Source organism: Streptomyces sp. CS113 (assembly GCF_002188365.1).
In the GTDB taxonomy this organism is placed as follows: Bacteria; Actinomycetota; Actinomycetes; order Streptomycetales; family Streptomycetaceae; genus Streptomyces; species Streptomyces tendae.
This window is the reverse complement of sequence record NZ_KZ195574.1, coordinates 2,434,823-2,492,493: the sequence shown is the minus strand read 5'-3', so window position 1 is coordinate 2,492,493 and position 57,671 is coordinate 2,434,823. Positions and strand designations below refer to the sequence as shown.

General features: G+C 70.8%; 44 protein-coding genes, 1 pseudogene and 1 other annotated feature (2 of these 46 running past the window's edge). Of the genes and pseudogenes, 27 read left to right on the top strand and 18 right to left on the bottom strand.

What is annotated here, in order from left to right; all coding sequences use genetic code 11:
* Positions 1 to 217, top strand: the 3' portion of a protein-coding gene (locus B9W62_RS10685; protein WP_087806963.1) for a proline--tRNA ligase. It extends 1,487 nt beyond the left edge of the window; only the last 217 of its 1,704 coding nucleotides appear in the window; its start codon lies off the left edge, out of view; its stop codon occupies positions 215 to 217.
* Positions 218 to 638: 421 nt separating this feature from the next.
* On the opposite strand, the gene B9W62_RS10675 is transcribed toward B9W62_RS10685, so the two are convergent.
* Genes B9W62_RS10675 through B9W62_RS10665 form a run of 3 tightly spaced genes read right to left on the bottom strand, consistent with a single transcriptional unit; the run spans position 639 to position 2,642 of the window.
* Entirely contained in the window at positions 639 to 1,547 is a 909-nt protein-coding gene (locus tag B9W62_RS10675; RefSeq protein WP_087806962.1) for an aminoglycoside phosphotransferase family protein, read from the bottom strand.
* 39 nt (positions 1,548 to 1,586) lie between these two features.
* Positions 1,587 to 2,090 carry a ferritin-like domain-containing protein gene (locus tag B9W62_RS10670; RefSeq protein WP_087806961.1) on the bottom strand — a complete coding sequence of 168 codons (504 nt, stop codon included), beginning with the start codon at positions 2,088 to 2,090 and terminating at the stop codon, positions 1,587 to 1,589.
* A 3-nt stretch (positions 2,091 to 2,093) separates the two neighbouring features.
* Positions 2,094 to 2,642 (bottom strand): hypothetical protein, encoded by a 549-nt coding sequence (locus B9W62_RS10665; RefSeq protein WP_087806960.1) that lies wholly within the window; start codon positions 2,640 to 2,642, stop codon positions 2,094 to 2,096.
* Between the two features lie 365 nt (positions 2,643 to 3,007).
* Here B9W62_RS10665 and rimP point away from each other — a divergent pair, with 365 nt between their 5' ends.
* The 9 genes from rimP (at position 3,008) to B9W62_RS10620 (ending at position 15,920) form a co-directional block, all read left to right on the top strand.
* Entirely contained in the window at positions 3,008 to 3,532 is a 525-nt protein-coding gene (gene rimP / locus B9W62_RS10660; protein WP_087806959.1) for a ribosome maturation factor RimP, read from the top strand.
* 2 nt (positions 3,533 to 3,534) lie between these two features.
* Positions 3,535 to 4,629: a transcription termination factor NusA gene (gene nusA, locus B9W62_RS10655; protein ID WP_087806958.1), complete on the top strand. Its 1,095-nt coding sequence runs from the start codon at positions 3,535 to 3,537 to the stop codon at positions 4,627 to 4,629.
* 102 nt (positions 4,630 to 4,731) lie between these two features.
* Complete coding sequence (locus tag B9W62_RS10650; RefSeq protein WP_087806957.1) at positions 4,732 to 5,037, top strand: YlxR family protein; 306 nt, start codon at positions 4,732 to 4,734, stop codon at positions 5,035 to 5,037.
* Positions 5,038 to 5,198: 161 nt separating this feature from the next.
* Positions 5,199 to 8,303, top strand: a complete 3,105-nt coding sequence (gene infB / locus B9W62_RS10645) for a translation initiation factor IF-2 (protein WP_087806956.1) — start codon at positions 5,199 to 5,201, stop codon at positions 8,301 to 8,303.
* A gap of 152 nt (positions 8,304 to 8,455) precedes the next feature.
* Positions 8,456 to 8,749, top strand: coding sequence for a DUF503 domain-containing protein (locus tag B9W62_RS10640; protein WP_052843289.1), 294 nt, complete (start codon positions 8,456 to 8,458; stop codon positions 8,747 to 8,749).
* Between the two features lie 75 nt (positions 8,750 to 8,824).
* Complete coding sequence (gene rbfA, locus B9W62_RS10635; RefSeq protein WP_087806955.1) at positions 8,825 to 9,325, top strand: 30S ribosome-binding factor RbfA; 501 nt, start codon at positions 8,825 to 8,827, stop codon at positions 9,323 to 9,325.
* A complete protein-coding gene (truB, locus tag B9W62_RS10630) occupies positions 9,322 to 10,227 on the top strand; it encodes a tRNA pseudouridine(55) synthase TruB (RefSeq protein WP_087806954.1) in 906 nt (301 codons plus the stop codon). Before rbfA ends, truB begins: the two co-directional genes overlap by 4 nt.
* 255 nt (positions 10,228 to 10,482) lie before the next feature.
* Complete coding sequence (locus tag B9W62_RS10625) at positions 10,483 to 14,817, top strand: trypsin-like peptidase domain-containing protein (RefSeq protein WP_087806953.1); 4,335 nt, start codon at positions 10,483 to 10,485, stop codon at positions 14,815 to 14,817.
* A 146-nt stretch (positions 14,818 to 14,963) separates the two neighbouring features.
* A complete protein-coding gene (locus B9W62_RS10620) occupies positions 14,964 to 15,920 on the top strand; it encodes a bifunctional riboflavin kinase/FAD synthetase (RefSeq protein WP_087806952.1) in 957 nt (318 codons plus the stop codon).
* A gap of 169 nt (positions 15,921 to 16,089) precedes the next feature.
* Here the strand turns inward: B9W62_RS10620 and B9W62_RS10615 are convergent, their stop codons facing one another.
* From B9W62_RS10615 to eccE, 8 genes and pseudogenes are all read right to left on the bottom strand, one after another.
* A complete protein-coding gene (locus B9W62_RS10615; protein WP_087806951.1) occupies positions 16,090 to 17,151 on the bottom strand; it encodes an ABC transporter ATP-binding protein in 1,062 nt (353 codons plus the stop codon).
* Between the two features lie 344 nt (positions 17,152 to 17,495).
* Positions 17,496 to 18,542: pseudogene (locus B9W62_RS10610) on the bottom strand (ABC transporter ATP-binding protein); the annotation flags it as partial.
* Positions 18,539 to 19,471: an ABC transporter permease gene (locus B9W62_RS10605; RefSeq protein ID WP_087806950.1), complete on the bottom strand. Its 933-nt coding sequence runs from the start codon at positions 19,469 to 19,471 to the stop codon at positions 18,539 to 18,541. The gene B9W62_RS10605 and the pseudogene B9W62_RS10610, both read right to left, overlap by 4 nt.
* Entirely contained in the window at positions 19,468 to 20,484 is a 1,017-nt protein-coding gene (locus B9W62_RS10600) for an ABC transporter permease (RefSeq protein ID WP_087811847.1), read from the bottom strand. The genes B9W62_RS10605 and B9W62_RS10600 overlap by 4 nt, the downstream gene beginning before the upstream one ends.
* A 40-nt stretch (positions 20,485 to 20,524) precedes the next feature.
* Positions 20,525 to 22,390 (bottom strand): ABC transporter substrate-binding protein, encoded by a 1,866-nt coding sequence (locus tag B9W62_RS10595; RefSeq protein ID WP_087806949.1) that lies wholly within the window; start codon positions 22,388 to 22,390, stop codon positions 20,525 to 20,527.
* A 325-nt stretch (positions 22,391 to 22,715) separates the two neighbouring features.
* Positions 22,716 to 25,916 carry an SCO5717 family growth-regulating ATPase gene (locus B9W62_RS10590; RefSeq protein WP_087806948.1) on the bottom strand — a complete coding sequence of 1,067 codons (3,201 nt, stop codon included), beginning with the start codon at positions 25,914 to 25,916 and terminating at the stop codon, positions 22,716 to 22,718.
* 284 nt (positions 25,917 to 26,200) lie between these two features.
* Positions 26,201 to 26,977, bottom strand: coding sequence for a hypothetical protein (locus B9W62_RS10585; protein ID WP_087806947.1), 777 nt, complete (start codon positions 26,975 to 26,977; stop codon positions 26,201 to 26,203).
* The gene (gene eccE, locus B9W62_RS10580; RefSeq protein ID WP_087806946.1) at positions 26,977 to 28,305 is read right to left on the bottom strand and encodes a type VII secretion protein EccE; all 1,329 of its coding nucleotides are present in this window, start codon (positions 28,303 to 28,305) and stop codon (positions 26,977 to 26,979) included. The genes B9W62_RS10585 and eccE overlap by 1 nt, the downstream gene beginning before the upstream one ends.
* Positions 28,306 to 28,449: 144 nt before the next feature.
* On the opposite strand from eccE, the gene eccB reads away from it, so the two are divergent.
* Together eccB and mycP are read left to right on the top strand one after the other, a co-directional pair.
* Positions 28,450 to 29,976, top strand: a complete 1,527-nt coding sequence (gene eccB / locus B9W62_RS10575) for a type VII secretion protein EccB (protein WP_087806945.1) — start codon at positions 28,450 to 28,452, stop codon at positions 29,974 to 29,976.
* A 68-nt stretch (positions 29,977 to 30,044) separates the two neighbouring features.
* The gene (gene mycP, locus B9W62_RS10570; RefSeq protein WP_087811846.1) at positions 30,045 to 31,256 is read left to right on the top strand and encodes a type VII secretion-associated serine protease mycosin; all 1,212 of its coding nucleotides are present in this window, start codon (positions 30,045 to 30,047) and stop codon (positions 31,254 to 31,256) included.
* A gap of 9 nt (positions 31,257 to 31,265) precedes the next feature.
* Here the strand turns inward: mycP and B9W62_RS39925 are convergent, their stop codons facing one another.
* The 3 genes from B9W62_RS39925 to B9W62_RS10560 form a co-directional block, all read right to left on the bottom strand.
* Positions 31,266 to 31,745, bottom strand: coding sequence for a hypothetical protein (locus B9W62_RS39925; RefSeq protein ID WP_218781985.1), 480 nt, complete (start codon positions 31,743 to 31,745; stop codon positions 31,266 to 31,268).
* Positions 31,746 to 31,828: 83 nt separating this feature from the next.
* Positions 31,829 to 34,138: a hypothetical protein gene (locus tag B9W62_RS10565; protein WP_087806944.1), complete on the bottom strand. Its 2,310-nt coding sequence runs from the start codon at positions 34,136 to 34,138 to the stop codon at positions 31,829 to 31,831.
* A gap of 76 nt (positions 34,139 to 34,214) precedes the next feature.
* Positions 34,215 to 34,730: a hypothetical protein gene (locus tag B9W62_RS10560; RefSeq protein ID WP_087806943.1), complete on the bottom strand. Its 516-nt coding sequence runs from the start codon at positions 34,728 to 34,730 to the stop codon at positions 34,215 to 34,217.
* Positions 34,731 to 34,997: 267 nt separating this feature from the next.
* Between B9W62_RS10560 and B9W62_RS10555 the strand changes: the two genes are divergently transcribed.
* The 6 genes from B9W62_RS10555 to B9W62_RS10530 all read left to right on the top strand — a co-directional run bounded on the left by B9W62_RS10555 (position 34,998) and on the right by B9W62_RS10530 (position 40,117).
* Complete coding sequence (locus B9W62_RS10555) at positions 34,998 to 35,615, top strand: hypothetical protein (RefSeq protein ID WP_087806942.1); 618 nt, start codon at positions 34,998 to 35,000, stop codon at positions 35,613 to 35,615.
* A 279-nt stretch (positions 35,616 to 35,894) separates the two neighbouring features.
* Entirely contained in the window at positions 35,895 to 36,341 is a 447-nt protein-coding gene (locus B9W62_RS10550) for a hypothetical protein (RefSeq protein ID WP_087806941.1), read from the top strand.
* A gap of 2 nt (positions 36,342 to 36,343) precedes the next feature.
* Positions 36,344 to 38,038, top strand: a complete 1,695-nt coding sequence (locus tag B9W62_RS10545; RefSeq protein ID WP_087806940.1) for a WXG100 family type VII secretion target — start codon at positions 36,344 to 36,346, stop codon at positions 38,036 to 38,038.
* Between the two features lie 24 nt (positions 38,039 to 38,062).
* Positions 38,063 to 39,352, top strand: coding sequence for a S8 family serine peptidase (locus B9W62_RS10540; protein WP_087806939.1), 1,290 nt, complete (start codon positions 38,063 to 38,065; stop codon positions 39,350 to 39,352).
* Positions 39,353 to 39,408: 56 nt separating this feature from the next.
* On the top strand, positions 39,409 to 39,756 hold the full coding sequence (locus B9W62_RS10535; RefSeq protein WP_076976590.1) for a WXG100 family type VII secretion target: 348 nt from the start codon (positions 39,409 to 39,411) through the stop codon (positions 39,754 to 39,756).
* Positions 39,757 to 39,817: 61 nt separating this feature from the next.
* The gene (locus tag B9W62_RS10530) at positions 39,818 to 40,117 is read left to right on the top strand and encodes a WXG100 family type VII secretion target (protein ID WP_076976591.1); all 300 of its coding nucleotides are present in this window, start codon (positions 39,818 to 39,820) and stop codon (positions 40,115 to 40,117) included.
* Positions 40,118 to 40,240: 123 nt separating this feature from the next.
* Here B9W62_RS10530 and eccCa read toward each other — a convergent pair whose 3' ends face one another.
* Positions 40,241 to 44,218 (bottom strand): type VII secretion protein EccCa, encoded by a 3,978-nt coding sequence (gene eccCa / locus B9W62_RS10525; protein ID WP_087806938.1) that lies wholly within the window; start codon positions 44,216 to 44,218, stop codon positions 40,241 to 40,243.
* Between the two features lie 323 nt (positions 44,219 to 44,541).
* Between eccCa and eccD the strand changes: the two genes are divergently transcribed.
* Positions 44,542 to 46,059, top strand: coding sequence for a type VII secretion integral membrane protein EccD (gene eccD / locus B9W62_RS10520; RefSeq protein WP_087806937.1), 1,518 nt, complete (start codon positions 44,542 to 44,544; stop codon positions 46,057 to 46,059).
* Between the two features lie 106 nt (positions 46,060 to 46,165).
* On the opposite strand, the gene B9W62_RS10515 is transcribed toward eccD, so the two are convergent.
* Positions 46,166 to 46,462 carry a DUF397 domain-containing protein gene (locus tag B9W62_RS10515; protein WP_087806936.1) on the bottom strand — a complete coding sequence of 99 codons (297 nt, stop codon included), beginning with the start codon at positions 46,460 to 46,462 and terminating at the stop codon, positions 46,166 to 46,168.
* 284 nt (positions 46,463 to 46,746) lie between these two features.
* Between B9W62_RS10515 and rpsO the strand changes: the two genes are divergently transcribed.
* The 5 genes from rpsO to B9W62_RS10490 all read left to right on the top strand — a co-directional run bounded on the left by rpsO (position 46,747) and on the right by B9W62_RS10490 (position 52,170).
* Positions 46,747 to 47,034: a 30S ribosomal protein S15 gene (gene rpsO, locus B9W62_RS10510; protein ID WP_087806935.1), complete on the top strand. Its 288-nt coding sequence runs from the start codon at positions 46,747 to 46,749 to the stop codon at positions 47,032 to 47,034.
* A gap of 282 nt (positions 47,035 to 47,316) precedes the next feature.
* Entirely contained in the window at positions 47,317 to 49,536 is a 2,220-nt protein-coding gene (locus tag B9W62_RS10505) for a polyribonucleotide nucleotidyltransferase (RefSeq protein ID WP_087806934.1), read from the top strand.
* Entirely contained in the window at positions 49,533 to 50,912 is a 1,380-nt protein-coding gene (locus tag B9W62_RS10500) for a M16 family metallopeptidase (RefSeq protein ID WP_087806933.1), read from the top strand. Before B9W62_RS10505 ends, B9W62_RS10500 begins: the two co-directional genes overlap by 4 nt.
* 36 nt (positions 50,913 to 50,948) lie before the next feature.
* Positions 50,949 to 51,701: a 4-hydroxy-tetrahydrodipicolinate reductase gene (dapB, locus tag B9W62_RS10495; protein ID WP_087806932.1), complete on the top strand. Its 753-nt coding sequence runs from the start codon at positions 50,949 to 50,951 to the stop codon at positions 51,699 to 51,701.
* Positions 51,702 to 51,714: 13 nt separating this feature from the next.
* Entirely contained in the window at positions 51,715 to 52,170 is a 456-nt protein-coding gene (locus B9W62_RS10490; RefSeq protein ID WP_087806931.1) for a tetratricopeptide repeat protein, read from the top strand.
* 77 nt (positions 52,171 to 52,247) lie between these two features.
* Here the strand turns inward: B9W62_RS10490 and B9W62_RS10485 are convergent, their stop codons facing one another.
* Together B9W62_RS10485 and B9W62_RS10480 are read right to left on the bottom strand one after the other, a co-directional pair.
* On the bottom strand, positions 52,248 to 52,802 hold the full coding sequence (locus B9W62_RS10485; protein WP_087806930.1) for a hypothetical protein: 555 nt from the start codon (positions 52,800 to 52,802) through the stop codon (positions 52,248 to 52,250).
* A gap of 116 nt (positions 52,803 to 52,918) precedes the next feature.
* Positions 52,919 to 53,158 (bottom strand): hypothetical protein, encoded by a 240-nt coding sequence (locus B9W62_RS10480; RefSeq protein WP_076976600.1) that lies wholly within the window; start codon positions 53,156 to 53,158, stop codon positions 52,919 to 52,921.
* Positions 53,159 to 53,349: 191 nt separating this feature from the next.
* Here B9W62_RS10480 and thyX point away from each other — a divergent pair, with 191 nt between their 5' ends.
* The 3 genes from thyX to B9W62_RS10465 all read left to right on the top strand — a co-directional run bounded on the left by thyX (position 53,350) and on the right by B9W62_RS10465 (position 57,056).
* Positions 53,350 to 54,090 carry an FAD-dependent thymidylate synthase gene (thyX, locus tag B9W62_RS10475; protein ID WP_087806929.1) on the top strand — a complete coding sequence of 247 codons (741 nt, stop codon included), beginning with the start codon at positions 53,350 to 53,352 and terminating at the stop codon, positions 54,088 to 54,090.
* Positions 54,091 to 54,317: 227 nt separating this feature from the next.
* Positions 54,318 to 55,217: a 4-hydroxy-tetrahydrodipicolinate synthase gene (dapA, locus tag B9W62_RS10470; RefSeq protein ID WP_087806928.1), complete on the top strand. Its 900-nt coding sequence runs from the start codon at positions 54,318 to 54,320 to the stop codon at positions 55,215 to 55,217.
* A gap of 153 nt (positions 55,218 to 55,370) precedes the next feature.
* A complete protein-coding gene (locus tag B9W62_RS10465) occupies positions 55,371 to 57,056 on the top strand; it encodes a ribonuclease J (protein WP_087806927.1) in 1,686 nt (561 codons plus the stop codon).
* A gap of 584 nt (positions 57,057 to 57,640) precedes the next feature.
* Positions 57,641 to 57,671 (top strand) — a sequence feature (mutual gap in cmsearch alignment for this rRNA model is longer than 100); it runs 1,266 nt beyond the window's last position.

Below are 57,671 nucleotides of genomic sequence, written 5' to 3'. Positions count from 1 at the left end.
CGACAAGCTGTCCGCGGCCGGCGTCCGCGTCCTGGTGGACGACCGCGCGGGAGTCTCTCCCGGCGTGAAGTTCACCGACGCGGAACTCATCGGCGTCCCGCAGATCCTGGTGGCCGGCCGCCGCTCCGCCGAGGGCGTGGTCGAGCTGAAGGACCGCCGTACGGGGGAGCGCGAGGAAGTAACGGTCGAGGAGGCCCTCACCCGCCTCACCAGCTGACGCGGAGCGCCCCGGCGCGGGTGTGGGGGCGGGGTGGGTCACGTGGCCCGGCGTTCCCCTCGCACCCGGCGTGGGTGTGGGCGCGGGGGTGGGTCGCGTGGCCCGGCGCTTGCGGGGTGCCGCCGCGCCCACCCGTGCCGCCCCAGCGGCACGACTGCCCGCGGCTACGGCGAGCCGCAGCCGCGTACGGCGGGAAGGGGTCGTGTCGGGGGGTGTTCGCCCGCAGCGGTTGGCGCGTCAACGCCGCGAGGATCTGTGGCCAACCGATTCCGCGCCGTTCCGAGGACGGACACCCCCCGGCGCGGCCCCGACCCACAACGGCACGCACCGCGCTACGCGCACCCCCACCGAACCCGCACAGGCGCCGCAGGCATGGCGCGCACCCCCCGAAGCCGCACGGGCGCCGCAGGCACGCACACCGTCACAACCACCCAGCGAACTCCAACAACAGCTCCGCGTCCTGCTCCCGTCCCACCCGCCGGGCCCGCACCCCCGACTCCACCGCCCGGAACAGCGTCCACCCCCGCAGCCGCTCCTGATCGACCTCCAGCGACTCCGCGAGCCGTTTGATCCGCCGCCGAGTCGTCGACGCCCCCGACGGCTGGGCGATCAGATCCTCCACCCGGTCCCGCACGAGCCGCGCCAGATCGAACGCACTCTCCCCGACCACCGGATCGGGCCCCACCGCAAGCCACGGCATCCGGTCCCCCGCGAGCACCTTGCTCTGCCGGAACGTCCCGTGCAGCAGCCGCCGCTCCGGCGGCTCGGCCAGCAACTCGGCCCGCACCGCCAGCGCCGCGTCGACCAGCGGCGCCACCTCCGCGTCCGCCGCCGCGCCCGCCCGCATCGCCTCGGCCTGCCGCCCGGTCCGCTCGGCCACCGTCTCGAAGGGATGAGAGGCCGGCGGCTCCACCCACAACCGCCGCAAGGTCCCCGCCGCCTCCAGCAACGCCTTCGCCTCCGGCAGCGACCGCACCGACACATCCGGATGCAGCCGCTCCAACAACAGCACGCCGCCCTCGGCCCCCTCGGCCAAGTCCTCCCGCAACTGCACGGCACCCCGCCCGCCCCAGTGCGCGAGCGCGGCCCGCTCGCCCTCCGGACGCGCCCGGCGCGGGGCGAGCTTCAGCACCGCCGGCGCCCCCTCGGCCGTCCGCACCAGGATCACCAGGCTGCTGCGCCCGCCGGGCACCTGCACCCGCTCGACCGCGAACTCCCGCTGCGCCACGGCCCGCTCCGCCACTTCGGGCAGCTTCGCCAACCAGTCGTCACCCTCCGGTGCCGTCTCGCCGAGCGCCCTGACCAAACGCCGCGGCGGTTCGAAAGCCATGCGCGAGCCGTTCCCTTCCCGTACGGAATGCCGTACGCGTTACGCAGTCGGTGATGCCGTCGCCGTCGCCGTGTCGGAGGCTTCCGGAGCGGACCCCCGCCCGGCCGACGTGCCGGCCCGCTCGGCGAGCCCAGGGAAGGCTACGCTCCCGCCCCGCCAACGCACCGCGCGGACCGCGGCCTCGCGCAGCGCCGCGGCCGCCGAGGCCCGCCCGTCGCCCTCGGCCGCCCGCACCAGATCCGAGTACACCCCGGCCACCCGGTCCTCCAGCTCGGCCGCCAGCCGCACCGCCGCCGCCGAGTCCGGCACCGAGAAGGGCAGCGCGTACCCCGCCGCCGCGGCGACCGGCGCAGCGCCCAGGTCCCGCACCTCGCGCGCCAGCGCGTCCCGCCGCGCCCGGTGCGCGTCGTACGCCGTCCGCGCCTCGGCGCGCCGTTCCTCGGCGATCCGCCCGCCGACGACCCCGTAGCCGTACACGGCCGCGTGCTCCGCGGCCAGCGCCGCCTGGAGGGCGTCCAGCCGCCCGTCCTCCGCCTTGCCCACCTGTCAGCCCTCCGTCAGCAGGAACACGTGCGCGGCTCCGGCCGCCGCGACCGAGGCGAGCAGCCGAGCCACCTCACCCGGCACATCGAGCAGCGCGCGGCCCCGCCGATCGGCGAGCTTCCGTTCCGCCCCGGCGAGCAGCGCCAGGGCGCCCTTCTCGTCCGCAGGCACGGCACCGGAGTCGTCCGCCGGCCCGGCGGCCCGAGCGGATACCGAAGGCGACGCGGCCGAAGCCGTCCCCGACGCCGCCGGCGAGCTCGCCCGCACGCCGCCGAACGCCTCCGCGTGCCGCACGACGTCGTCCCGCAGCGGCCCCAGCCGCTCCGCCAGCCCGGGATGGGCCGCGATCACCGCCGCGTACCGCGCGGCCAGATCCTCACTGTCCCGGGCCGCACGCGCGCGTGCCCGCTCGACGGCCGACGGGTCGGCCCCGGACTCGCCGGAGCCAGACCCCCCGGTACAGCCGGCGAGCAGGGCCGCCCCGGCGGCAGACGCGAGCAGGCTCCTTCTGCGCGGCCCCCTGAGCGGGCGCGGCGACGGGGGATGCGACACGGCAGACGTCCTCGGCAGACTCGTACGGAAACGACGACAAAGCGACGACAAGCAAACAAACAACGGCAGAAACGACGGCGGAACGACGACGAGCGACGCCGAACGACGGCGGAACGACGACGAGCGACGCCGAACGCCGCCGAAACGACGACGACCCGACGCCAGAACGACGACAGCCCGACGCCCAACGCGCCGGAACCCCGCGATCCCGCCCGCCCGTGATCACGGTACCCGTGCCCCGCCCGGCCACCACTCATCGGCACCGCCCGACCCGGGTGGACGGCAACACCCCCCGCGACCGGATACCCTTTGACCAGACACGCGCACCGTCCCACAACAGCACACGCGGCCGAGGAGTCACCCGGATGAGCACCACCCAGAGCGAGAGGCTGCGAGAGCTGCTTGAGCCGCTCGTCGCCTCCCAGGGACTGGACCTCGAAGAGATCGCGGTGGACTCGGTCGGCCGCAGGCGTGTGCTGAGCGTGGTCGTGGACTCCGACACCGGAGCGGACCTGGACCGGATCGCCGATGTGAGCCGCGCGCTCTCGGCGAAGCTCGACGAGACCGACGCGATGGGCGAGGGGGAGTACACCCTCGAGGTCGGCACCCCCGGCGCGGAGCGCTCCCTGACCCAGCACCGCCACTACGTGCGCGCCACGGACCGCCTGGTCCGCTTCCAGCTGCACGAGGGCGGCGAACTGGTCGCCCGGATCCTCGCCGTGGACGAGGACGGACTCGACCTCGAAGTGCCAGGGGTGAAGGGCCGCAAGGCCACCACCCGCAGACTGCCCTTCGGCGACATCGACAAGGCACGCGTCCAGGTCGAGTTCAACCGCAAGAACGACAGCAAGACAGAACACGACAACAAGACGGAAGAGGAGGAGGCGTAGCCGTGGACATCGACATGAGCGCCCTGCGGGGCTTGGTACGGGAGAAGGAGATCTCCTTCGACCTGCTGGTCGAGGCGATCGAGTCGGCCCTCCTCATCGCCTACCACCGCACCGAGGGAAGCCGCCGGCACGCGCGCGTGGAGCTCGACCGGAACACCGGCCATGTGACCGTGTGGGCGAAGGAGGACCCGGACGACCTCGAGGAGGGCCAGGCGGCCCGCGAGTTCGACGACACCCCGTCCGACTTCGGCCGCATCGCCGCCACCACCGCCAAGCAGGTCATCCTTCAGCGGCTGCGCGACGCCGAGGACGACGCGACGCTCGGCGAGTACGCCGGCCGTGAGGGCGACATCGTCACCGGCGTGGTCCAGCAGGGCCGCGACCCGAAGAACGTGCTGGTCGACATCGGCAAGCTGGAGGCCATCCTGCCGGTGCAGGAGCAGGTGCCCGGCGAGACCTACCCGCACGGCACGCGCCTGCGCTCGTACGTCGTCCGGGTGGCCAAGGGCGTACGGGGCCCCTCCGTGACGCTCTCCCGCACGCACCCCAACCTGGTGAAGAAGCTGTTCGCCCTGGAGGTGCCGGAGATCGCCGACGGTTCCGTCGAGATCTCCGCGATCGCCCGCGAGGCCGGCCACCGCACCAAGATCGCCGTACGCTCCACCCGCTCCGGCCTGAACGCCAAGGGCGCCTGCATCGGCCCCATGGGCGGCCGGGTGCGCAACGTCATGGGCGAGCTGAACGGCGAGAAGATCGACATCGTCGACTGGTCGGACGACCCGGCCGAGATGGTGGCGAACGCACTCTCCCCGGCCCGCGTCTCCAAGGTGGAGGTCGTGGACCTGGCGGCCCGTTCCGCGCGCGTGATCGTGCCCGACTACCAGCTGTCGCTGGCCATCGGCAAGGAAGGCCAGAACGCCCGGCTCGCGGCCCGGCTGACCGGCTGGCGGATCGACATCCGCCCGGACACCGAGCAGCCGGAGAACCAGGCGGCGGAGCAGTCCGCGGAGCGGTCGTCCGACAGGCCGTCCGACAGGTCCTCCAGCAGGTCGTCCGACAGGCCGTCCGACGGGCCGTCCCGCGGCCGGGGGGAATAGATCCAAGCCGCACGGCGCTGAGATCACGACAGCTTTGCGTGCGGCACGTGTTCGATTCTTGCCCCGAAGGGGTGAGGTCGATCCGGGGAGGTAGACTTAGGAGTGTCTGGCCGGACACGTACCCGAGCATGCCCCGAGCGCACCTGCGTGGGGTGCCGGGAGCGAGCGGTCAAGAGCGAGCTGCTGCGCACCGTGGCGGTCGAGGGTCATTGCACCCCTGATCCACGCGGTACGCTGCCCGGCCGGGGTGCGTACGTACACCCCGTACCGGTCTGTGTCGACCAGGCGGTGCGCCGCAAGGCGTTTCCGCGGGCGCTCCGCGTCCCGGGTCCGCTCGACGTAAAGGCGTTGCGCCACTACGTCGAGCAGGCAGAAGGTTGCAGCACGGTTGCTGAAAGCAGCACGTGAGCAACGTGGTAAGGAAGACATGCCGCGCGAAACCCCGCGCGGTCTGGTACCTCGCGAGTCGAAAGCAGGTCGAGATTGCGATGAGCACTCGATGAGTACGCGATGAGTACGCCCATGAACTAGCGACGGTCCGGACGCAACCCGGACCTCAGAGGAGCGAAGTGGCTAAGGTCCGGGTCTACGAACTCGCCAAGGAGTTCGGTGTGGAGAGCAAGGTCGTCATGGCCAAGCTCCAGGAACTCGGTGAATTCGTCCGTTCGGCGTCTTCGACGATCGAAGCGCCCGTCGTACGCAAACTGACAGACGCCTTCCAGCAGGGCGGCGGCAACGGCCGGTCCGCCGGCCGCCCCGCGGCCCCGAAGAAGGCTGCCCCCAGGCCGTCGGCGCCGTCCCCGGCGCAGGCTGGGGGCCCCTCCCGCGCCGCTCAGGCGGCGGGGGATCGTCCGGCTGCCCCGCGGCCGCCGGCCGCACCCAAGCCCGCGGCTGCCGAGCAGCCCGCGGCTCCGTCGGCCCCCGCGCCGGCGCCGTCCCAGGGCCAGCGCCCGACGCCGGGCCCCAAGCCCGCGCCGCGTCCGGCCCCGGCCGCCCCGGAGTTCACCGCTCCGCCGGCGGCTCCCGCCGCTCCGTCGACTCCGGCCCCGGCTCCGTCCGGTCCGAAGCCCGGCGGTGCGCGTCCCGGTGCCCCCAAGCCCGGCGGCGCCCGGCCGTCCGGTCCGGGTCAGGACCGTGGCCAGCAGGGCGGCCAGGGCCGTCCCGGCGGCCAGCGTCCCGGTGCCCCGGCGCAGCGTCCCGGCGGTCGTCCCGGCGGTCCGCGTCCGGGTAACAACCCCTTCACCTCCGGCGGCAACGCCGGCATGGCGCGCCCGCAGGCGCCCCGTCCGCAGGGCGGTCCCCGCCCGGGCGGTCCCGGTGGTGCTCCCGGCGGCGGTCCCCGTCCGCAGGGTCCCGGCGGTCAGGGCGGCGGTCCCCGTCCCCAGGCTCCGGGCGGCAACCGTCCGAGCCCGGGCTCGATGCCTCGTCCGCAGGGCGGCGGCGCAGGTCCCCGTCCCGGCGGCGGCCCGCGTCCGAACCCCGGCATGATGCCGCAGCGTCCCGCTGCCGGCCCGCGTCCGGGCCCCGGTGGCGGCGGTCGCGGTCCCGGCGGTGCCGGTCGTCCCGGCGGCGGTCGTCCCGGTGGCGGCGGCGGCTTCGCCGGTCGTCCCGGCGGCGGCGGTGGCGGCGGTCGTCCCGGTGGCGGCGGCGGTTTCGCCGGTCGTCCCGGTGGCGGCGGCGGCTTCGGCGGCGGCGGTGGCCGTCCCGGCTTCGGCGGTCGTCCCGGCGGTCCGGGTGGCCGTGGTGGCACGCAGGGCGCCTTCGGCCGTCCCGGCGGTCCCGCGCGTCGCGGTCGCAAGTCGAAGCGGCAGAGGCGCCAGGAGTACGAGGCCATGCAGGCCCCGTCGGTCGGCGGCGTGATGCTGCCTCGCGGCAACGGCGAGACCATTCGCCTGTCGCGCGGTGCGTCGCTCACCGACTTCGCGGAGAAGATCAACGCCAACCCGGCGTCGCTCGTCGCGGTCATGATGAACCTCGGCGAGATGGTCACGGCCACGCAGTCCGTCTCCGACGAGACGCTCCAGCTCCTCGCCGACGAGATGAACTACACGGTTCAGATCGTCAGCCCGGAGGAGGAGGACCGCGAGCTGCTCGAGTCCTTCGACCTGGAGTTCGGCGAGGACGAGGGCTCCGAGGACGACCTGGTCGTCCGTCCGCCGGCCGTGACCGTCATGGGTCACGTCGACCACGGTAAGACCCGACTGCTCGACGCCATCCGCAAGACGAACGTCATCGCGGGCGAGGCCGGCGGCATCACCCAGCACATCGGTGCCTACCAGGTCGCGACCGAGGTCAACGGCGAAGAGCGCAAGATCACCTTCATCGACACCCCGGGTCACGAGGCGTTCACCGCCATGCGTGCCCGCGGTGCGAAGTCGACCGACATCGCGATCCTGGTCGTCGCGGCCAACGACGGCGTCATGCCGCAGACGGTCGAGGCGCTCAACCACGCCAAGGCGGCCGAGGTCCCGATCGTCGTCGCGGTCAACAAGATCGACGTCGAGGGTGCCGACCCGACCAAGGTGCGCGGTCAGCTGACCGAGTACGGCCTGGTGGCCGAGGAGTACGGCGGCGACACCATGTTCGTCGACATCTCCGCCAAGCAGGGTCTGAACATCGACTCCCTGCTGGAGGCCGTGGTCCTCACCGCGGACGCCTCGCTCGACCTGCGGGCCAACCCGAACCAGGACGCGCAGGGCATCTCGATCGAGTCCCGTCTCGACCGCGGCCGCGGTGCCGTGGCGACGGTCCTCGTGCAGCGAGGCACCCTGCGGGTCGGCGACACGATGGTGGTGGGCGACGCCTACGGCCGCGTCCGCGCCATGCTCGACGACAACGGCAACAACGTCGCCGAGGCGGGTCCGTCCACGCCGGTCCAGGTGCTGGGTCTGACCAACGTCCCGGGCGCCGGTGACAACTTCATCGTGGTCGAGGAGGACCGTACGGCCCGCCAGATCGCGGAGAAGCGCGCCGCTCGCGAGCGCAACGCCGCGTTCGCCAAGCGCACGCGCCGCGTGTCGCTGGAGGACCTGGACAAGGTGCTGAAGGCCGGCGAGGTCCAGCAGCTCAACCTGATCATCAAGGGCGACGCGTCCGGATCGGTCGAGGCGCTGGAATCCTCCCTGCTCCAGCTGGACGTCGGCGAAGAGGTCGACATCCGCGTCCTGCACCGCGGCGTCGGTGCGGTCACGGAGTCCGACATCGACCTGGCGATGGGCTCCGACGCCATCGTGATCGGCTTCAACGTGCGCGCCGCCGGGCGTGCCGCGCAGATGGCCGAGCGCGAAGGCGTGGACGTCCGGTACTACTCGGTCATCTACCAGGCGATCGAGGAGATCGAGGCGGCCCTCAAGGGCATGCTCAAGCCGGAGTACGAAGAGGTCGAGCTGGGCACGGCGGAGATCCGCGAGGTCTTCCGCTCCTCCAAGCTGGGCAACATCGCGGGTGTTCTCATCCGCTCCGGCGAGGTCAAGCGCAACACCAAGGCGCGACTCCTGCGCGATGGCAAGGTCATCGCGGAGAACCTCAACATCGAGGGTCTGCGTCGCTTCAAGGACGACGTCACCGAGATCCGCGAAGGCTTCGAGGGCGGTATCAACCTCGGAAACTTCAACGACATCAAGATCGACGACGTCATCGCGACGTACGAGATGCGCGAGAAGCCGCGGGTGTAAGCACCGCGACTTCCGGGAGTGACCGGTCCGGGGCCGGTCGGCGGAGCACAATATCCGTCGATCGGCCCCGGCCGTTCGTTGTACGGTTCAGATGATCCCGCCCGTTCGCGGCGGGGCCATCGATCCCGGACCGGCGGGTGAACCGGCTGCACATGTATGTGGGGACGCTGTCCTTCGACCTCCTCCTCGGCGACGTACATTCGCTGAAGGAGAAGCGCTCCGTCGTCCGCCCGATCGTCGCCGAACTCCAGCGGAAGTACGCGGTGAGCGCGGCGGAGGTGGAGCACATGAACCTCCATCGCCGGGCCGTCGTCGGCCTGGCCGTGGTGTCCGGCGACGCGGGCCACCTCAGCGACGTGCTCGACCGGTGCGAGCGGCTGGTGGCCGGCCGCCCCGAGGTGGAACTGCTGTCGGTGAGACGGCGCTTCCACGGCGACGACGACTGACCAGATCGGGCAGAGAACCGGATCGGGCAAGAGAAGCCGGATCAGGCAAGAGAAGAAAGAACGGGAGACGGACCAGTGGCCGACAACGCGCGGGCGAAAAGGCTGGCGGACCTCATCCGAGAGGTGGTGGCCCAGAAGCTGCAGCGCGGGATCAAGGACCCGCGGCTCGGCTCGCACGTCACCATCACGGACACCCGGGTCACGGGCGACCTGCGGGAGGCGACCGTCTTCTACACGGTTTACGGGGACGAGGAGGAGCGCAACGCCGCCTCGGCGGGCCTGGAGAGCGCCAAGGGCATCCTGCGCTCCGAGGTCGGCAAGGCGGCCGGCGTGAAGTTCACGCCGACCCTGACCTTCGTCATGGACGCCCTGCCGGACACCGCCCGCAACATCGAGGACCTCCTCGACCGGGCGCGGCAGTCCGACGAGAAGGTGCGCGAGGCGTCCGCGGGCGCCGCGTACGCGGGCGAGGCGGACCCGTACCGCAAGCCGGGCGAGGACGAGACGGAGCCCGAGACCGAGGCCGGGACCGGGACCGGGGCCGGGGCCGACGAGACGGACGACACCGCTAAATGACCGAGAAGCACACCACGCCCGACGGCCTTGTCATCGTCGACAAGCCGTCGGGCTTCACTTCGCACGACGTCGTCGCCAAGATGCGGGGCATCGCCCGCACCCGGCGCGTCGGGCACGCCGGCACGCTCGACCCGATGGCGACGGGCGTCCTGGTCCTCGGTGTCGAGCGGGCGACCAAGCTCCTCGGGCACCTCGCCCTCACCGAGAAGGAGTACCTGGGCACCATCCGGCTCGGACAGACGACGCTGACCGACGACGCCGAGGGCGAGATCACGGGGTCGCGGGACGCCTCGAAGGTCACCCGGGAGGCGATCGACGCCGGCATCGCCGAGCTGAGCGGCGCCATCATGCAGGTGCCGTCCAAGGTCAGCGCCATCAAGATCAAGGGCGTGCGCTCGTACAAGCGGGCCCGCGAGGGCGAGGACTTCGAGATCCCCGCCCGCCCCGTCACCGTCTCCTCCTTCGCGGTGTACGACGTCCGGGACGCCGTCGCCGACGACGGCACCCCGGTGCTCGACCTGGTGGTCTCGGTGACCTGCTCCTCCGGCACCTACATCCGGGCCCTGGCCCGCGACCTGGGCGCCGGGCTCGGCGTCGGCGGACACCTCACGGCACTGCGGCGCACCCGCGTCGGACCGTACAAGCTGGACGGCGCCCGGACCCTGGACCAGCTCCAGCAGGAGCTGACCGTCATGCCCGTCGCGGACGCGGCCGGTGCCGCCTTCCCCCGCTGGGACGTGGACGCGAAGCGGGCCCGGCTGCTCACCAACGGCGTACGCCTCGAGATGCCCGAGGAGTACACGGGCGCCGGTGCCGTCGCCGTCTTCGATCCCGAGGGGCGTCTCCTCGCCCTGGTGGAGGAGCACAAGGGCAAGGCGAAGAGCCTGGCCGTCTTCGGCTGAGCCGACCCGCCGTCAGGTCCGCCCGTGGAGCGGCGCACACGGGGACTGCCACTGTCGCCGCTCCACGGTCCCCCCTCGGTTCCCCCACCCCCTAGGGTGTATCCAACCCACCCCTTCTGTTCACCCGTCCGGGCAGGCGCTCGGAGTGAACCGGGGGAGCGGAAGGGGGCGCGTTCGCCAGGGGATCTGTCCCGCTGATCATCTCGCGCCTACCGTCGAACACACGGCACGGGTGTACGGCGGGGAGGTTCGACGATGGCGTCGCGGAACCGGTCCCGGGAGACGACGGGCGACAGGGCGGGGGAGCGGCCCGGAAACGGCTCCCGGGAAGCACGAGGCGGCCCACCGGCCGTCCGGGAGGCCGATCCGGCGGGGTACGCATCCGTTCCGGCGGGGTGCGTGTCCGTTCCGGCCGGGTGCGCGTCCGATCCGGCGGGGTACGCGTCCGATCCGGTCGGGTGCGCCGCCCACGACGCCGCCCTGATCCGCTTCCACGACCTCGCCGGCCGCCCCCGCGGCACGGGATTCGTCGCCGACCACCACGGCACGGTGCTCACCAGCCACGAAGCGGTCGACGGCCTGACCCGGCTGGTGCTGAGCACCGCCGGGGACCGCCGCCGCGTCGTGGCGGCCGCCGACGTGACCCCGCTGCCCGCCCTCGGCCTGGCCCTGGTGCGCACCGAGGGCCTCGGCGTCGACCCGCTGCCGCTGACCGCGCGGGACCGCGTCGAGGCCGGGACCTACGTCCGGATCGCCGCCGGCGGCTGGCGCGAGGCCCGGGTCCTGGGCGCCACCGACGTCACCTACACGGCCACCGACCGCTTCCACCACCTCGGCGACGCCCTCGAACTGGCCGTCGGCACCTGCGGGCGGGACGCGCTGCGGCTCGGCGGCGGCGCGGCCGGCGGGCCCGTGCTCGACGCGGCGACCGGCGCCGTCCTCGGCGTCCTCGGCACCGCCCTCAGCTCGGGACACAGCGACGTCGGCTTCGCCGTGCCCCTGCGCCACGCGGCCACGGGCCCGCTCGCCGCACTCCTCGCCGAGAACGCGGCGACGGTCCCGGCCTACGGCGTCGACCTCAATCTGGCCGGCGTGCTCGCCCTCACGGCGACGTCGGTCCAGGACGGGGACCCCCTCGCCGCGCCGAGCGGCGGATCCGGTGCGGGGGAGCCGGTCGAACGGACGCGGGTGACGCGCGAGTTCGCCGCCTTCACCGCGGGCCGGGCCCGCGTGCTCGGTCTGGTCGGCGCGCCGGGCAGCGGCCGGACGACCGAGCTGGCGGCCCTCGCCGCCCGTCGGTCCAGTGGCCCGGACGCGGCGCCCACCCTGTGGCTGCGCGGCGCCGACCTGCGGGACGACGACATGTCGCTGGCGGACGCCGCCCGCCGGACGCTGGCCCGGGCCGCCCGGATCGTCGCCGCCTCGGACGGCCCCGACCCCGACGGCCTCGGCGACATCTCCCCGGACCGCCTCGCCCACCTGGCCCACACCGCGGGACGGCCCCTCCTGGTCCTCCTGGACGGCCCCGAGGAGATGCCGCCCGTCCTGGCGCACCGGCTCCCCGAGTGGACCGAGGGCACGGCCGCCTGGCTGCGGGAGACGGAGGCACGGCTGGTGGTGGCCTGCCGCGCGGAGTACTGGGAGCACGCCGGGGCGGAGTTCCCGGGGGAGCTGCTGCACGCACCGGACGCCGGGGCGGCGACGCCCGGCCCGGCTGCGGCGCTTGCGCCTGCCGCGCGCGCACGTGTGGGCTCGGCCGGGTCGCAGGCGCACAGGCGGGCAGCGGAGGCCCCGTCGCCCTGGGCGGCCACCGCACCGGCACCGTGGCCCACGCCCGACGGTGCGGTGCGGGCGGAGGACGGTGTGCCGCCGTCCGGGGCAGCACTCACCGCGCCGGGGCCCGGACCGGACGCGGGCGCCTCCTCGTCCTGGACCGGCTCGAGGGAGGCCCGCCCGGGGCCGGCCGAAGCCACGCCGACACCCGGGGCGACTGGGGAGGCGTCCAGCGCGGCGCCGTGGTCGCGCCGTGCGGTTGACCGGGGTGGATCGGAGGCGGCGTCTGGGGCTCCTGTTCCGGAAGCGCTCGGGCGGTCGTCCGGCGTGGCGCCGTGGTCGCGTCGTGCGGTTGATCGGGGTGGGCCGGAGGCGGTGTCCGGGGCCTCCGAACCGAGGGCTCTCGGAGGGGCGCCCGGCGTGGAAGGGTGGCCGCGCCGGGCCGACGACCGCGAGGGACCGCAGGCGGCGCGCGGGACCGCCGCGTTCGGGGCGTTCGGCGGGATGCCCGCTCCGGCATCGTCGTCGGGTCGCGCCGTCGGCCCCGCGGGACCGCATCCGGTGCCCTGGACCGCCGCCCCGGGCCCCTCGGACGCGACGGAGGCCGCCGGACCCGGGCCGGCCTCCGCCGAACCGGCGTCCGCAGGCGCCCCGGGGCGCGGGGACGCCGGGCTCCCGCCCTGCGTCCGCCTCGGCGACCTGAGCGACGAGGAGGCCTACGAGGCGCGCGTCCGCCACGGCGTACCGGAAGGCGCCCTGGCCGGCCCGGACGCCGCTCACCCCCTCACCCTCCGCCTGTTCGCGGAGGTCCACGCCGCCCTGCCCGGCCCCCCGGCCCCCGTATCCGTCACCCGGGACGCGGTCTTCGCCGCCTACCTGGACCTGATGTGCCTGCGCGTCGCCACCCGCCTGGCCGGGGAGAACGGCCTGCACGGCACCGCCGTGCGCCGACTCGCCGCGAAGGTCTCCGGCCAGGTCCACGAGGCCGCCCGGCGCAGCCTCGGGTCCGGACACGGCGCACTGGACCGGGACTCCTTCGAGGCGCTGTTCCCGTGGGGACCGGCCCCGGCCCGGCTGGGCGGCGGCACCGGCTGGGCACCGGCCGTGCTCGCCGAAGGCCTCTTCGCACCCGCGGGCAGCGGCTACCGCTTCGCGCACGAGGGGCTCGCCGACTGGATCCAGGGCACCCACCTCGACCTGGAGGAGGCCCTGCGCGCCCTCGTCCACCGGCGCGACACCCCGCACGGCACCCACACCCTGCCCGTGCCGCACCACCGCATCGGCTCCGTCGTCGAGGCGGTCCTGCTCCTCGCCCGTCAGCACGGAGTCCCGCAACTCGCCCTGACCCTCGAGGAGCTGGTGCACGCCCTGGACCTCGATCCGCACTCCTGGTGGGCCGCCCGGCTGCTCGCCGAGGTGCTGACCCGGGTCCCCGACGCGACGCCGTACACGGAGGTGCTGCGGCTGCTCGCCGACGGGATCGCGGAACGGGGCGGCGAAGGGCACCCGGCGCCCCAGGTGTTCGGGCCCGGATTCTGGACGGCCCTGCGCGTGCCCGAGACCACCCTCCTCGACCTGCTGCGCCGCCTCGTCCTCGCCGACGGACCGCCGCACCGGCCCGGCCCCCGTCACCTCGACACCGTGGCCGGGCTGCTCGTCGCCGACCCCGCGGCCGTACAACCGCTCCTCGTGCGCTGGTTCGACGACGAGCGGTCGCTGCCCGCCACCCCGCACGCCACCGTGGCGACGGCCGCGCAGGCGCTGCTGCACACGCACCGCCACCGCGGCCTGGACGGCCTCACCGAGGTCCTCGTCGACAGCGCGCACCGGCGCGCCGACGAACTGCTCGCCGTCCTGGCCGAGGAGGAGCCGTCGGCGCTCTGCCGCGCGGTGGAGCGGTGGGCGCGCGACGAGCGCCCCGCGCGCCAGACCGCGGCGGTCACCCACGGCCTGCGGACCGCCCCGCACGCACGTCCCGGCGCCGACCGCACCCTGCTTCGCCACGCCGCCCTGGTCCTGCTCGCCGGTCCCTCCGCCAGTCCGCTGCGCGGCGGCGCCCTGGCCCTGCTCGTCCAGGACCCCGCCTGCCGCGACCGCCACCTCCCCAGGGCCCTCGACCACTTCGCCGCAGGCGACCCGTACCTCCCGCCGGCCGCGGTGGCCGCCGCCCTGCCGACCCACCCCGAGCCGGTGCTCGAAGCCTTCCGGGCCCGTCTGCTCGGCCCGGACGCCGGTGAGGCGCTGCGCAGGCTCGCCGACGCCACCACGCCCGCGCTGACCGACCGGGTGGCCGCGCTCCTCGGGCGGACGGTGGCCGAGCGCCCCGAGACAGCCGGTCACCTGGCCGCGTACGTGGACCGGCGCCTCGACCGGGACCCCGCACCCCGCGCCGTACTCCTGCCGCTGGTCACCCGCCTCCTGGACGACGGTCCCGAGCCGGTGCGGGCCGCGCTCGCCGGAGTCCTCGCCGCCGACGGGACGACGGCCGGCGCCCCGCTCCGCCGCGGGCTGCGGGAGCACCTGTTCGCCCACGAGCAGGAACCCGCCGTCCTGGACGCGCTGCTGCACGCGGCCGCCCGGTGCGACGGCGAGGAGTTGCGCGCCCTCGTCCAGCGCACCGGGCTGCTCCTCGTCCGCACCCCCGACGGCGCCACCTGCTTCGACCGCGGCCTCGTCGACCTGGCCCGCCACCTCCCGGGCTTCGCCGCCCGGCTGACCGGCTGGCTCGGCGACGCGCCCCAGGACTGGGCCGCGCTGGTGGGCCCCAGCACCCGCCGCACGATCGAGCACCTGGCGGGCGCCCGCGTCCCCGCCTGACCCGCCCCCCGTCACAGCCCGATCCCGATGCCGATGCCGATCCCGATGCCGATGCGGGCCGGAGCCGGACGGCATGGCACCCTTAGACCTGCGCAAGGGTCACCACGGAACCATCGAAACCACGGAAGCACCGAGGAGCGGACACAGTGCAGCGCTGGCGTGGCTTGGAGGACATCCCCGAGGACTGGGGACGCAGCGTCGTCACCATCGGCTCCTACGACGGCGTTCACCGCGGGCACCAGCTGATCATCAGGCACGCCGTGGACCGCGCCCGCGAGCTGGGCGTCCCGGCCGTCGTCGTCACCTTCGACCCGCACCCCAGCGAAGTCGTCCGCCCCGGCAGCCACCCCCCGCTGCTCGCCCCGCACCACCGCCGGGCCGAACTGATGGCGGACCTGGGCGTGGACGCGGTGCTGATCCTCCCCTTCACCAAGGAGTTCTCGAAGCTCTCCGCCGCCGACTTCGTGGTCAAGGTCCTGGTCGACCGGCTGCGCGCCAAGGCGGTCGTCGAGGGCCCCAACTTCCGCTTCGGCCACAAGGCCGCCGGGAACGTGGACTTCCTCATCGAGCAGGGCAAGGTCTACGACTTCGAGGTCGAGGTCGTCGACCTGTACGTCACCGGCGACGCGGGCGGCGGCGAGCCGTTCTCCTCCACCCTGACCCGCCGCCTGGTCGCCGAGGGCGACGTGTCCGGCGCCGCGGAGATCCTGGGCCGCCCGCACCGGGTGGAGGGCGTGGTCGTGCGGGGCGCCCAGCGCGGCCGCGAGATGGGCTTCCCCACGGCCAACGTCGAGACCCTCCCGCACACCGCGATCCCGGCCGACGGCGTCTACGCCGGCTGGCTGCACGCCCAGGGCGAGGCGATGCCGGCCGCGATCTCCGTCGGCACCAACCCGCAGTTCGAGGGCACCGAGCGCACGGTCGAGGCGTACGCGATCGACCGCGTCGGCCTGGAGCTGTACGGCCTGCACGTCGCCGTGGACTTCGTGGCCTTCGTACGCGGGCAGGCGAAGTTCGAGACGCTGGACGCGCTCCTGGTGCAGATGGCCGAGGACGTCGACAGGTGCCGCGAGATCACCGCGACGGACGCCCCCGGGGCCTGAGACCCAGGACGCCTCCGGTCCGACGGTCGAGGGCGCACCCGGGGCTGACGGAGCTGACGGCCGAGGTCACGCCGGGGTCTGACAACCGACGCCCCCCTGTCTGCGCCTGATGGCGACGAGGGCAGGGCCCCGGCGCGGTCCACGGCCCTTGCCCCGGCCCCGTCAGTCGTCAGCCCGGCCCCCGGCCCTCGGCCGCGGGCTGCTTCGCCCGCGCCCAGTGGCAGGCGACCTGGGGCGCGTCGCCGCCGCGCAGGATCTCCAGCCCCTGGCTCCGGCAGGCGTCCGCGACGCCGACGCGTTCGGCCTCGCCGCTCGCCAAGACCGGGCAACGCACGTGGAAGCGACAGCCGCCGGGGATGTACGACGGGTCCGGAGGCTCCCCGGTGAGCACGACGGGCGCGCCGGGCGCCTCCGGCAGCACGGACAGCAGGGCCTGGGTGTACGGGTGCCGGGGCGCCGTCAGCACCTGCTCCACCGGGCCGGTCTCGACGATCCGGCCCAGGTACATCACCGCGACCCGGTCGGCGATGTTCCAGGCCAGGCCCAGGTCGTGGGTAACCACCAGCGCGGCCAGGCCCAGCTCCGTGCGCAGCCGCAGCAGCAGCGCGAGGATCTCGCCGCGCACCGACGCGTCGAGGGAGGCCACCGGTTCGTCGGCGACGAGCAGCTCGGGTTGCAGGACCAGCGCGCCCGCGATGACGACCCGCTGGCGCTGGCCCCCGGACAGTTCGTGCGGGTAGCGCAGGAAGAACCGCTCCGGCGGTCGCAGCCCGGCCCGCGCCAGCGCCTCGGCGACCGTCGTCCGCTCGTCCCGGGCGTGGCCGTGGATGCGCAGGCCCTCGGCGACGATGTCGTGGACCGTGTGCCGCGGGTTCAGCGAACCGTTCGGATCCTGGAGGACCAGCTGGGCCCGCCTGCGGTACGCCTTGAGCGCCCGGGCGGAGTACTCCAGGGAGGCCCCGTCGAAGGTGACGCGTCCCCCGGTCGGCCTCACCAGGCCGAGCAGCGAACGGGCCAGGGTCGTCTTGCCGCAGCCCGACTCGCCGACCAGCGCGACGATCTCACCGCGCCGGATGTCGAGGTCGACCCCGTCCACGGCCCGCGCGGCGGCCGCCCCGCGCCTGCCGGGGAAGGTGACGTGCAGCCCCTGGACGCTCAGCAGCGGAGGCGCGTCGCCGGCGGGATCACGCTGCTTCCCCATGGACGCGCCGCCGGACATGGTGCTGGTCATGGGGCACTGCTCCTCACTCCGTCGTCCTCCGCCGCCGCGCCCCCGCCCGCGGGCGCCTCGCCCTCGGCGGGGGCTCCGTTGCGGTCGGGTGTTCCGTGCTGGGCGGGCTCTTCGCCTTGGCCGGGCTGTCCGCCCTCGGCGGGCTCTTCGCCTTGGCCGGGCGCCCTGTCCTCGGCGGGCTCTTGGCCTTGGCCTGGTGCCCCGGCCCCGGCAGGCTCTCCGCCTTGGCCGGGACCTCCGCCCTCGGCATGCTGTCCGCCTGTGCGGGGCTCTCCGTCCTCGGCCGGCTCCCCGCCCTCGCCGGCTGCCCCGTCCTCGCCGGCCGCCTCGCCCTCCGCGGGCGTCCCGCGCTCATCGGCGCCCCCGTGCCGGGCAGGTGCCGTGGCCTCGGTGGGTGTCCCGTCGGCGGCGGGCGTACCGCCGCCCGGTGTTGCCGTGCCGTCCGAGCCCACGTGCACGCATGCCGCCCGGCGTCGCCCGCCCGCCTCCCGCAGGGGCTGGTCCTCGGTGGCACAGAGGTCCAGCGCGACCGGGCAGCGCGGATGGAACGCGCACCCGGACGGCACCGCCGCCGGGTCGGGCGGGTCGCCCGGCAGCCCACGGGGCGCAAACCGGGAGGCCGGGTCCCCGATCGTGGGGAACGCCTCCGACAGCGCCCGGCCGTAGGGATGCCGGGCATCGTCGTACACCTGCCGGGCCGGACCCTCCTCGACGACGCGGCCCGCGTACATCACCGCGAGCCGGTCGCAGGTGTCGGCCAGTACCGCCAGGTCGTGGCTGATCATGATGAGGCCGACGTCCTGCTCGCCCACCAGGCCCTCGATCAGCCGCAGGATCTGCGCCTGGATCATCACGTCCAGCGCCGTGGTCGGCTCGTCGGCGACGATCAGCCGCGGGTCGCAGGCCAGCGCCATCGCGATCATCACCCGCTGCCGCTGGCCGCCGGACAGCTCGTGCGGGTAGGCGCTCGCCCGGGCGGCCGGCAGGCCGACCTGCTCCAGCAGGTCCCCGGCCCGCTTGCGCGCCCCCGCCGGCGTGGCCCTGCGGTGCAGCAGGATCGGCTCGGCGATCTGGTCACCGATGCGGTGGACGGCGTTCAGGGAGTGCATCGCGCCCTGGAAGACGATCGACGCACCGGCCCAGCGGACCGCCCGCACCCGGCCCCACTTCATCGTGAGCACGTCCTCGCCGTCCAGCAGCACCTCCCCGCCGACCCGGGCGCCCGGCGGCAGCAGCCGCAGCAGCGCCAGGGCCAGGGTGGACTTGCCGCAGCCGGACTCTCCCGCGATGCCGAGCTTCTCGCCCGCCTCCAGCGTCAGGTCAACCCCGCGCACGGCGGTCGCACCGCCGGGATACGTCACCTTCAGGTCCCGCACCTCGAGCAGACTCAACGGGACACCCCCAGCCTGGGATTGAGCACGGCCTCCACCGCACGCCCGCACAAGGTGAACGCCAGCGCCACGACCGCGATCCCGACCCCCGGCGGCACCAGGTACCACCAGTCACCGGAACTCACCGACCCCGCCTCCCGCGCGTCTTGCAGCAGCCCGCCCCAGGACACGACCGCCGGGTCCCCGAGCCCGAGGAAGGCCAGGGTCGCCTCGGCCAGGATCGCGGAGGAGATGATCAGCGTCGTCTGCGCCAGGATCAGCGGCATCACGTTGGGCAGCACGTGCCGCGACATGATGTGCCAGTGCCCGCCCCCGAGCGCCTTCGCCCGCTCGATGTACGGCCGCGACTCCACCGCCAGCGTTTGCGCCCGCACCAGGCGCGCCGTGGTGGGCCAGGTGGTCACGCCGATCGCGAGCACGATCGTGCCGAGCGACCGGGACAGCACCGTCGCCAGCACGATCGCCAGCACCAGCGTCGGCATCACCAGGAACCAGTCCGTGATCCGCATCATCACCGTGGCGTACCAGCCGCGGAAGTGCCCGGCCGTGATCCCGATCAGCGCGCCGATGAGCACCGACAGCACCGCCGCGAGCAGCCCGACCAGGAGCGAGACGCGCGAGCCCCAGATCAGCAGGCCCAGCAGGTTCCGCCCGAACTGGTCGGTGCCCAGTGGGAACCGGCCGCTCGGGCTCTCCAGCGGCTGCCCGGGCGCGTCGGTCACACTGTCCACGTCCGACCCGACGGTCAGCGGCGCGGTCAGTGCCACGAGCACGAACAGCACCAGCGCCGCCAGCCCGAACATCCCCGCACGGTGCTTGCGGTACTCCCTCCAGAAGCGCGCGACGGAGGCACGGCGCCGCCGCCGGGCGAGAGCGCGCGGACTGGGCCCGCCCGGTTTCACAGGAGGCGCGGTGGTCTCGGCGGTCATCGGCCCACCCTCGGATCGAGCATCGGATACAACAGGTCGGCCAGGGTGTTCATCAGGATCACCGCAGCGGCGAAGACGAAGAACAGCCCCTGCACCAGCGGCAGATCGGGCACGCTGAGCGCCTGGTAGAACAGCCCGCCGAGCCCCGGCCAGGAGAAGACCGTCTCGACGAGGATGACCCCCGCCACGGTCCGCCCCAGATTGACGAAGACCAGCGTCACCGTCGGCAGCAGCGCGTTGGGCACGGCGTGCCGGCGCCGCACGAGGTCGTCCCTGAGCCCCTTGGCCCGCGCGGTCGTCAGATAGTCGCTGCCCATCTCGTCCAGCAGCGCCGACCGGGTGACCAGCAACGTCTGGCCGTACTCCACCGCGACCAGCGTCACCACCGGCAGGACGAGATGGTGCGCCACGTCGAGCACGTACGCGAAGCCCTCCTCGCGCCCCGACTCCATGCCGCCGGTCGGGAACAGCCCCGGGACCGGGTCCACACCCACCGACAGCACGATGATGAGCAGCAGTCCCAGCCAGAAGGACGGAATGGAGTACAGCGTCAGCGCCAGGCCGGTGTTGAGCCGGTCACCGAGCCCTCCGTGCCGCCACGCCGAGCGGGTGCCGAGGAAGACACCCAGCGCGGTGTAGAGCACGAAGGCCGTGCCGGTGAGCAGCAGGGTGTTCGGCAGCGCCTCGGTGATCTTGTCGACGACGGGCGCGTGGAACTGGTACGACGTGCCCAGGTCCCCGCTCAGCGCCTTGGCGCAGTAGTCCGTGAACTGCTCCCACAGCGGCAGGTCGAGCCCGAACTCCTCCCTGTACACCGCGAGTTGCTCGGCCGAGACGGGGCGGCCGCCGGTCATGAACTTCACCGGATCGCCGGGGATCAGCCGGAAGAGGAAGAAACTCGTGACGAGGACGGCGAACAGGGAGACCACCGCGCCCGCCAGCTTCCCCGCCACGTACCGCGGATACGTGCTGCGGGCGCGCCCCCGCGGCGCCTCGGACGGCCGCTTCCCGATCGCGGAGACGCTCGCGGAGTCGGTCCCGGAGTCGGTCGCGCTACTCACGGTCGTCGGCCGAGGACCGGCGGCGGACGGCGAAGAACACGCCGAGACCGACGAGGACGACGACGCCGGCGACGATCCCGATCACGGTGCCGGCCGACGACGAACTCCCGGAGGAGTCGCCGGAGTCGGCGGGCACGGCCGACCACCAGCTCCAGTAGCCGTCCTGCCCGTAGATGTTGCCCGCGGCGGACGGCATCGTGGTGATCGACTCGATCTGGTCCGTGCGGTAGGCCTCGACCGCGTTCGGGTACGCCATGACGTTCATGTACCCGGTGTCGTACAGCCGGGACTGCATCTGCTTGACGATCTGGGCCCGCTTGCCGGCGTCGTACTCGCCCAACTGCCGTGCGTAGAGCTCGTCGTACTGCTTGTCGCAGATGAAGTTGTCGGTGGCCCCGGTGTCCTTGGGCGTCGCCGGGAGCGCGTCGCAGGTGTGGATGGAGAGCACGAAGTCCGGGTCGGGGTTGACGGACCAGCCGTCGAAGGCGAGGTCGTACGTGCCGGCCAGCCACGGGTCGGTCACGTTGTCCAGGCAGTTGAGGGTGACCGAGATGCCCAGCTTGCCCCACCACTCCTGGAGGTACTTGCCGACCGCCTTGTCGTTCGGGTCGGTGGCGTGGCACAGGATGCGGTAGTCCAGCGGCTTGCCGTCCTTGCCCAGGCGCTTGCCGTCTCCGTTGGTCCGGTAGCCCGCCTCGTCGAGCATCCGCGCGGCCTTCTCGGGATCGTAGGCCAGTTCCTGCCCGGCCGACGGTTCGAAGAAGTACGAGGAGAAGCGCGGCGGGATGTACCCGGCGCCCTCGACCGCGTGGCCCTGGAACACCTTGTCGACGATCGCCTTGCGGTCCACTGCCATGAACAGCGCGTTGCGCACCCGCTGGTCCAGCAGCGAGGGGTCGCCGTCACCGAACTTCGTCCCGTCCTTGGCCCGCGCGCCCGGGTTGGTGGCGAGGGCGTAGAAGCGGCGGCCGGGAGCGTCGTTGACCCGGATGTTCTCCTCGCCCTTGAGCGAGTCGGCCTGGGCCGGGGTCAGCGACGGCGACCCGGCGACGAACGACACCTCGCCCTTGCGCAGGGCGGCGACGGCGGCGTCCTGGTCCTTGTAGTAGCGGAAGACCAGCTCGTCGAACTTGGGGGCGCCGCGCCAGAAGTCCTTGTTGGCCTTGAGCCGCACATAGCTGTCCGGCTTGTAGTCGGTGAGCACGAAGGGGCCGTTGCCGACGACCGGGAAGTCCTTGTCGTTGTTGAACTTCGAGAAGTCGTCGACCTTCTCCCACACGTGCTTGGGCACGATCGGGACGTCCAGCGCGGTCATCGTGGCCTGCGGCTTCTTCAGCCGGATCACCAGCTGGGTCGGGCTGGGCGCGGTGACCTTCTCGAAGTTGCCGACGAAGCTGCCGTTGGCGGTGGCGGCACCCGGGTCGGTCATCATCGTGTTGAACGTCCACGCCGCGTCCTCGGCGGTGGCCTGCTCGCCGTCCGACCACTTGGAGTCGGACCGGATCGTGTACGTCCAGGTCAGCTTGTCCGGCGAGGACTTCCACTCGGTGGCGAGCCCCGGTATGACGTGGTTGTCCTTGGCGTCGTAGTTGGTCAGGTACTCGTACGTCAGCCGGTGGATGCTCGTACTGAGCAGCCGAACCGCCAGGAACGGGCTGAGCGAGTCGACGCTCTGCGCCACGGCGACGGTGAGCACCTTGTCACCGCTGCCGCCGCCGTCGCCGTCCTTCGCCGCGGCCGAGGGGGCGATCGCCCCCGACGCGAGGAGCAGCGCGCCGGCGCCTGCTGCCGCGAGGAGACGGGTTCGCCAGGGCCGGTGGGGGGTGCGACCGCTGCCGTGTCGATCGTGTCTGTTCATGACTGTCTGACCTCGCGTCATCGCACGCGCAGACGCCGGGCGTCCTCGCGTGAGGCGGGCTTGAACGGTGGTGAACGCGGAATGAAGTGTGTGTCTACCAGCGGCAGTCTGCGCGCGTCAACGGTGTGTCAAACCCCATGTGGCCTGCGGAAACAGCGAGTTGCCCAATACGTCGTCCTCATTGGCGCAGACCACTGGCGCCTGCCTGGTGAGAGCGTGGCGGCTGGGGCTGACGTTGCCGTTCGCACACGCCCGAAGGCCCGCACCGTCGGGGACGGCGCGGGCCTTCGGAGGTGGTACGGAGGTGGTGCGGAGGCGGGTGGAGCTACTGCTGGGGCGGCGGAGGCGGGGGGATCTGTCCCTGCTGCGGCTGCTGTCCGGGCTGCCCCTGCTGTCCCGGTTGCCCGTGTTGCGGGTATCCGTAGGCGGGCGGCGGCGCGTAGGGCTGGCCGTAGCCGGGCTGCGGGTGCGGCGGCTGCTGTCCGGGCCCGGGCTGCGGCGGGTACGGCTGCCCCGGCTGCTGCTGCGGGGGCATCTGCTGTCCCGGCTGTTGCCCCGGCATCTGCTGCCCCGGCACCGGCTGCCCGGGCATCTGCTGGCCCGGCATGGGCGGGGCGGCGACCGGCGGCGGGTTGCCGTCGGACGTCCACAGGCCGTGCGCCTGCTGGTGGCGGACGAAGTCCTCGGCGACCATGGCCGCGAGGTTGAAGTACGCCTCCCGCACCTTCGGCCGCATCATGTCGAGGTCGACCTCGGCACCCGCGGCCAGGTGCTCGTCGAACGGCACCACGACCACACCGCGGCACCGGGTCTGGAAGTGCCCGACGATGTCGTCGACCTTGATCATCTTGCCGGTCTCGCGGACCCCGGAAATGACAGTGAGCGACCGGGAGACGAGGTCGGCGTACCCGTGCGCCGACAGCCAGTCCAGGGTCGTGCTGGCACTGCTCGCACCGTCCACCGACGGCGTCGAGATGATGATGAGCTGGTCGGCGAGGTCGAGCACGCCGCGCATGGCGCTGTAGAGGAGACCGGTGCCCGAGTCGGTGAGGATGATCGGGTACTGCTGGCCGAGTACGTCGATCGCGCGCCGGTAGTCCTCGTCGTTGAAGGTCGTGGACACGGCGGGGTCCACGTCGTTGGCGATGATCTCCAGACCGGAGGAGGCCTGCGAGGTGAACCGCCGGATGTCCATGTACGAGTTGAGGTACGGGATGGCCTGGACGAGGTCCCGGATGGTGGCCCCGGTCTCCCGGCGCACCCGGCGGCCGAGCGTACCGGCGTCCGGGTTGGCGTCGATCGCGAGGATCTTGTCCTGCCGCTCGGTGGCGAGCGTGGAGCCGAGGGCGGTGGTGGTCGTCGTCTTGCCGACACCGCCCTTGAGGCTGATCACCGCGATGCGATAGCACGACAGCACCGGGGTGCGGATCAGATCCAGCTTCCGCTGCCGCTCGGCTTCTTCCTTCTTGCCGCCCAGCTTGAACCGCGAACCGCCGGCCGCGGGCCGGCTGCTCTTCGCCTTCTGCCGCTTGTTGTTGAGCAGCCGGTCGGAGGACAGCTCCACGGCCGCGGTGTAACCCAGCGGCGCGGCCCCGGGGTTGGTGGGCTGCCGCTGGTCGTGCTGCATGGGCTGCGGCCAGGCGGCACCGAGCCGGGGGTCGGCGGGCTGCTGCGGGTGTGGCTGCGGCTGCGGCTGCGGTTGCTGCGGCGCCTGCTGCTGAGGCGGGAGGGGCTGGTACTCCGGCTGCTGCATCGCCTGGGGCGGTTGAGGCACCTGGGGCGGCTGGGGTGCGGCCTGCGGTGCGTGGGGTGCCTGAACCGGCGGAACGGGCGGAACCGGCTGACCGGGCTGCGCCGGCGGAGCCTGACCGTCGCCCTGCGCCTGTTGTGCCTGTTGTGCCTGCTGTGCCTGCTGTGCCTGCTGCGGAACGCCGGGGTACGGCTGCTGCGCCGACGGCCCGTGCGGCGCCTGCGGGAAGCCGTATCCGCCGGGCTGGACGGGGGAGGGAGGCTGGGGCTGGGGCGCCTGCGTACCGGGCTGCGGGAAGCCGTAGCCGGTCTGCGGCGCGGGCGGCGGCGGGTTCCACGCGGCGGGCGCCGGCTGCGGAGCCTGCGGCTGGAACGGCGGCTGCTGGGCCGGTACCCCCGGCTGCTCGGGCGGCGCGGGGGCGGGCTGCGGCTGCGCGGGCCACTGGTGGGCGGGCGCGGGCGCGACCGGCGGGTAGGACGGAGGCAGCGGCGGCATCCCGGCCGGGGGCGGCGGTGCGTCCTGCGGGACGGCGTCCTGCGGCACGCTGCCGGCCGGGGGCGCGGCGTCGGCGGGCACCGCGTCCTGGGGCTCCTCCTCCGGAACACCGTCCTGCGGCACGTCCGCGGCCTCGTCCGCGACCCGGTCCTCGGGCTCGGGTACGGCGGTCGGCGCGACCGGCCCGTCGAGGCGGGGGTCGTCCACGTCGCCGTCCCCGGCGCTGGCGTCGGCGTCGGAGCCGGACTTGGAGTCGGAGCCCGAGTCGGAGCCGAAGCCGGGGACGGAGCCGACGTGGGCCTCGGCCTCGGAGTCGTCCGCGCCCGCCTCGGTGTCGTCCGCGCCCGCCTCGGCCTCGTCCGGAGTGTCGGCGACCTCGTCGGAATCGGTCGCGGGGGACTCCTCGGCGGGGTCCTCCGCGGCGGCCCGTTCGGCGATCTCACGCTTGAGGGCGACTGCGGAGAACCGCATGGTCGCGCCGCTTTCCAGATCGCCGTTGTCGAGCTCGGCGGTGTCGGGCCTGCTGTCGGGCTCGGGTTCAGGTTCGGGTGCGGATTCAGGTTCGGGTGCGGGTGTGGATTCGAGCTCCGCCACCGCCTCGGGTTCCTCCGCGGCCGGCGGAGCGGGAGCCTGGAGCTGGAATCCACCGGCCGGAAACGTCGGCAGGGCCGTGGGAGAGGCCGGATCCGCCGCAGGTGCCGGGTCCGCAACGGCTTCCGGCTCCGGCCGGGGCTCGGGCACCGGCTCGTACGGCGCCGAGGGCTGCGACGACTGCGAAGGCTGCGGCTCGAAGCCGCTCCCCACCGGCAACTTGGGCACCCCGGCCGGCCCTGAGCTCGGCGGCGCGGGCGGCGTGAACGGCGCACCCGGCCCCGACGGCGGAGGCGGCGTGAACGCGGCCCCCGGAGCCGGCGCCGGGGGCGGAGGCGTGAAAGGCGCGCCCGGGGCGGGAGCCGGCACGGAGGAAGGCCCATGGGGCGTCGCGTGCGGCGGCGGAGTCAGCCCCGGCAACGGCGGAACCGGACCACGAGGCGCGGGCGGAGCCGTCGGAGCGGAAGCCGGGGGAGCGGAAGCCGCGGGAGAACCGGACGAACCGGCGGGCGGATCGGCCCCCTCGCCCTCCCCCTGCGCGCCGTCACCGGACGCGTTCTGCGTGTACCAGGCGGGCGGCGCGTAGTCGATGGTGAACTCGCCGGTCGCCTCGACGGAGGACTCCGCGTCGGGTTGGTCATCGCCGGGTGTAGCCCAGCCCCCGCGGATCCCGTCCCGATCGCTGCTCACAGTTCCTCCTGGTGTGGTCGAGCACCCTCATGCCGTGCTGGGGCGACCCTTGCTTGTCATTCGAAATTGTCCGAGGTCGTCCGATCCACCGGTTCTCCCCCTGAGACGCCGACGCCCACTCACGGGTTCTGGTGTCGCGCCCGACACCAGCCTAATCACGAGTGACCCACCCCCGTCAGGCCCCCGTGCCCGTGGCCATCCCGGTGCCCAACGTCACAACTGATGTGCGAGGCACACCCTTTAGCGCCATAACGGGAACAATGGGGTGATACAGGTGCTGCCGGTCAATCCATCCGCCGAGGCGTACCCAGGAGTCCGGCCTCCACATCGGTCGGCTGGGTCATCACGTACTGCCGGTCCCGTTCCGTGCACCACAGGGTCACTCCGTCAGCGAGGGTCGGCAACGCCTCGTACTCGCGGCGGGGCAGGCCGGTCACGCGTCCGATCTCCAGCGACTCGTCCGGCGAGACGCGCTGTACGCCCACCAGGCGCGCCTGACGCATCAGTCGCGGGGCGAGTGGACTCAGGTAGGGCAGCAGCGTCAGCACGGACTGCCAGGGCGCCGACACCACCCGCCCTCGGGGCGGGCGCATGCCGCAGTCCCGGATGACCAGGACCGGCGCCGTGGCCGAGGCTCCCTGCGGAGGGACCCGGCCCACCTCGTGCACGGTCATGCCGGACTGACCGCCGCCGACCGCCTGCACCACCTGCGCCCAGTGAGCCGGGCGACCGGTCTCCACGGCCACTCGCGCTCCGGTCGCCGCAGCACGCAGCGCCAGGACCTGCGTGGTCCACAGTCCGCCGATCAGCAGGATGTCGAAGGGCGTCGGACGGTTCACCCCGAGCACGGCGGGCTGCCCCTCGGCGTTGACACCCACCACGACACCGTCGTCCCCGACGGGCAGGCCGAGCGTGTCGAGGTCGGCCACGGAGAGCGTGTGGCGCGGATGGCGGGGTCCCAGAAGCCCGAAACCGGTACGCATCCGCTCCCACAGCGGGGCGACCGGCTGTCCCGAGGCGGCAGCCGCGGGAGGGGGAGCGGTGAACGGAGTAGAGGCCATCAGCGCGCACCACCGAGGGGCAGGGTGGCGAGCAGACCGGGCAGTTGTTCGCGGTCCAGACGCACGAGACCGGTGCGCGCCTGGCGCGCGACGTTCTCCAGGTCCCGGCGTGCGTCGGCGAGTTCCGTGCTGCTGCGACCCGTCACCCGCACGTGTCCGGTGATCGCCACGTCGTGGCGACCGCTCGGCGCCAGGGTGAGGCTGAAGGTGGTCGCCAGCGCGGGCACCGCCGTCAGCTGGGCCACCAGCTGGGGCAACCCGACGCCCTGACCGCCCAACTGGGGCCAACGGCGTACCCAGTACGTGGTGTGCCGCCGGTTGTCGCAGCGCCAGCTGCGGCTGGACTCCTCGGTCCGTCGCCGGACTGCGTCGTCCTGCCCCGACTGGACGGTCACCATCGGGTTGGCGCACATGGAGGTGGCGAGGGCGGACGACACCTCCTCCTCGGTCAGCAGGTTCACCCGGAAGCCGGCCCCCGTCAGCCGGCTGGACAGGTGCCCGGCCGACCGCACCAGGCACTTCTGCGCCCCCGGTAGCCCACCGCCGCGCGCGGCCACCGCGTCGGGGCACAGTTCAGGATCGAGTTTCAATGCGATCCACATGATGCGGACGGCAGGGGCGACGATCTCCGACTGCAACTGCGCGTAGTTGGCCACCACGACCGACTGGCGCGGCAGATGGGGCGCGGGCGCGGTCTGTGTGTGCAGGACGATCTGCCCCGACGCCAGACGAATGCCGTCCACGTCCAGCGCGTCCCGGACCAGGGCCAGCGGCACCGGTCTGCGGCCGCGCTCGGCGCGCAGCGCCCCCGCGTCGGCCTCCACCTGAAGCACCGCGGTGAGGAACCCTCCGTCACCCACCATGCCCACGGGTCGACGGTCGTGCTCGTCCCGGTGGACGAAGCTGTACGTGCGCAGGTTCGGCTCGCACTCCACCGCCGGGGCCAGACCGGCGTCGATGCCCTGCGGCACCGGCACCTGAGGTGCGCCTCGGCGGCGGGCCCGCAGCGCGAGATGGCTGGCCAGCCACTCGGGCAGCCAGCGCCGACGCCGGCGTACCACGGCCAGAAGCACCAGCACCGCGGCAACGGCGACCGCCGGCACCGTCGCCACCGGCCCGAGGAGCCAGCCGCACACCGCCAGCGCGGCGGCCAACTCCAGCAGCACCAGCCGTTGCAGAGTGGAGGAGCCACCGCGCGCCGGACGGGCTTGCAGGTGCGGGGTGACAGAGGCCCGGACAGCCGACGCCGTGCGCCCGCTGTCCGGGGGCGCGTTGGTACGAAGTGGCGCCGAATGCGTGCGTGACCGGGTCCGCGACGCGGAAGCCATCACTCCAAGTCCCCCGAACTCTCACCGAAGATATTGTGCTCAGCACACGGCAGGCTCCGGAAGCCTACCGGTGCCCCATGCACCGTCCGGCAACAGGCATAGTAGGGGCCGGGTCTGACTCGTACGGGGAGAGAACGAAGACACATGGCATCACGGCGCGATGAACTGAACGCCTACACCTTCGCGAAGCGCCGCACCCTCGCGTCTTTCCTTCAACCGTCCCCCTCCGGCTCCGAGGAAGGCGCCCCCAGGCCGCTGCGCGCGATCGTGCCCGGTGCGGTCGTCGGCATCGTCGTCCTCGCCGTCTTCGGTGCGGTCGGTCTGTTCAGCCCGACCGCACCGAAGGGGTGGGACGAGGCCGGCGGGCACGTGATCGTGGCCAGCGACTCCACGACGCGGTACGTCGTCCTGAAGACCGACGGGAAGAAGCAGCTGCATCCGGTCCTCAACATGGCTTCGGCCAAGCTCCTCCTCGATCCCGACAAGGACAGCGTCATCACGGTGGACGAGGGCGTGCTCGACAGCGGCGAGCCACCGCACGGCGCCACGATCGGTATCCCCTACGCCCCCGACCGCCTGCCCGGTTCCGACGACGCCGAGCAGGCCAAGCGCTGGGCCGTCTGCGAACGCCCGGGCCCGGGCGGCCGGGCCATCCAGAAGGCGGCGTTCGTCTTCGCGCAGAAGGACTGGTCCAGGACGGAGGGCAAGAACAGACTCTCCGGCGGCGACCTGATGTACGTCGTCGGACCGGACGGCTCCTCCCAGTACGTGGTGGACTCGCGCGGTTCCGCCTACCAGCTGGCCGATCCGGCGGACAAGGAACTCCTCAAGGCCCTGGACACCCAGGGCCGGGCCCCGCAGCGCGTCTCCCAGGAATGGCTGGACACGCTCCACAAGGGCGACCCGATCGAGATCCCGGAGATCAAGGGCACGCCCGGCGCCGCCGCCGGCGCCTCCGACATGCTCGGGCAGTACGACAAAGTGGGCATGGTCATCAAGGCGTACGACGGGCGGCGCATGCAGTATTACGTCGTGCAGAGCGGCGCCGTGGCCCGCGTATCGGAGTTCACGGCTACGTTGCTCCTCAACAGCGGCGCCCTCGTCGACGTCGGGCAGGCCGGCGAGGCGCAGCAGGTCAGCCCCGGCGCGGTCGTCGACAGCGTCGAGTTCGCGGGCCGGCGCACCTGGCCGTCGTACCGCCCGAAGACGGTCAACGATGGCACCTCCGCGACCTCCGGCCGCAACACCGTCTGCAGCGTGCTGCGCGCGGTGAACGCCGAGAACGGCGACACCACCCTGTCCACCTGGGCGAGCACCGACTTCCCCGCCCAACTGCCCACCGGCTCCTCCAGCGCCTACGTGACCCCGGGCTCGGGGCAGCTCTACCGCCAGTTCCAGGGCAGCGAGACGAAGGCGGGCGGGGTCTTCCTGGTCACCGACACCGGTCTGCGCTACGCCCTGCAGTCCAACAGCGACAGCGCCACCGACGACAAGGGCATCGGTACGTCCGACAAGAAGCGCGAGCGGGAACGGAGCGAGTCCCGGATCGCCCAGACGAGGCTCGGCTACGAGAACGTGGCACCTTCACCCGTTCCGGCGAAGTGGTCGACGTTCCTGCCCACCGGCCCACGCCTGTCCGAGGCGGCCGCACGCCAGCCGCAGGGATCGTGACGCCCGTGGCCGCCCGGAAGCCCGCGTGTGGCGTCGGCCGGATCCGGTTCCGGACACTGACTGCGGCCGTGCTCGCCGCCACGGTGCTCACCGCGCCGACCGCACTCACGCTCCTCCCCGCCGCGCCCGCGGCCCGCGCGGCCGACGGCGGGCAGTGCACCTTCCCCTCCAAGAACTACGAGGGCAGACCGTGGGCCCTCCAACGCGTCAACCTGGACGAACTGTGGGCCCGGACGAAGGGCAAGGGTGTGCGGGTCGCCGTGATCGACACAGGCGTCGACGTGAAACACCCGCAACTCACCGACGCAGTCGACGCGTCCAAGGGCAAGAACTACCTCCCCGAGAAGAACGACAAGGGCGAGAAGATCGAACGGGGCAACGCCCACGGCACCACCGACACCGTCGGCCACGGCACCCGCGTGGCCGGCATCATCGCGGCGCGCCCCGCCAAGGGCACCGGATTCGTGGGCCTGGCCCCGGAGACCACGATCATCCCCATCAAGCAGAACGACGCGGAGGGCAACGGCACGGCCGACACCCTCGCGACGTCGATCCGGCACGCCGTGGACTCGGGCGCCGACGTCATCAACATCTCCCAGGACACGGCCAAGGCGGTGAAACCCGCCTCGACCCTGGAGTCGGCCGTCGACTACGCCCTGGACAAGGAGGTCGTGATCGTCGCATCGGCGGGCAACGACGGCCTGGGAGGCAAGGACAGGACGACCTACCCGGCCTCCTACGACGGTGTCCTCGCCGTCGCCTCCTCCGACCGCAACAACGAACGCGCGTCCTTCTCCCAGGCAGGCGAGTTCGTGGGCGTGGCCGCCCCCGGCGTCGACATGATCTCCACCGTCCCCGGCGGGGGCCACTGCTCCGACAACGGCACCAGTTTCTCCGCGCCCTACGTGGCGGCCGTGGCAGCGTTGCTGAAGTCGGCGTACCCCAAGTGGACGGCCGAGCAGATCGTCGCCCAGATCGAGCAGACGGCCGAACGATCCATCCCCGGCCATGACCGCCTCGTCGGCTGGGGTGTGATCGACCCGGTCAAAGCCCTGACGGACGTGGACCCGGCCCACCCGCTGGAATCCCCCGCAGCCGAAAAGCCGGACGCCCACGCCAAGGCCCCCGACGTCCCCCCTCTCCACCTTGGCGAAACCGCCGACGAACGCAACACCCGCCTGGGCACCTACGTGGCCGTCGGCGCCCTGGTCCTCACCGCCGGCCTCGGCGGCACAGCGGTGGCGGTCCGGGACTCACGGCGACGAAGGAACCAGGTCTGACGGGGCCCGTCAGCGGCACAATGAGGAGCTCTCGACCTCTTTGGTGTAGGAAGTGATGAGATGCTTCATGGCATCGGAGTCGTTGTGCTTCGACCCCTGGAATTGAAGCGCGGTGTACAATTCTTGATCGTGTTCATTGTGTGTGCAGTCTGCTGCCTTTCCGAAACCTTCGTTTCCTGAGAATCGATATTGACCTGCGTTGGACGAAAGGCTGATCTTCTCAAGGGTCTGCCCCGAAGCAAAGTAGGCTGTGGTCTTTCCCTGCGCCACCCATGCTTGTGTGGCAGTAAGGATCAGTCTCTTATCGACGACCACCTTGCAGATTTGACTGCCGAGATGATCGTCCTTTTGTACAGTGATGCTTTCTCCGGCCGGAAAGAAGGGGCTAACCTCGTCGGAATCTACTGAAGTTCCGCACAGGTTGCTGGGCACGGCATAGGCGCGGTCCGCTTTCTCGTCTCCGTTACTGCAACCGGCGATCAAGGTCAACGAGGCAAGCGCAGCGAGAGCAGTGAAAGCGCGAGCCCTTGAAGTCTCTTGATGAAGGTTGCTCATACTTTTCCGATGCCGAATCATGAATACTCCGTGATGCTTCCAGGTGACTGCCCCTCAAGAATCGCTCGAGCATTGATGTAGCCCTGGCGACTTGCCTCCCCGGCGGCCGATGCGGCGTCACTTGCGTCTATGGTGTGATATCGCTCTGCCGATTCGCGCACAGCCAACTGTGTGACGTCCATCCCCCGTACAAGACCTTGTTGCCAGTACTGGCCGCCATTTACTTGAGCGTCCGCTTTCGCTTTCCCCTCGGCATCCTGGAAAAGTTCCTCCAGGATAACGCTCGTCGCAGTTCCTGCGCCCCCTCCGGCCAGGGCGCCCACCCAGGGCGTAGCGATGAAGGAAGTGCCCACTCCGACTGCGGTCCCCACCACACCTGAGATCATATTTTTCCGCTGGGCAATCGCCTGCTCAAACCCTTTGTCCTTATCTGAGGCTTCCTTGCCAATATATTCCTGCGCGCCGAGTCCAAGAGTCCCGGATACCTCGCCCGATCGACCTGCGATTCTCTCGGCAAGGAGTTGGTAGTTGTCGGACACTTGTCGATCTGACGGCAGATCCGGATTCAAGTGGTAGTCCATCAGTCGCCCCATGTAATCCTTCTGGCCAACCTCGATCGCGGCGTATCCCTCCGGATTCTGCCCGACGGTGAATAGGAGCTTGGTTACGTCCGTGTGTGAAAGCTTGGCTTCCGTGCCAGCGACTGGGTAGAGCTTTTCGATGTCCTTCCAATCATCCGATCCTCGTTCTTCATCGCTCATGGCTCGGTTCAAGTCGGGAAGATACTCGGAAGTGATTTGACCGATGCTGTCCGACATGTAACCGTGGTCTGTCAGACGTTCCGGACTGCCCGCGACAGAGGACACGAGACTCTCCATAAGTTTTGCCTGCTGCGCGTTGTGAGGAGGCGTGTCTGCTGAGGGCAATTCACCCGCCGGGTGACCCGTGGTTGCCGCCTCCAGCGCCAGTGCCAGATTGTTCTGCCCGGTATGCAGGTCGTCGCCCTTGAGGTTGGACTCCTGGGGCCAGTCCCGCTCTTCAAACAGGTACTGGAAGTTGGACAAGGAGGCCTTGCCCTTCTTTCCGTCCTCCCCGGTCTCGCGCTCAAAGGGGTTGTCCGGGTCGTCCTTGGACACGTACTGCTGGTTGAAGAAGTCGGTCGCCGCGTCAGGGCTGTTGGACAGTCCCTTCAGGTATCCGGTCAGCGGGTCGGTACCACTGTCCTCCCCGATGCGGTTGAGCCAAGAACTGGCGCCGCTCACGCTCCACATGGGGTTGCGATGCTCCCCATTCCCCGTGAGTTTCCGCTCAGTCTCCATGAGCTTGGTCCCGTAGTCCCTGAGGAACCCGTCGTCGTAGTCACCGGTTCGCATCAGGTTGCTCATGACCTGGAAGCCCATCGGACCACCCCGGTCGCCGTACAGCGGCTTTTCGCCGATGTCGATCATCGTGTGCTTCCAGGTGCCCATCGCCGTCGAATCGCTTTGCGTCGCGGTGGCCAGCGTCATGCCCAGACTTCGCTGCAAGTCGTCGAACTCTTCGAAGCGCTCACGCCCCAAGTCCCAGTTCCCCCGCTGCGGATCGCTGATCCCGGTCCAGAACTCCAGCGTCCCCTTGGGGCCGAGCGCGGTGGCGAATCGTTCGGCGAACAGTTCGTCGTCGGCATACTTCTTGAGCCCCGTGTTGAGCTTGTCGAAGTCCTTGACGCTCAGGTCGTCAGGGTTCTTCTTGGCCAGCGCCGCCAGTTCTTCGGCCTTCTTGACGGCCTCGGCGGCGGAGTCCCGGTCGGTGTAGTTGGCGTCGGAGAAGCCCAGCGAACTCTGGTCGGCGATGGCCTGGAGGACGGTCTTGGCCGATTCGTCGCTCTCGGTGGCCTTGTTGAGGATGCCCTGGATCCGGTCCCGCAGCGCGGTGATGTCGGCCTTGTTTTCCTGGTCCATCTTGCTGCGCGCCTCGGGCGGTGCGTTCGTGGTGACGGTGAAACCACCCTCGAAGCCGATGACCGTGAGGTTCTTCTTGCGACCTCCCTCAAGGGCATCGAGAAGCTGCTGATGATAGTCCTTCAGTTCGCCCACGGTGTCATTGAGGATCCTGTAGATGGTCTTCGCCTGGGTATGGGCGTCGGCGAACTCGCCCGCCGTCTTCCCGATGAACTCCTTGGACACCTCGGCATTCACGCCGGCCCAATCGGCCTTGTTGGCGCCCTGATGCAGGTTGTCCTCTGCATCCTTCTTCATCTCGGCGAGACTGCCCACCAGGGTCGACCAGTCCGTGAGGGCATCGTCGACCAGCTTGAAGTTGGCATCGCGCAGGGCTTCGAGTTCCATGGAGCTATTCGTTCCTCGCGAGTCGGGGGGTTGGAGGGAGCTGGGATCGCCCGCCCATCAGCGGGGGGCGGGCGCGTCAGTCCTTCTCCTTCTCCTTGTTCTGCTCGCCGTAGATGTCGTTGTGTTTTCCAGGCGGCCCGACCCGTTCGTCGAAACCTGCGTCCAGCGTCGCGATGCTGCTCATCTGACGCAGGATGTACCCCTCGTCACCGTCATGGGTCTTCTTGGAGACCTGCATGTGGTTGGAGATCTGGGCGCAGGCGTCCATCAAGGACTTCAGCTGCTCGTCCCAACGGGTCGACACATGCTTGAGCCCAGCGCCCAGTGCGAAGCCCTGCTTCGACAGATCGCCTGCGGCGCTGTCGCTGCTGACGATGTGGACACGGGCCTTGTCCCATAGCTGGTTGTACAGGGTGTGGGCGTCCTTGCCGACCTTGGTGAGGGCGTCGTTCTTGACCTTCAGGTCCCCGTACCGGCTCGGTGGTTTGACGGGGCCGCCTCCGTCCAACTGATTCAACTGCATGTGCGCGGAGCCGCCCGTCTGCCGCTCCAACGCGTCGGCCTTGAGCTGCTCCCACTCGTCCCATGCCATGGACGGCTACCTTCCCCGTGTGCAGGACCGCCGACGCCATCGCGGACCGGAGGGCGCCGTACGATGACCGGACTCTGCCATAACCTAGCAACGGCTGGACTGGGCGACGTAGGTCCTCGGCCAGTCACAGACGTACGCGCCTTCGCAGTCGGAAGGGTGAGAGTCTCCGGCCCACGCCGTCTGCGACGGCGACGTTCGGAGGGGGAAGGTCTTGGCGGTGGGTCAACACGGGGCACGGCAACGACGTCGGACAAGGGCGGGCCGGAGATGTCAGAACTGACAGGGCTGACGCTCTTCCTGTTCGTGCTCGCTGCCGTGCTGGTTCTCATGGCATGCATCAAGGCCGACCGTGTTCGCTCGTGGCGGGAGTCGCTGAATCCCTCCGCTCCGGGCCTCCCGGACGGGCCCTTCGTGGCTGGCCGCACCATCCTGGTCGTTATGGCCGTCACCTGTGTCGTCGGCGGCTTCCAGGGGCTGGCCGTGCAGGACAATGGGGAGTGGAGCGACGACGAACTGACGAGTGCGGTCAAGGGCGCGACGCGAGCCCTTGACGGCAGCTTCAATTACGGCGACCCGCTGGAGGAGGACGTCCCGGCCGACTTCGACGGTGAATACGCCAGGAAGGTCGAGCAGGAGGTCGTTGAGCACGGTGGCGGGGACGCCCCCCAACTGGGGGTGGACGCCACGTCGGTCGGCCCGGCGGTCTCCGACCAGGCCCAGTACCGCATCACAGCTAACGGGGCGGACACGGCCTTCTGTATGGACGTCAAGCGTACGCACGACGGCCATATCGAGACCGTGGCGCCCGGGCTCTCCGGCGACGCGGCGGCGGTGAAGCTGCCGAAGTACACATTCACCGTGTCGAGCCGGTCAGGCGACTGTTGAGACGTCCCAGCCCTCTAGGTAAGTCAGTGGCTTACATGACGCATTGTGGCTGACACGACTGGCTTCGGCGTTGGCTGTGGATGAAGAGTCAAGGGACCGTAGGGCCGGCGTCGCGGTCGGCCAGCGTGTGCCAGCAAGGAGGCTGGCGCAAATGGCGGTTGGGTACGAGCTACCCGATGACTACAGTGACGATCTCTTGCGGCTACGATCAGTTGCGCGTGCGAGCGGTCCAGGCTGTCTCGAGCGATGGATGTACGGGGAAGCGGGGGAGGTAGCAGCATGCTTCCAGCTGAAATGGTGGGAGGGGTGTCCGCCGGCAGGGCGGCCAACCTGGAGGTCACTGGCGAGGCGCTGTCGACGTTCGTGAAGCGGGTGGACAGCGCACTTCGCAATCTTGAGGGCTCGGCGGGTGATCCCACGCGCATCGGCGCACAAAGGATCAAGCCGTCCTCGCTGAACAGCGGCAGCATGGCCGCCTTTCCGGAGGCCAATGCGCTGTACCTGCAGTACAACCGGGTTCACGAGGAGCTCACCAGGCTTTCGAAGACGCTGCACCTTCAAATCGAGGCGATCGGTATCGCCGTCCGGGGCGCGCATGTGGGCTTCGACAACCTCGAAGAGGAGCAGCGCCGCCGCTTCGCACAGATCCAGACGCAGATTAAGCAGATCGAGGATGCAAAGGGCGACGAGCGGCGCCCCGAACCGACCGTCAGCGGGAGCCTTTGAAGATGTCCGACAAGCACCACGAGGCGGACTACGACCGAGTCTCTCAGCAGAACGCCGTTGCGGACTTCACCCGAGGCCTGGAAGAACGTCCTTCGTTCGGCATCTTCAACAGGATGCTGCAGTCGGCTGTCGAATCGACGCCGCTGGGTTCGGCCATGCCGGGCCGGACGAACTTCGAGGACCACGACCTCAACGAGATGGTCGACCTCGTCGAACGGACGAATCCGGAAGACCTGGAGAGCTCCGGCAAGGCGCTGTGGGATGCGCGGGACGCCATCAAGGACGCGGCCAAGGAACTGGACGGTCATATTGGCAACGTTCACTGGGTGGGTGAGGCGGGCGAGGCCTTCCGCACGTGGGGACGCTCGCTCGTCACCAGCACGCAGGGCCTGAGTGCCTTTGCTGGCGGGGCGGGAGACCAGATCACCGCTGCTGCCGTTGGCCTGGCCAACGTACGCACCGCGATGCCGGAACGCGATACGAGGCCGACGACCAAGGCGCTGCGACCCGAGCAGATCCCGACTCCCAAGCAGGTCGAGGGCAACAGTGAGTACGCGGAAGCGGTTCGTGTCGAGAAGAACCGTCAAGAGGCGATCAACCAAATGAACCGGTTGTCGTCCTACTACGCTGTGTCGGAGGAGTTGCTTGCGGGGCTGGAACCGCCGACGTTCAAGGCTATGCCGGATGTGGGGGTTCCGAAGCCCGGCAATGATGTGATCGGGGACGTGCCCGCTGACCGCCGGCCTGGTGGCGTTCACGGAAGCGAGACCGGAAGTCCCGCAGGTGGCCGTTCGATCACAACCCTGGAGGATCCCGCTCGGCCCCAGGAGGCCGGTGGCGCGGTCGCTTCCCCTGAAGGGATCACAAGGCAGACCGTCTTCACTCACGTGCCCGTTGCGACGACCATCGACAGTGTTGAAGCGCCGACGCTCCCCACAGCTCCCACGTCCGGTCACACGGTGCCGACCACGCTGCCTTCGACTCAAGGCGGGGGGCCGATCGGTCCACCCCCACCTGGCTTGGGCTCTCCCGTACCCCCAGGCCGCTCCGGTCGGCCTGATGGGGGACCCGGTCGTACCAAGGCACCCTTCTCCGCCCAGGGGCGTGTGACGCCTCCCGGCTCGGGTGGGGGCCCCGGTCCGGGGCGTCCGGGCAATCAGGGCCCCTTCAATCAGGTGGGGCGTCCGACGTCTGCTGGGCAGCAGCCCGGAGCCAAGGGGATCACGTCAGGAGCCAAGCCGTCTCCCATGGGGCACGGGGTGAGCGGCGGTACACCGCGTCCCAATCCCACGATGGCGCCGAGGCCGACGAGTGGCCCGGTCACCGGCGCGGGCCGGACCGGGGGTGTGGTCGGCGGTCGGCAGGCGAGCCCTACCGGAGTAACGGGACGCAGTGGTCCGAAGCTCCCCCGTGGCACGGTCGTCGGGGCCGACGCCGGGTCTCAGTCGGGCAAGGGCCGTTCCGCGGCGAAGCCCGGTATCACCGGTGTGCCCGCTGGGTCGAGGTCTGCCGCCCGCGCCGAACGGAACGGTATGACCCGTGGTGGTGCAGGGCTCGTGCGCGGGCCCGGCGAGCGTGGGCGCCGTCGTGACGAACGCAGGGAGGAAGGCGCGGAGCGACCCGACTATTTGGTCGAGGACGAAGAGACACACCTGCCTACGAATCCGCGGCGCGATGTGCCGCCGGTCGTCAACTGAGCGCGAGCGAGGACTCACCCCATCATGAAGTCAGCAACACGCCGAGGGCTGCGAGTACGCCTTGGGGGCGCCGTCGCGAGCGCCCTGATTGCCGTTGGCGTGAGCTTTGCCCCTGGTGCCACTGCGGCCGACGTGCAGTCGGAGCAGTGGTACCTGGGACCGATGCAGGCCGAGAAGATGTGGAAGGTCAGCAGAGGGGAGGGCATCAAGGTCGCTGTGATTGACAGTGGAGTGAACCCTGGCACGCCCTCACTCGAAGGCCAGGTTCTGGCTGATGTAGTACCGGAGCAGGTCGCGTACGGAGCCACGGAGGATTACGACGGCCACGGGACGACCATGGCGGAGCTGATCGCCGGCACCGGGGCAGGGGGCGGGATCCGAGGACTGGCACCTGATGCGAAGATCGTGCCGTACCGCATCGCGCTAGGGCGCTCGCTTACCGCCAACGAAGAGAAGCGAGCTCCTACTGCGATGCAAGCGATCAAGGTTGCCGCGGACAGCGATGCGCACATCATCAGCATGTCCTTCACCTCTCCCGCCTATGAGGCGGACTTCGAAAAGGCGGTGAAGTACGCAGCGTCCAAGGGAAAGTTGTTGGTCGCGGGCGTGGGAAATGAAGGCCGAGACAGTGGGTATATCGGCTACCCAGCTGCCTATCCGTACGTTATCGGTGTGTCATCCATTGATGAGAAGAGCAATATCTCGGACTTCGCTCAGTCGGGCAATTACGTCGATTTGGTGGCGCCGGGTGAGAACATCCCAGGCTACTGCAAGCCGAATTTCGATCAGTACTGTCCCGATATGCCAGGCACCAGCGCCGCCACCGCCATCACCTCCGCCGCAGCCGCCCTCATCTGGTCCGAACACCCCGACTGGACGGCCAACCAGGTCACCCGCGCCCTGATCGACACGGCCGGCCGCAAGTGGCCCAAGGACAAGCCGACCGCGACCGGGGGCTACGGAACCATCCGCCCCCGCTCGGTGCTGGCGAACCCGGACTACGACGGTGGTGAGCCGTACTCCGACCCGCTGCGGAAGGAGAACAGTCAGGAGGGGGAGAAGTTGGTGACCGAGATCCCCCCGGCGTCCGCCTCCTCGACGCCGTCCGCGGGTGCAACGACCGCGTCACAAGGCGCGGCAGGGTCGGCCAAGGACAAGCCGGCGGCAGCAGGATCGGACGATGCGAGGACCGCGGCGGCCGACGCGTCGAGCGACAGCGGCAGCACGCTGTGGATCGCGCTCGGCGCCGCCGCAGCCGTGGTCGTGATCGGTGGCGGCGCCTTCGCCGTACTGCGGGCCCGGCGCGCGAACTGACACCGGCGTCGTCGGTGTCGTATGGAGAGAAGTAACAGGGAGGGCAGGGGCGGATCATGGCCGTCGACCAGAAGCTCGAAGACGCAGCGGTAGTCAAGCTGCAGAAGGACATGTACGAGAAGTTCGAGAGCATCCGCAAGCGGGTCCACAACCTACAGGGTGTGATCGACAGCCTTGAGGGTCAGTGGCAGGGCATCGGCCGTGCGGCTTTCGACAAGAAGCAGTACGAGATCAACACGTCGCTGCAGAACATGGGCCGCATCCTCGCCGACGTCGTGGACGCGATGACCGCGACGCGCAACATCAAGGACAGCAAGGAAGACGAAGTCCTCGCTGCCGTGAACAAGATCAACGTCAACGACGGTGCTCCCACGGTGCAGTCGTCGCCCCTCAGCTCCTTCTGAGGCGAGCGGCAGACGTCAGCCACAGCCGCAGTACATTCCGAACGAGATGAGGTAGGCAGAGATGAGCCGTAACGCCGACGGTCTGCAAGTGACATACGACGGGCTCGACTTCGCGGCGACCAACCTCGCCAACGAGGCGAAGCTGCTCGACGAAGACATTCAGCAGCTCACCAAGATGGTGGAAAGCAGCAAGCAGTACTGGGCGGGCAAGGCTCAGGAGGCCTACGCGCTGAAGCTGGAACTCTGGCGCAAGGAAACCACCGACATCCACCAGGCCCTCATGGGCATCGGCCATGTCGTGGGATCGTCCGGCGGTACGTACATGGAGGGTGACCTGGCGGCGTCCAGGTACCTGCAGTAGACACAGCGGCAGCGTCGCGGCAGTGACGAGGGTGGGCGTGCGCGGGAGACGCCCACCCTCTTGTGTGTCCGGGGAGTTCACCAGAAGGCGGCCTTCTGGTCCGAGGGCCCGAGTCGGCCCCCGTCACCGCCCGCCTTCGTCCTCCACCAGCCCCACCTGAACCAACGGCTTCCCCCGCCGCCGGGACACGAACACGCCCCGGCCCGGCGGCATCGGACGTGGGCGCACCCCGCCCAGCAGGTCGCCCTCGGCCGGGTCGCCGCTGAGGACGACGCCCTGGGCGCCGAGTTCCTTGAGGCGCTGCATGAAGGCCTCGTACCCGGCGCGGCCCGCGCCCGCGGTCGAGCGGGCGATGATGAAGCGCACGCCGACGTCCCGGGCGAAGGGCAGAAGCTCGGTGAGGTGGCCCAAAGGGTTGCCGCTGGACGTGGCGACCAGGTCGAAGTCGTCGATGACGATGTACACCGTCGGCCCCTGCCACCAACTGCGGTCGCGCAGTTGCTCCGGCGTGACGTCGGCGGTCGGCGTCCGGCGCCGCATCAGTTCGGCCAGCGCGTCCATGTGGTGCTGCATCTGGTTCGACATGGGAACGTACTCGGCCAGGTGCGACGGCGGGGTGACGCCCAGCAGCGAGCGGCGGTTGTCGATGACGAACAGCTTGCAGGAGTCGCCGTCGTAGCGCTCGGTCAGACGCCGGATGAGGAGCTTCAGCAGGTTCGACTTGCCGGACTCGCTCTCGCCGAGGACGAGGAAGAACGGGTCCTGCTCGAAGTCCACGAACACCGGTTCCAGGCTGTCCTCGTCGAGTGCGAAGGACACCCCCCGCCGGGGGAACCGGTCGCCCGGGGGGAGCTGGTTCGCGGGGAACTCGCGGGGCAGCAACCGCACCGCGGGTGCACCTGGTTGCTGCCAGTGCCGGGCGACCTCGGTCCCGAGCGCCTGGGTGGCCTCGGCGAGGTCGGAGTCCGAGGACAGCCCGTCGATGCGCGGGACCGCCGCCATGAAGTGCTGCTTCTGCGGCGTCTGGCCGCGCCCGGGCACACCCGTCGGCACGTTCGCCGCGACCTTGCGGTCGAACTCCGAGTCCATGGTGTCCCCGAGCCGCAACTCGAGGCGGTTCATCAGGTGGTCCTTGAGGTTGCTGCGGACCTCCATGGAGCGTGACGCGGTGAGGATCACGTGGATGCCGTAGCCGAGGCCGCGAGCGGCGATGTCCAGCACGACCGACTCCAGCGCCTCGTAGTCCGCGCGGAAGTTCCCCCACCCGTCGATGACCAGGAAGACGTCGCCCCACGGCTGGTCGGTCACCGGGATGTCACCCCGCGCGCGGCGTGCGCGGAACTCCGCGATCGAGGAGATGCCGGCGGTGCGGAAGTACTCCTCGCGGCGGGTCAGCACGCCGTAGACCTCGGCCGCGGTACGCCGTACCTTCTCGGGGTCCAGGCGTGAGGCCACGCCTCCGACGTGGGGCAGGCCGGCCACCGCCGCCAAACCGCCGCCACCGAAGTCCAGAGCGTAGAACTGCACTTCGTGCGGAGTGTGGGTGAGCGCGAACGACGCGATGACCGAGCGGAGGAGTGTCGACTTGCCGGACTGCGGTCCGCCCAGGATCTGCATGTGGCCGGCGGCGCCGCCGAAGTTCACCCAGAGCGGGTCCCGGCGCTGCTCGTACGGCTTGTCGACGATGCCGACGGGCACGACGAGCCGGCCCGCGCCTTCGTAGCCGGGCTGGGTCAGGCCGCGCCCCGCCACCTGGGCGAGGCCGGGCAGCAGTGTGTCGAGCGACGGCGGGCTGTCCAGCGGCGGCAGCCACACCTGGTGGGCGGCCGGGCCCTGCGCCTCCAGGCGCCGGACGACGACATCGAGCACGGTGTCGGCGAGCGCGTCGTCGTCCGTCCGGTCCGGAGTCTCCTCGCGCTGCGGCGGTACCGCCAGGTACCGCACCGGCACCTCGGCGGCGGTGAACAGCACCGGCCGCCGGTCGACCGGCCGAGGGCCGCCGCGCGTCGCCGCCTGCTGCGCACTCGTGCGGTACACGCCCGAGACGTACGCGGCCTTGAAGCGCACCATCTCGTCCGTACCGAACTTCAGGAAACCGGAGCCGGGGACGTTCGGCAGTTCGTAGGCGTCCGGGACACCGAGTGCGGACCGGGACTCGGCCGCGGAGAAGGTGCGCAGCCCGATCCGGTACGACAGGTACGTCTCCAGACCGCGCAGACGGCCCTCCTCCAACCGCTGCGAGGCGAGCAGCAGGTGGACGCCCAGCGACCGGCCGATACGGCCGATCTGCACGAACATCTCAATGAAGTCCGGCTTGGCCGTGAGCAGTTCGCTGAACTCGTCGATCACCAGGACGAGCGAGGGGATCGGTTGCAGTGCGGCGCCGGCCGCGCGGGCCTTCTCGTAGTCGTGGATGTTGGCGTAGTTGCCCGCGTCCCGGAGCATCTCCTGACGGCGGTTGAGCTCACCGCGGATCGAGTCACCCATCCGGTCGACCAGGGTCAGGTCGTCGGCGAGGTTGGTGATCACGGCTGCCACGTGCGGCAGTTGAGCCATACCGGCGAACGTCGCGCCGCCCTTGAAGTCGGCGAGCACGAAGTTGAGCGTCTCGGACGAGTGGGTCACGGCGAGGCCGAGGACCAGGGTGCGCAGCAGTTCCGACTTGCCGGAACCGGTCGCGCCCACGCACAGGCCGTGCGGTCCCATGCCCTCCTGCGCCGCCTCCTTCAGGTCGAGCATCACGGGCCGGCCGTCCTCGCCGACGCCGATCGGCACCCTGAGCCGTTCGGACTGGGAGCGGGGCCGCCAGGTCCGGCGGGTGTCGACGGAAGCGGCGTCACCGAGGTTGAGGAGATCCGTGAACTCCAGGTTGGCCAGCAGCGGCTCGTCGTCGTCCCCGCCCGTTCCCGCCCGCAAGGGCGCCAGCTGCCTCGCCAGCGCTTCGGCGCTCTCCGGGGAGAGGACGTCGGGCGTGCCTTCGTAGACCGCACCGTGCGCCGCCTCCAGGCGCAGCTCCTTCGGCTGCACGACGAGCGAGAGGTCCCCGCGTCCGGTGGCGAGGGTGCCGGGGACCACCTCGATCACGGTCACCCCCTGCATGCCCTCCGGACTCGCCAGAAGCGACGTCGGCGGCAGGGAGACTCCGTCGAGCACGATGACCAGGTGCGGTTGGTCGGGCACCGGCCGGCCTGCCGGATGAAACCTCGGCCGGCCCTCGAGGCGGCTGCCGAGCAGCTCTTCGAGGGCCGTCGGGTCGGCTGTCACCAGCCGACGGGAACCCGCGCCGTCCGCGGCATCGCCCGCCTGCGCGTGCGGGAGCCACTTCGTCCACTCCCATTCGGTCGCCGACTCCCGCCCGGTGGCCACGGCGATCACCAGGTCCTCGGGGGAGTGCAGTGCGGCGAGCGAGGCGGTGACGGCCCGGGCGGCCCCGCGCACGGTGGCTGGTTCGCCGCTGACCGTCACGTGGTAGAACGCCCGCAGGGAGACCGCCATCGGCAGTTCCTGGAGGGTGCTGTGCGTGGCGAGGAAGCGATGCATGGCCCCTGCGGTCAGCGGCTCCAACTCGTCCACCGGAGCCGTCTGGGGCGGCACCAGGGGAGTGGCCAGGGCCTGCGGACCGAGACCCACGCGAACCTGGGCGAAGTCCTCGTCGCCCGTGCGCCTTTCCCACAGCCGGCTGCCCTCGGCGACCAGGGCCCACAGCTGTTCCGGCGCCGGATGCAGGTAGTACTGCGCGTCGCGCTGGGCCTTCGCCGTCTCATGGGCGGCGCGCCTGGTCTGCGACAGATAGCGGAGGTAGTCCCGGCGTATGTCGGCCATCTGTCCCTGGTTGCCGCGGCGGTAGCGCACCAGCATCGCGATGCCCATGGCGATCGTGGACGCGATCATCACCATGCCCATGATCTTCATGATGGGCTGGGCCGAGGGATTGAAGAAGAACACCACGGACCCACCCATGCCGAGCATGGGCAGGAGCTGCATCAACGCGCCCTCCTGCTGCCCGCGAGGGAGTTCCGGAGGTGCTTGCAGGTGGACCTCCTCCGTGGGCACGTTCTTCGGCAGCGCCCGAGGTGGGCGCTTGACGACGATGTGGCTCACTCCGCACCAATTCCCTTGCCGGCCCGACCCGTTCCGCCCACCGCCCGTCTCCCGGTGCACGTCGATCGCAAAGGGCGATCCTACTGACACACACAGCCAGCAGTGGGCGGTAGGGTGCCCGTGAGACGCGTGAGCAGTTGCGAATCCGCCCGGGGCCCTGTGGAACCCCGCGGACAGCACCACGCTCGATACGCGCACCCCGCGCGCGCCGCGCAGCGGTCAGGGGTGACGCGGGACCACGGGGCAGGATCGCCACCGACCGGCAGGGCGCGCCGGTGCCGTACCTTGCCGATATCACCTACGAGGGGGAACAGCGGGTGAGCATGACGGCCTCCGCGCCGACCGGCGCACCAGGCGGAACAGGCACGGGTGCCCGAGGCCCGGCCGCGGCCGGTTCGGGGCTCGGCTTCTGCCGGGTCACGATCGTGGCGCCCGACAGTCGCATCGACGTGGCCCTGCCCGACGACGTGCCCGTCGCCGACCTGTATCCGGAGATCCTGCGGTTCTCCCAGCAGAGCCCGGAGGAGGGTGCGCCGGTCGGGTATCACCTCGTACGCCGAGACGGGACCGTCCTCGACAGTGCCCGCTCCTTCGCGGCGCAGCGCATCCTGGACGGCGAGCTGCTCACGCTGCGTCCGTTCGCCGACTCCCTGCCCCCTGCGGTCTTCGACGACGTCTCGGAGGCGGTCGCCTCCTCCGTCGTCCAGGACCGCACCCTGTGGGACGGTGCGCTCACTCGCGTGGCCTGCCTGGTCGGAGCGGGCGTGTTCCCCGTTCTGCTGGCGTTCGTGGCCTGGAGTTCCCAGGTCCGCCACGACATGCACGGCGTGCAGGGCATCCTCGCCGCGGTCGCCGGCGTCCTGCTCGTCACCTTCGCGTGCGTGCGTGCGCGCGTGTACCGGGACCGGGGCTCCGCCCTGGCTCTCGGGCTGGGCGCCCTCGCAAACGTCGCCGTGGCGGGCTCAGGGCTGGTCCCGCTCGCTGAGGGGCAGGGCATCGGACGGCTCCAGTTCCTCCTGGCGTGCGCGGCGGTCCTGGTCGCCTCCGTCGTACTCACCCTGGTGTCACCGAGCGGCGACAGCGCCTTCGTGGCCTTCGTCTTCTCGTCGGTGGTCGGCCTGCTCGCCACGTTCGCGGCGATGCTGACGGACCTGGAGCCGATGGAGACGGCCGCGGTCTGCGCGGTCCTGTCGGTGTGCGCCCTCGCCTTCCTGCCGGGCCTGTCGCTGCGCTTCGCGCGGCTGCCCACCGGCTTCGAACCGCCCAACCAGCCACGCGGCTCCTACTCGGCGGACGACACCAGTGCGCCGGAACCCGTGGACGTCGAACGCATCGCGGCGCAGGCCCGTCGCGGCCATGAGCTCCTCGCGGGACTGGTCGGCGGCTGCGCGGTGGTCTCCGTGGGGGCGTCGGTCGTCCTTGGCTTCACGGGCAACATGTGGGCGCAGCTCCTGACGCTCGCCACCGGCGTCGCGATGGTGATGCGGGCGCAGCTGTTCCGATACACCACCCAGGTCGCCGCCACGCTGGCCGCCGGGCTGGCCTGCCTGGTCTTCCTCGGCCTGGGGCTGGCCATGAACCCGCCGGTGGAGTACGTGCGGGACGCGCTCCAGGGCGACACCGCCGCCCTGGACATGCGCAGCGTCTGGCTGGCGGCCGCGGTCGCCGCGGCTGTGGCGCTGGTCACCGCGATCGGCCTGATCGCCCCTCGGGGCGGCGTCACGCCCTTCTGGGGACGCTTCATGGAGATCGCCGAAGTCTTCGTGCTCCTGACGCTGATCCCCTTGGCTCTCGCCGTGTTCGACGTCTACTCCGCGGCGCGGTCGATGGCAGGCGACTGAGAGCCGGCTGAGAGGCTCCGAGAGGCGGCTGGAGGAGCGTGAAGGGAACGGGGACACCGCTCCCCTTCCCTGCACGGCCGGGGGAGGGCGTACAGCACACCCCCATTTACTCGACGTCGCCCCCAGAGCGTTCCGCGGCCGGTTCCAGGTCGAATTCCCCGTCCCGCGCACCGAGCACGAACGCCCGCCACTCCGCCTCCGTGTACCGCAGCACGGTGTCGTGGTCGAGCGAGGACCGCATGGCGACGGCACCCTCCGGCAGGTAGGCGATCTCGACCCGTTCCTCGTGGGCCTCGGTGCCGGGCGCGCTGTGCCATTCCACACCGGAGATGTCGAGGGCGTAGAGCTCGTCCCGCTCCCGGTCCTTGCGTGCTCGGAGTTCCTTGTCCTCGGCCTCGGCCATCGCGGGTCCGGTCCTTCCTGCTGTGCCAACGAACTGTGCGGTCACCATACTTGTCCCCGTTCTGCCAGGTCAGTGGTTCACCGATGGAGGCACCGGTACGGGGGACGGGCGGAGGTGTCCCTACGGGCTGGTAGGCTGTGTGACGGCCGTTTGTGTACGCGCCCCCGGAGCTGTGAGCCCTGGAGGTCGCGCCCAGCGGATCCCCGCCTTCCGAGTTACGGAAGATCCCCCGAGACGTAGACCGGGGGCACTCGGTGGCCAGTCACAGACCCAGAGGAGTACGCGTGTCGCTCGACGCCGCAGTGAAGAAGCAGATCATCACCGAGTTCGGTACCAAGGAGGGCGACACCGGCTCCCCCGAGGTCCAGGTCGCTCTGCTGTCCCGTCGGATCTCCGACCTGACCGAGCACCTCAAGTCCCACAAGCACGACCACCACTCCCGTCGTGGTCTGCTCATCCTGGTCGGCCAGCGTCGCCGGCTGCTTCAGTACCTCGCCAAGAAGGACATCCAGCGCTTCCGCGCGCTGGTCGAGCGCCTCGGCATCCGCCGCGGTGCGGCGGGCGCCCGCTAGCACACCGTGAAGGGAGCGGTTCCCAACGCAAGGGGGCCGCTCCCTTTGCTGTACGTGCGCGCTGTCGCCACCCCTTTGTAGTGTGGTAACAGAAGAACAAGACGTACGAGGAGAAGCGGACCGCACCGCCGCCGCCGGTCCTCGGTAGTGGCCCCCGGGGGCAGATCCCCGGGTGCTTCGATCGAAGACCGGCCCGCACCGCACGGAACGCTTCTCCGGCTCCGTCCCCTCCGCCACACGGGCGGGCGGGACAAAAGACGACAAGCATCGGAGAAACCACTAGTGGAGAACGAGACCCACTACGCCGAAGCCGTGATCGACAACGGCGCTTTCGGCACCCGCACCATCCGCTTCGAGACGGGCCGCCTGGCCCGTCAGGCCGCCGGTTCCGCCGTGGCGTACCTGGACGACGACACCATGGTGCTGTCGGCCACCAGCGCCTCCAAGAACCCGAAGGACCAGCTCGACTTCTTCCCCCTCACGGTGGACGTCGAGGAGCGGATGTACGCCGCCGGCAAGATCCCCGGCAGCTTCTTCCGTCGTGAGGGCCGGCCCTCCGAGGACGCCGTCCTCACCTGCCGCCTGATCGACCGCCCGCTGCGCCCGTCCTTCAAGAAGGGCCTGCGCAACGAGATCCAGGTCGTGGCCACGGTCATGGCCCTCAACCCCGACCACCTGTACGACGTCGTGGCGATCAACGCCGCCTCCGCGTCGACGCAGCTGGCCGGCCTGCCCTTCTCCGGCCCGATCGGCGGCGTCCGCGTCGCGCTGATCCGCGGCCAGTGGGTGGCCTTCCCGACGCACACCGAGCTCGAGGACGCCGTCTTCGACATGGTCGTCGCGGGCCGCGTCCTGGAGGACGGCGACGTCGCGATCATGATGGTCGAGGCCGAGGCCACCGAGAAGACCATCAAGCTGGTCGAGGGCGGCGCCGAGGCGCCCACCGAGGAGGTCGTCGCCGCCGGTCTCGACGCCGCGAAGCCCTTCATCAAGGTGCTCTGCCGCGCCCAGGCCGACCTCGCCGCCAAGGCCGCCAAGCCGACCGGCGAGTTCCCGATCTTCCTGGACTTCCAGGACGACGTGCTCGAGGCGCTGACCGGCGCCGTCAAGCCCGAGCTGACGCAGGCGCTCACCATCGCCGGCAAGCAGGAGCGCGAGGCCGAGCTGGACCGCGTCAAGGGCCTCGCCGCCGAGAAGCTCCTGCCGCAGTTCGAGGGCCGCGAGAAGGAGATCTCCGCCGCGTACCGCGCGCTGACCAAGTCCCTGGTGCGCGAGCGCGTCATCAAGGAGAAGAAGCGCATCGACGGCCGCGGTGTCACCGACATCCGCACCCTGGCCGCCGAGGTCGAGGCGATCCCGCGCGTGCACGGCTCGGCCCTGTTCGAGCGTGGCGAGACCCAGATCCTGGGCGTCACCACCCTGAACATGCTCCGCATGGAGCAGCAGCTGGACACCCTCTCCCCGGTGACCCGCAAGCGCTACATGCACAACTACAACTTCCCGCCGTACTCCGTCGGCGAGACCGGCCGTGTCGGCTCCCCGAAGCGCCGCGAGATCGGCCATGGCGCCCTCGCCGAGCGCGCCATCGTGCCGGTGCTGCCGACGCGCGAGGAGTTCCCCTACGCGATCCGCCAGGTGTCCGAGGCCCTCGGCTCCAACGGCTCGACGTCCATGGGCTCGGTCTGCGCCTCCACCATGTCGCTGCTGAACGCCGGTGTGCCGCTGAAGGCCCCCGTCGCCGGTATCGCCATGGGCCTGATCTCCCAGGAGATCAACGGCGAGACGCACTACGTCGCCCTCACCGACATCCTCGGTGCGGAGGACGCCTTCGGCGACATGGACTTCAAGGTCGCCGGCACCAAGGAGTTCGTGACCGCGCTCCAGCTCGACACCAAGCTGGACGGCATCCCCGCCTCCGTCCTGGCCGCCGCCCTCAAGCAGGCCCGTGACGCCCGCCTCCACATCCTCGACGTGATGATGGAAGCGATCGACACGCCGGACGAGATGTCCCCGAACGCGCCGCGGATCATCACCGTGAAGATCCCCGTCGACAAGATCGGTGAGGTCATCGGCCCCAAGGGCAAGATGATCAACCAGATCCAGGAGGACACGGGCGCCGACATCACGATCGAGGACGACGGCACGATCTACATCGGTGCCGCCCAGGGCTCGCAGGCCGAGGCCGCCCGCGCCACGATCAACGGCATCGCCAACCCGACCATGCCCGAGGTCGGCGAGCGCTACCTGGGTACGGTCGTCAAGACGACCACCTTCGGCGCGTTCGTCTCCCTGCTGCCTGGCAAGGACGGTCTGCTGCACATCTCGCAGATCCGCAAGCTCGCCGGCGGCAAGCGCGTGGAGAACGTCGAGGACGTCCTCGGCGTGGGCGCGAAGGTCCAGGTCGAGATCGCCGAGATCGACTCCCGCGGCAAGCTCTCCCTGATCCCCGTGATCGAGGGCGAAGCGGGCGACGACGACAAGAAGGACGACGCCGACCAGTGACGTCCCGTAGCGCCAAGGCGACGGCCCGCACCTCCTCGGAGGCGCGGGCCGTCGCCCGTACCCAAACCCTCATCAAGGGCGAGCACGGCATCGGCACGGTCCGCAGGACGACCCTCCCCGGCGGCCTGCGCATCGTCACCGAGACGCTGCCCTCGGTCCGCTCGGCGACCTTCGGCATCTGGGCCCACGTCGGCTCCCGCGACGAGACCCCCGCGCTGAACGGCGCCACCCACTACCTGGAGCACCTGCTCTTCAAGGGCACCCGCAAGCGCAGCGCCCTGGACATCTCCTCCGCCATCGACGCGGTCGGCGGCGAGATGAACGCGTTCACGGCGAAGGAGTACACGTGCTACTACGCGCGCGTGCTCGACACCGACCTGCCGCTCGCCATCGACGTGGTCTGCGACATGCTGACCGGCTCGCTGATCCAGGAGGAGGACGTCGACGTCGAACGCGGCGCCATCCTCGAAGAGATCGCGATGACCGAGGACGACCCGGGCGACTGCGTGCACGACCTGTTCGCGCACACCATGTTCGGCGACAACGCGCTGGGCCGCCCCGTCCTCGGCACCGTCGACACGGTCAACGCCCTCACCGCCGACCGCATCCGCCGCTTCTACAAGAAGCACTACGACCCCACCCACCTGGTGGTCGCCGCGGCCGGCAACGTCGACCACAACAAGGTCGTACGCCAGGTTCGCGCCGCCTTCGAGAAGGCCGGGGCCCTCAAGGACCAGGTGGCCCAGCCGCTCGCTCCGCGCGACGGCCGGCGCACCATCCGGGCCGCGGGCCGCGTCGAGCTGATCGGCCGCAAGACCGAGCAGGCCCACGTCATCCTCGGCATGCCGGGCCTGGCCCGCACCGACGAGCGCCGCTGGGCCATGGGCGTCCTCAACACCGCCCTCGGCGGCGGCATGTCCTCGCGCCTGTTCCAGGAGGTCCGGGAGAAGCGCGGCCTGGCCTACAGCGTGTACTCGTACACGTCCGGCTTCGCCGACTGCGGCCTCTTCGGCGTGTACGCGGGCTGCCGGCCCTCCCAGGTGCACGACGTGCTCAAGATCTGCCGCGACGAGCTGGACCACGTCGCCGAGCACGGCCTCACCGACGACGAGATCGGCCGCGCCGTCGGCCAGCTCCAGGGCTCCACGGTCCTCGGCCTGGAGGACACGGGCGCGCTGATGAACCGTATCGGCAAGAGCGAGCTGTGCTGGGGCGAGCAGATGTCGGTCGACGACATGCTGGCCCGGATAGCCTCGGTCACGCCGGACGACGTCCGCGCCGTCGCCCGCGACGTCCTGGGCCACCGGCCGTCCCTGTCGGTCATCGGCCCGCTCAAGGACAAGCAGGCGTCCCGGCTGCACGACGCCGTCGCCTGACACTCCCGGTCTCACGGTTAAGGAAGCGAACACAACATGAGCAAGCTGCGCGTGGCCGTCCTCGGTGCCAAGGGCCGGATCGGCTCCGAGGCGGTACGGGCGGTCGAGGCCGCCGAGGACATGGAGCTGGTCGCGGCCCTCGGCCGGGGCGACGGCCTGGAGGCACTGGCCGAGTCCGGCGCCCAGGTCGCCGTCGAGCTGACCACCCCCGCCTCGGTGATGGACAACCTCGACTACTGCGTACGCCACGGCATCCACGCCGTCGTCGGCACCACCGGCTGGACCGACGAGCGCCTCGCGCAGCTGAACGCGTGGCTCGACGCCTCCCCGGGGACCGGCGTGCTCATCGCGCCGAACTTCTCCATCGGCGCCGTGCTCACCATGAAGTTCGCGCAGATCGCGGCCCCGTACTTCGAGTCCGTCGAGGTCGTCGAGCTGCACCACCCGAACAAGGTGGACGCCCCCAGCGGCACCGCCACCCGCACCGCCCAGCTGATCGCTCAGGCCCGGCAGAAGGCAGGCTCCGCACCGGCGCCCGACGCCACTGCCACCGCCCTGGACGGCGCCCGCGGCGCGAACGTGGACGGCGTCCCGGTGCACGCGATCCGGCTGCGCGGTCTGCTCGCCCACCAGGAGGTGCTGCTCGGCGGCGAGGGGGAGACCCTCACCGTCCGGCACGACTCCCTGCACCACAGCAGCTTCATGCCGGGCATCCTGCTGGGCGCCCGCCGGGTGGTCACCACCCCGGGCCTCACCTTCGGCCTGGAACACTTCCTGGACCTGAACTGAGACCCTCACCCTGATGCGCGCGAAGATCACCTACCTCGTCACGGCCGCCGTCCTGGTCTTCTACTTCGCCCTGGTCGGCAGCCGCGGCGTGCTGCTCATCAAGACCGGCACGCTCCTCACCGTCACCTTCGGGGTCGCGGTGCTGATCCTGCCGGTGATCGGCCTGTGGTTCCTCTGGAAGAACACCCAGTTCGTCCGCCGGGCCAACGCCCTCGCCGCCGAACTCGACGCCGAGGGCGGACTGCCCGTCGACGAGCTGAAGCGCACCCCCAGCGGCCGCGTCGACCGCGAGTCGGCCGACGCGGTCTTCGCCCTGCGCAAGGCCGAGACGGAGGACGCCCCGGCCGACTGGCGCACCTGGTTCCGGCTCGCCGTCGCCTACCACGACGCCCGCGACACCCCGCGCGCCCGCAAGGCGATGCAACGGGCGATCGCGCTGCACGACGGCAAGCACGTCGAGGCCGCCTGAGCCGGCCGCGGGCGAAACGCCGGGGCCCGGACCGCACAGCTGCGGTCCGGGCCCCGGCGTTTCGCCTCTCGAGTGCGTCAGCCCCGTCGGTACTCGTCGGCCCACGCCTCCACCGCGTCGGCCGCCCGGTTGAAGGCGCCGTCGCGGGCAAGGAAGTCGGAGTTGTGCGTGGTCAGCAGCGGAGCCGCGGGCTCCGTCGACCGGCCCTGCCGCACCACGAGGAGCGCCTGCCCCTGCACCGTGCGCGGCAGTCCCAGCCAGCGCACCGGCTGCTGCACCGTGCGCACGCTGGCGACCTGCTGCCAGGCCACCGTGCGCGTGGTGAAGAAGGCGACCTGACGCACGCCGTGCGCGCTCACCCACGCGCCCATGCGCAGCATCCGCAGGGCGCACAGGATGACGACGACCGCGAGGCCGAAGACCACCCCGGCGGAGGACGGCCCGCCGGTCGCCGCGATGATGACCGCCGCGAACAGGACGAACGAGGCGAGCAGCAGCATCAACGCCGCCGCCCCCACCCGCCACGGCCCCGGCCGGTAGGGCCGGCGCCACAGGTCGCGGTCGTCGTACGGCAGCGCGACGTCGTCGGCCGGGTCAAAGGCGCGGTCGGCCGTCAGGAAGGGCAGGGGCACGGCTGGTCCTCACTCGTTCCAAGGCAAGTGTTGTGCCCGGTGAGGCTACCGACCTGTGTCTCCGGTCACCACCCTCGGGGGTCCGGACGGAGCCGGGCCGCCCCTGCCCGGTGTGCCTAGCGCCCCTCGGAGGCCTGCGACGGCTGCTTGTGCGGGGAGGGCTGGTCGGCGGACAGGGCGGGCATCCCGATCACCAGGGAGCCCACGAGACCGGCGACGACGGTGACGCCGAGAAGCCAGCGCCCGGCCAGCTGGCCGAAGGACGCCCGCTCACGCGGCGGGGGTGTGACATTGCTGCGGAACCTGTCGGCCTCGGCGACGAAGGCGAACGGCACGGGTTCACGCCGGCGGATCATAGGGACTGCGTCTCCCTTCTGGGACTGGAATGAAGTGCTGTTACTCATACAGACGAACGAACGCCCCTCCAGGTGCCCTGTTTCACCGACTTCATTGCGGCACGGCACCGATCGCCCGATTCGGCGCCCCCGGCCGGGTCGTAGAGTGGCCTCGCCAAGCGCCGAGATTGACTGGGAAGGCCCTCCACACCGTGACCGAAACCCCCGCCGACGATCCGAAGATCGAACTCCGCAGCGACATCACCGTCCAGCTGGTCAAGAGCGCCGCGACCGACTCCGACGTGCTGTTCGCCGCTCGCGTCTCGACCGCCGGGGAGCAGTCCCTGGACGAGCTGAAGAAGGACCCGGAGCGCTCCAAGGGCCTGATCAACTACCTCATGCGGGACCGGCACGGCAGCCCGTTCGAGCACAACTCGATGACCTTCCTCGTCAGCGCCCCGATCTTCGTCTTCCGGGAGTTCATGCGGCACCGCGTCGGCTGGTCCTACAACGAGGAGTCGGGCCGCTACCGGGAGCTCCAGCCGGTCTTCTACGTGCCTGACGCCTCCCGCAAGCTGGTGCAGCAGGGCCGCCCCGGCAAGTACGTCTTCGTCGAGGGCACCCCGGAGCAGCACGAACTGGTCGGCGGCGCGATGGAGGACTCCTACCGCCAGGCCTACGCGACGTACCAGAAGATGCTCGCCGCCGGCGTCGCCCGCGAGGTGGCCCGCGCGGTGCTCCCCGTCGGGCTGTACTCGTCGATGTACGCCACCTGCAACGCCCGCTCGATGATGCACTTCCTGGGCCTGCGCACGCAGCACGAGCTGGCGAAGGTGCCCTCCTTCCCGCAGCGGGAGATCGAGATGGTCGGCGAGAAGATGGAGGCGGAGTGGGCCCGCCTCATGCCGCTCACCCACGCCGCCTTCAACGCCAACGGCCGCGTCGCGCCGTAACGGAGCCCGGCCTGCGGCCTCCGGACCGCCCCGTCCGGGCACAGATGTACGGTTCAACCATGCGAAGTGTCCGGATTGCGGCGGTTGGAGAAGTTCATCTAGCCTGATCAAAGGGACCCGGCACTGCTTGAACCCCCGAGCAGGCAGTGCCGGGCTCCACTTCCGTTCCGACCTGCCGCCTCCCCCGAGGGCAGACCCCGCCCTGAGCAACGAGTAGCGTGTAACCCATGGCTCCGACCTCCACTCCGCAGACCCCCTTCGGGCGGGTCCTCACCGCCATGGTCACGCCCTTCACGGCGGACGGCGCACTCGACCTCGACGGCGCCCAGCGGCTCGCCACCCACCTGGTGGACGCAGGCAACGACGGCCTGATCGTCAACGGCACCACCGGCGAGTCCCCCACCACCAGCGACGCGGAGAAAGCGGACCTCGTACGAGCCGTCCTGGAGGCCGTCGGCGACCGGGCACACGTCGTCGCCGGAGTCGGCACCAACAACACCCAGCACAGCATCGAGCTGGCCCGCACCGCCGAGCGCACCGGCGCCCACGGCCTGCTGCTCGTCACGCCGTACTACAACAAGCCCCCGCAGGAGGGCCTGTACCAGCACTTCACGGCCATCGCCGACGCCAGCCGGCTCCCGGTCATGCTCTACGACATCCCCGGCCGCAGTGGCGTCCCGATCAACACCGAGACCCTGGTCCGCCTCGCGGAGCACCCGCGGATCGTCGCCAACAAGGACGCGAAGGGCGACCTCGGCCGGGCCAGCTGGGCCATCGCGCGTTCCGGCCTCGCCTGGTACTCCGGCGACGACATGCTGAACCTGCCGCTGCTCTCCGTGGGCGCGGTCGGCTTCGTCTCGGTCGTCGGCCACGTCGTCACCCCCGAGCTGCGCGCCATGGTGGACGCGTTCGTCGCCGGTGACGTACAGAAGGCCCTGGAGATCCACCAGAAGCTGCTCCACGTCTTCACCGGCATGTTCCGCACCCAGGGCGTCATGACCACCAAGGCCGCGCTCGCTCTCCAGGGCCTGCCCGCCGGACCACTGCGCGCCCCCATGGTCGGCCTCACGCCCGAGGAAAACGAGCAGCTCAAGATCGATCTTGCCGCCGGCGGGGTACAGCTCTGACATCAGACTTCGCACCACCGCACGACCGGACGGACTTCACAACTGAATAGGCGGGCCACCGGTGCCCGCACCCCATACGACAACTGCTTCTGCACGAACGTCACGCGCGCCACGTGCCCACCGGTACGTGGCGCGTGTGGTGAGGAGAGTCTTTTGAGTCATCCGCATCCTGAACTGGGCCGGCCCCCGGCGCTCCCCAAGGGCGGCCTCCGGGTCACCCCGCTGGGCGGCCTCGGCGAAATCGGCCGCAACATGACGGTCTTCGAATACGGCGGCCGTCTGCTGATCGTCGACTGCGGCGTGCTCTTCCCCGAGGAGGAGCAGCCCGGCATCGACCTGATCCTGCCGGACTTCACGTCCATCCGGGACCGCCTCGACGACATCGAGGGCATCGTCCTGACCCACGGCCACGAGGACCACATCGGCGGCGTCCCCTTCCTCCTCCGCGAGAAGCCGGACATCCCGCTGATCGGCTCCAAGCTGACCCTCGCGCTCATCGAGGCCAAGCTCCAGGAGCACCGCATCCGCCCGTACACCCTCGAGGTGGCGGAGGGACACCGCGAACGCGTCGGCCCCTTCGACTGCGAGTTCGTCGCGGTCAACCACTCCATCCCGGACGCGCTGGCCGTCGCCATCCGCACCCCCGCGGGCATGGTGGTCCACACCGGCGACTTCAAGATGGACCAGCTTCCGCTCGACGGGCGCCTCACGGACCTGCACGCGTTCGCGCGCCTCAGCGAGGAGGGCATCGACCTCCTCCTCGCCGACTCGACCAACGCCGAGGTGCCGGGCTTCGTCCCGCCCGAGCGGGACATCTCGAACGTCTTGCGGCAGGTCTTCGCCGGCGCCCGCAAGCGCATCATCGTGGCGAGCTTCGCCAGCCACGTCCACCGCATCCAGCAGATCCTGGACGCCGCGCACGAGTACGGCCGCCGGGTCGCCTTCGTGGGCCGCTCCATGGTCCGCAACATGGGCATCGCGAGAGACCTCGGCTACCTGAAGGTCCCGCCGGGCCTGGTCGTCGACGTCAAGACGCTCGACGACCTGCCCGACAGCGAGGTGGTCCTGGTCTGCACGGGCTCCCAGGGCGAACCGATGGCCGCCCTGTCCCGCATGGCCAACCGCGACCACCAGATCCGCATCGTCAACGGCGACACGGTGATCCTGGCCTCGTCCCTCATCCCGGGCAACGAGAACGCGGTGTACCGGGTGATCAACGGCCTGACCCGGTGGGGCGCCAACGTCGTCCACAAGGGCAACGCCAAGGTCCACGTCTCGGGCCACGCCTCGGCCGGCGAGCTGCTGTACTTCTACAACATCTGCCGCCCGAAGAACCTGATGCCGGTCCACGGCGAATGGCGCCACCTGCGCGCCAACGCCGAGCTGGGCGCCCTCACCGGCGTGCCGCACGACCGGATCGTCATCGCCGAGGACGGCGTGGTCGTCGACCTCGTCGAGGGCAAGGCGAAGATCACCGGCAAGGTCCAGGCCGGGTACGTCTACGTCGACGGCCTCTCGGTCGGCGACGTCGGCGAGCCGGCCCTCAAGGACCGCAAGATCCTCGGCGACGAGGGCATCATCTCGGTCTTCGTGGTCATGGACTCCTCCACCGGCAAGATCACCGGTGGGCCGCACGTCCAGGCCCGCGGCTCGGGCATCGAGGACTCGGCCTTCGCCGCGGTGCTCCCCAAGATCACCGAGACACTGGAGCGCTCGGCCCAGGACGGAGTCGTCGAGCCGCACCAGCTCCAGCAGCTGATCCGCAGGACCCTGGGCAAGTGGGTGTCGGACACCTACCGGCGCCGGCCGATGATCCTGCCGGTCGTCGTGGAGGTCTGACGGACCGTCGGACCAACGACAGCGCCAACCTGGAGCGGGGCGCCCCGATTTGCATCGGGGCGCCCCGCTCCAGTACGTTTACATCTCCGCTCGGACGGGCACCCGATCACTTCGTGGTCCGGAGCCGCCCCGGAGGGTGGAAATTCCGACTCAGAATCTCTGATAAAGTCGGAACCGCCGGAAAGGGAAACGCGAAAGCGGGAACCTGGAAAGCACCGAGGAAATCGGATCGGAAAGATCTGATAGAGTCGGAAACGCAAGACCGAAGGGAAGCGCCCGGAGGAAAGCCTGAGAGGGTGAGTACAAAGGAAGCGTCCGTTCCTTGAGAACTCAACAGCGTGCCAAAAGTCAACGCCAGATATGTTGATACCCCGTCTCCGGCCATTCGGCTGGGACGAGGTTCCTTTGAAGTAACACACAGCGAGGACGCTGTGAACGGTCGGATTATTCCTTCGACTGTTCCGCTCTCGTGGTGTCACCCGATCACGGGTAAACATTCACGGAGAGTTTGATCCTGGCTCAGGACGAACGCTGGCGGCGTGCTTAACACATGCAAGTCGAACGATGAACCACTTCGGTGGGGATTAGTGGCGAACGGGTGAGTAACACGTGGGT

What these genes read in the sequence shown, in the direction of transcription:
- B9W62_RS10535 (WP_076976590.1), top strand. Translation starts at nt 39,409, where the DNA reads ATGGCCGTCGACCAGAAGCTCGAAGACGCAGCGGTAGTCAAGCTGCAG.
- B9W62_RS10675 (WP_087806962.1), bottom strand. Translation starts at nt 1,547, where the DNA reads ATGGCTTTCGAACCGCCGCGGCGTTTGGTCAGGGCGCTCGGCGAGACG.
- B9W62_RS10545 (WP_087806940.1), top strand. Translation starts at nt 36,344, where the DNA reads ATGTCCGACAAGCACCACGAGGCGGACTACGACCGAGTCTCTCAGCAG.
- B9W62_RS10515 (WP_087806936.1), bottom strand. Translation starts at nt 46,462, where the DNA reads ATGGCCGAGGCCGAGGACAAGGAACTCCGAGCACGCAAGGACCGGGAG.
- B9W62_RS10550 (WP_087806941.1), top strand. Translation starts at nt 35,895, where the DNA reads ATGCTTCCAGCTGAAATGGTGGGAGGGGTGTCCGCCGGCAGGGCGGCC.
- B9W62_RS10565 (WP_087806944.1), bottom strand. Translation starts at nt 34,138, where the DNA reads ATGGAACTCGAAGCCCTGCGCGATGCCAACTTCAAGCTGGTCGACGAT.
- dapA (WP_087806928.1), top strand. Translation starts at nt 54,318, where the DNA reads ATGGCTCCGACCTCCACTCCGCAGACCCCCTTCGGGCGGGTCCTCACC.
- B9W62_RS10585 (WP_087806947.1), bottom strand. Translation starts at nt 26,977, where the DNA reads ATGGCCTCTACTCCGTTCACCGCTCCCCCTCCCGCGGCTGCCGCCTCG.
- B9W62_RS10625 (WP_087806953.1), top strand. Translation starts at nt 10,483, where the DNA reads ATGGCGTCGCGGAACCGGTCCCGGGAGACGACGGGCGACAGGGCGGGG.
- B9W62_RS10560 (WP_087806943.1), bottom strand. Translation starts at nt 34,730, where the DNA reads ATGGCATGGGACGAGTGGGAGCAGCTCAAGGCCGACGCGTTGGAGCGG.
- eccD (WP_087806937.1), top strand. Translation starts at nt 44,542, where the DNA reads ATGACGGCCTCCGCGCCGACCGGCGCACCAGGCGGAACAGGCACGGGT.
- eccE (WP_087806946.1), bottom strand. Translation starts at nt 28,305, where the DNA reads ATGGCTTCCGCGTCGCGGACCCGGTCACGCACGCATTCGGCGCCACTT.
- B9W62_RS10640 (WP_052843289.1), top strand. Translation starts at nt 8,456, where the DNA reads ATGTATGTGGGGACGCTGTCCTTCGACCTCCTCCTCGGCGACGTACAT.
- B9W62_RS10540 (WP_087806939.1), top strand. Translation starts at nt 38,063, where the DNA reads ATGAAGTCAGCAACACGCCGAGGGCTGCGAGTACGCCTTGGGGGCGCC.
- B9W62_RS10530 (WP_076976591.1), top strand. Translation starts at nt 39,818, where the DNA reads ATGAGCCGTAACGCCGACGGTCTGCAAGTGACATACGACGGGCTCGAC.
- B9W62_RS10615 (WP_087806951.1), bottom strand. Translation starts at nt 17,151, where the DNA reads ATGACCAGCACCATGTCCGGCGGCGCGTCCATGGGGAAGCAGCGTGAT.
- truB (WP_087806954.1), top strand. Translation starts at nt 9,322, where the DNA reads ATGACCGAGAAGCACACCACGCCCGACGGCCTTGTCATCGTCGACAAG.
- eccB (WP_087806945.1), top strand. Translation starts at nt 28,450, where the DNA reads ATGGCATCACGGCGCGATGAACTGAACGCCTACACCTTCGCGAAGCGC.
- rimP (WP_087806959.1), top strand. Translation starts at nt 3,008, where the DNA reads ATGAGCACCACCCAGAGCGAGAGGCTGCGAGAGCTGCTTGAGCCGCTC.
- B9W62_RS10595 (WP_087806949.1), bottom strand. Translation starts at nt 22,390, where the DNA reads ATGAACAGACACGATCGACACGGCAGCGGTCGCACCCCCCACCGGCCC.
- B9W62_RS10605 (WP_087806950.1), bottom strand. Translation starts at nt 19,471, where the DNA reads ATGACCGCCGAGACCACCGCGCCTCCTGTGAAACCGGGCGGGCCCAGT.
- B9W62_RS10480 (WP_076976600.1), bottom strand. Translation starts at nt 53,158, where the DNA reads ATGATCCGCCGGCGTGAACCCGTGCCGTTCGCCTTCGTCGCCGAGGCC.
- dapB (WP_087806932.1), top strand. Translation starts at nt 50,949, where the DNA reads ATGAGCAAGCTGCGCGTGGCCGTCCTCGGTGCCAAGGGCCGGATCGGC.
- B9W62_RS10555 (WP_087806942.1), top strand. Translation starts at nt 34,998, where the DNA reads ATGTCAGAACTGACAGGGCTGACGCTCTTCCTGTTCGTGCTCGCTGCC.
- B9W62_RS10490 (WP_087806931.1), top strand. Translation starts at nt 51,715, where the DNA reads ATGCGCGCGAAGATCACCTACCTCGTCACGGCCGCCGTCCTGGTCTTC.